This is a genomic window from Methylobacterium sp. E-005 (assembly GCF_022829725.1).
Taxonomy (GTDB): Bacteria; Pseudomonadota; Alphaproteobacteria; order Rhizobiales; family Beijerinckiaceae; genus Methylobacterium.
The window spans coordinates 1-55,734 of the sequence record NZ_JAKSYG010000027.1 but is presented as its reverse complement, the minus strand read 5'-3'; the positions used below and the strand labels follow the sequence as shown (position 1 = coordinate 55,734).

The following is a 55,734-nucleotide window of genomic DNA, read 5'->3' as shown; positions in this document are numbered from 1 at the left end:
TTTACGAGCGCCCCGGCCCCGGCCGGGGCGCTTTCGTGTGGCGGCTGTCATAATGGCGTGTCCACGGCGTGCTCTGATTCCGATGGGACACTGCACGACGCACCCGGAGTGAACCGGATCATGGTCGCCAATCTCGCCCGCGGAGCCTACAGCGCGCTCGGTGCCGGGTGGCACAGGGGCGTGCAATGGGGCGTGGGCGCGCCGATCGCCAAGCTGCGCCGCCGCCACGCGCATCTGCGTACCGTTGAGGGCGGCCCGGCCGGCATCGCCGACGTGCTGTCCTCCGAGGAGGCGATCCGCCTGCCGGAGCCGTTCGAGGAACGCAGCCTCGGCCGCATCGGCAACCTCGAAGTGCGGCTGGCCCGGAAGAGGTCCGAGATCCGCCGGGCACAGCGCCTGCGCTTCAAGGTGTTCTACGAGGAGATGTCGGCGGTGCCCTCCGGGCTCGCGGCCCTGTCGCGCCGGGACGTCGACGGTTACGACGCGATCTGCGACCACCTCCTCGTCCTCGACCACACCCCTCCGAAGCGGAAGAAGCCCTTTGCCAAGCACAGGCCGAAGGTGGTCGGCACCTACCGCCTGCTGCGCGGTGACGTGGCCGAGCGTCACGCGGGTTTCTATTCCGAGAGCGAGTACGACCTCGGGCCGCTGCTGGCCGCTCAGGGGCACCGGCGGATCCTGGAACTGGGCCGATCCTGCGTGCTCAAACCCTACCGGAGCAAGCGCACGGTCGAGCTGCTGTGGCAGGGGATCTACGCCTACGTGCTGCACCACCGGATCGACGCGCTGATCGGCTGCGCCAGCCTGGAGGGCACCAATCCGGACCGGCTGGCCCTGCCGCTCGCCTTCCTGCACCACCATGCCCGCGCCCCCGAGGAGTGGCGGGCCCGGCCGCTGCCGGAGCGCGCGGTGGCGATGGACCGGCTGCCGAAGGAGGCGGTGGATGCCAAGGCCGCCCTGCAGGCGCTGCCGCCCCTGATCAAGGGCTACCTGCGCCTCGGCGCGACATTCGGCGAGGGCGCGGTGATCGACCGGCAGTTCGGCACGACGGACGTGTTCGTCACGCTGCCTGTGGAGGTGATCGGCGCCCGCTACCGGGGGCATTTCGCGCCGGCGGGGTGAGGGCCGGGATCGGGACCCGCGGGCGGCGCGGCCGCGCAGCATTCCCGATGACGCGGTGATGGCCTGCATCACGCCGCGAAGCGGCGCCCCTCCGTCCGCCGCAGGGACGGCTCCTCGGCCCCGACCCACTCCGTACGATGCCGTGGCAGGGCCACCGGGTGCTCGGCCTGGAGCCACGTGATCATCGCCTCGCGGACCACGCAGCGCAGATCCCAGGCCTGGGGCGCGTTGCGGGCGCTGACCAGCATCCGGATCTCGATGGTCGATTCCTTGGCATCCGAGACCTGGAGGTTGACCACCTTGCCGTCCCACAGGGGCGACGCCCGGGCAATCTCGGTGAGCTTCTCGCGCATGGCGGCCACCGGGGCCCGGTGGTCCACATAGAGAAACACGCTGCCGATCAGCGAGGCCCCGTCGCGGGTCCAGTTCTGGAACGGCTTCTGGATGAAATAGGTCAGCGGCAGGACCAGCCGGCGCCAGTCCCAGAGGCGGACCACCACGTAGGTCGCGGTGATCTCCTCGACCCAGCCCCACTCGTTCTCCACGATGACCGCATCCTCGATCCGGATCGGCTGCGTGATCGCGATCTGGATCCCGGCCACGAGGTTCGACAGGACCGGCTGCATGGCCAGACCCAGGACCAGACCCGCCGCCCCCGCGGAGGCGAGCAGGCTGACGCCGTACTGGCGCACCGGCTCGAAGGTCATCAGCGCCACCGCGAGGGTGATCAGCGCCACCAGGGTCACGCCCGCGCGCTCCAGGATGCGCATCTGGGTGAAGTGCTTGCGCGCCAGGAGGTTGTCCTCGGCGTCGAGCTTGAACCGGCGCAGGTAGATCACCGTGGCGATGTGCAGCGCCGTGGCGCAGCACCAGCCGGTCAGCGTCACGAAGGCGACCAGCAGGATCTGGTTGAGGGCGATCCGCACCTCCCAGGACAGGTGCACGATGGTCGAGGCGAGGCTGATCGCCACCACGATCAGGCCGAGCCGGGTCGGCCCATGGGTGCGCGACACCAGCGAGCGCCAGAACAGGCTCTTGCCCGCGACGGCGCGCTTCATCGCCCGGTAGACGACTCCGTGGAGCGGCATCACCACGGCGCAGCAGGCGACGATCAGGATCAGGCTCTCGGCCCACCACGGCAGGTAGGCCAGCCCGCGGGCGGCGGGGCCGGTGAGCGCGTCGAGGTCCGGCATCGGGCATCGCCTCCACGGGTTCCGAACGGGACCTGTGGGAATGGGCCGGCACGCGCGGGGGTTCCGCAATGCACCATGTGCTCGCCGCAACGCAGCGATCCAGCTCAGCCGGTTGCGCCTTCTCGTCCTCAACGAGCCCTGGATGCTGTGTTCGGCACCGCGTCTTCGCGGGCGAAGCGAAGCACTCCAAGGCCGCGCCAAGATCACCGATGGCGCGCTGCCCTGGGTCACTTCGCTCCGCCCGTGATGACGGTGACGCGCCCTCGACCGGCGCGTTCCCCCGGCATCCAACCTACCTGGCTGCTCCCACGGTCACGCGCCCCGTGGCGGTCCGGCCGAACCGGGCCGGCCGGTACATGTCCTCCACGGTCGCGCCCGGATGCACGTAGGTTCCGGGCGAGACCGCCCGCACCGTGTAGGCCACGGTGAAGAAGGCCGACTGGCTCGGGTCGCGGTCATAGGCCGCCACGAACCGGTCGTCGCGGAACTCGGTATGGACCGGCTGGACGTCCGACTTGGCGAAGGCGAGGCCCTGGAGCACGTCGGCATCGAGCAGCTTCGGATTGTCGATCTCGAGCCCCGCCGGCAGCGGATCGACCAGCAGGAGGCGCGCGGCCTCCGCCTTGGCCTCGGTGACCTTGAGCACCACCACGAGCCGGTCGTTCTGACGCAGGCCCGCCGCCGGATCGACGAGGCTGCCGTCCAGGCGATGGAAGCTTCGCTCCACCGTGTAGCCCTGCGCGGTCGCCGGCTCCGGAGCCAGGGGGTTGCCGTTGACGGTCACCGCCACTTGCACGGGTCCGCGGCCGGTATTGATCAGCTGCACGCCCCGATCCGCCAAGCGCGCCTCCCGGTAGACCCGGGCGAGCGTCCCGGTCTGCGGCGCGCCGTCGAGGTCGAACGACAGGGCCTCGGCCTCCTTGGACAGGCTCTCGGCGGCGAGCACCATCCAGGCATTCTCCTGCGTGCTCGTCGCCCGCTCGGTCTGCTGCTCCTCCCCGAACAAGGCGGCGACCGGGCCGAGGGCGCCCTGGGTCAGCCCGCTCTCGGCCGCCAGCGTGATCAGCCCGGCGCCGTCGCGCAGGCGAGAGCCGTAATCGGCGCGGTACAGGCCCGTGTCGCGCCCAGCCCGCAGCGCGGTGAGGGCCGAGTCCATCACCCGTGTGGCCCGGCCGCGGTCGCCCAGCAACGCCAATGCGGCGGCGAGTTGGGCGCGCCCGAGGGCGGAGGAAAAATCGGTGAGCTTGGTGTCGGCGAGGTAGCGCAGATCGCCCATCACCGGCCGGCCGTTCCGGGCGAGCACGTAGGCCGCATAGGCCAGATCCGCGCCGCCGTTGCGCACCTCGGCGGCGTTGGCCACCGCGTTGCGCAGGTAGTCGAGCGCCTGGGCGAAGGCCTTCTGCGGCACCGCGAAGCCGCGCTCCCGGGCCCGGGTGAGGAAGTCGGTCACGTAGGCGTCGAGCCAGAGGTCGCTCGACCCCTGCGCCGACCACAGGCCGAAGTCGCCGCTCGAATCCTGCCGGGCGAGCAGCCGCTCGATCGAGTCGCGCACGCGGTCGTCCGCGCCCGCATCGAGGGCGAGCTTTTCCAGGCTCGCGAGCTTGTTGACATAGAGCAGCGGCATCGCCCGGCTCACCACCTGCTCGGAGCAGCCGTAGGGGTAGCGGTCGAGGGCCTGGAGCAGGGCCGCCACGTCGAGGCCCGGCAGGGGCGTGACCGAGAGCGAGACGCTGCCGGTGCCAGGAAGCAGGTCGGCGACAAGGTCCGACGTGAGCGTCAGCGCCGCCCCGGGGGCGAGGCTGCGCACGGACCGGCGCAGCAGGGTGCCGGTCCCGGGTGCGATCCCGAGGGCGAAGCTCTGGTTCAGCGGGGCCGACAGACCGGGGCCCGACAAGGCGAGGTCGAGCCGGGCCGTGCCGGGCCCCGCCGCGGTGAGCGGGATCACGAACTGGCCCTTGGCACCCGCCTCCAATCGGAAGGACTGGCGCAGGGCGCTGGCGCCGACCACCACCGGCCCGGTCGGGTTCAGATCGACCGTGTAGTCGCCGGCCTGCCCCTCGACATTGTCGAGGGCCACGAACAGCCGCGAGCGGTCGCCGGTATCGAGGAAGCGCGGCAGCGTGGCGCTGAGCACGACCGGATCGCGGATGATCACGTCGGCCTGGGCCTGGCCCACCCGTTTGCCGCTCCAGGCGGTGACCATCACGCGGCCCGTGCCGTTGAAGGCGGGGATCGGGAAGGTGACGCTGGCCGCACCGTCCGGCCCCACGGTCACGATCCCGGAATAGAGCGCGAGCGGCGCCTGGGTCGGCGGCGACTCGGCGAGTTCGCCGCCGCCCGCGTCACCGCCGGAACGGATCGCGCCCACGGAGCCCTGCATGCCGTCGATCAGGTAGCCGTAGAGATCGCGGAGTTCCGGCCCGAGCGCCCTCTGGCCGAGGAAGTACTGGGTCGGGTCCGGCGCGGCGTAGCGGGTGAGATTGAGGATCCCGACATCGACCAGCGCGACGGTGATCCGCGCCGCCTCGCCGGGTTTCAAACCCGTGACCTGGACCGGCAGGGCCAGATCCTGGCGCGGGCGGGCCCGTTCCGGCGCCTTCACGGCGACGCCGAGGCTGCGCGTCTCCCGGTCGACCGAGAACCATGCCAGACCCAGGGCCCGACCCGGCAGGCGCCTGGCCGCCTGATCGAGGGGCCGGTAGGCGGTGGCGATCAGATAGGCGCCGGCTCCCCACTCGGCCTTCACCGGCAGGCTCACCAGGGTGCCGCCCTCCGGAACGCTGACCTCCAGGGTCTCGTGCACCCGGTCGCTGACCACCATCAGGCTGGCCTGCCCCTTGAATTTCGGGCTGAGCTTGGCCCGGAGCGTGTCACCGGCCGCGTAGGCGGGCTTGTCGAGGGTCAGGTCGAGGAGGTCCGGCGCCTCGGCCGTCTGGGACCCGCCCCAGCCGACATCGAAGCCGAGGCTGGCGCTCGCCTCCGGAACGCCCGGGGCCGAGACGTCCAGCCGGTAGCGGCCGAGCCCCACCGGCGCCTCGATCCGGCTCGGGGCCCCGGCCCGGAGATCGACCGTGCCGCTGGCCACGCGCTTGGTGGTCTTGACCGGCTCGAACGACCAGCGCCCGTCCGCCCGATACCATTGGTAGGCGGAGTCGATCCGCGACAGGGTCCAGCTCACCCCCGGCCGGGCGAGGAGCGCCCCCTCGGGACTCGCCAGCACCACGTCGAAGACCGCATTCCCGCCGTCCTGGAGGTCCGCAAAACCCTTGCGCAGGGCCAGCACCGGGCCGGCCGGGAGGATCGGCAGGGTCAGGCTGCGCGACAGGGCCCGTCCGCCCGGCTCGCCGACCGCGAGCGTGATCTTCGCCTCCAGCGCCCGCAGGGCCGCCGGCTGCGGAACCGGGACCGTAACGTCGGCCCCGCCCTGCGCATTCGTGGTCGCGTGGTCCTGAAGCTCCTGCGTGAGCGGCTCCACCGCCTCGTCGTCGAGGCCGATGCTGTAGCCGTCCAACCCCTTGATGCCGCTCGCGGCGGCAACCTGCACGGTGACGCTGCCGGACACGTCGAGATCCGCCCCCGGGGCGCCGTAGAGGTAGCGGGCGGCGACATCGACCTGCGCGGCCTCACCCCGGTGCAGAGCCGCCTGCCGGGGCTTGAGGGTGACTTCCAGCCGCTCGGGGACGTAATCCTCCACGAGGAAGCTGGTCTCGCCGATCGCGGGGGCCTTCGGGTCGGTATAGGCCGAGACCCGCCACGTGCCGTGCATCGAGCCCGACAGGAGCGGCAGGGGCAGCGCCCGGCCGCCGAGCCCCTGATCGGGCACCGAGACGCGCCGGTACTCGACGCCGTCCGGCCGCTTCACCACGAGGGTCAGCGGCAGGTCCGGCACCGCCGTGCCGGCCGCATCGCGCAGCAGGGCGGTGAGTTGGACGGTCTCCCCCGAGCGGTAGACCCCGCGCTCCGGGAACAGATAGGCGTCGAGCCCGCCGGTCTCGGGCCGTCCCTTCACGCCACGGTCGGTCAGGTCGAAGGCGCCGAGATTGAGATCGAGGAAGCCGTAATCGCCCACGATCTGGGCCACCACCAGGCTTGGCGCCAGACCACCCTCTCCGCGGGCGAGCCCCGGATCGAAAGCGACGTGGCCCTGCGCGTCCGTGGTGCGGGTACCCAGCACCTCGTTGTTGCGGGCGACCAGCCGGATCTCGGCGCCCGCCATGACTTGCACGGAGGCGAGGGAGCGCAGCACCACGTGGACCCCGTCGCGCCCCTTCGTGGCGGTGAGCCCGAGATCCGAGACCACGAACCACTGGGTCGCCTGGGTCTCGTAGCCCTCGTCGTCCGCCGAGACCGTGCCGGAGGGCCGGGCCAGCATCACGTAGATCCCGGGTTCCAGCTTGCCCACCGCCTGGAGGACCGGGAAGGCGGTGACCGCCTCCTGGTTCAGCTCAGCCTTGGCGGTGTCGAGGGTGCCCTTCCAGACACGCACGCCCTTCTCGGCCGCGATCGACCGGGCGGTGGCGCCGCTGAGCTGGCCCAGGAAATCCTCGGACCGCAGGGTCGGCAGCAGGCCGCGGTCGCCGATCCGCAGGACCTCGACGTCGAGTTTCGAGGCGTTCACCGAGACCAGGGGGACGCCCGCCTGTCCGGTGCGGGGCAGGACGTAGTTGCGCCCGGTGATGCGCACCTGCGGGGCGCGGTCGCGGACGTAGATCTCGTAATCGGCGGATTTAAGCAGGCTCTCGCCTACGACGGAGGGCAGGCCCTGGCGCAGGACGATCGCGTAGCGCCCGCCATGCTTGAGCCCGTCGACGCAGATCTGCGCGCCCTCCGCGGTCACGGCGGCGCTGCCGCTGCCCGACACGGCCACGTAGGGCGCGTAGTCGGTCTTCGGCACCACCGCGTCCGAGAGGGTGAAGCAGGCCCGCGGGGCGGCCGCGTCGGCATCGACCTTGTAGCCGAGGATGCGGAAGCCGTGCTCGGTCCGCAGCGCCTCGTAGGTGTCCCGGATCCCCTCGTCCTCGTCGAGGGCGAGGCTCGCCGCGTAGGCGTCGAGGGCGGGACGCCAGGATTCCTGCTCGGCCTCGTCCGCCCCCAGCATCGCCAGCGCCGCCGCGGCGTCGGGGGCGGTGCCGGCGCGCTCGTAGGCGCGATAGGCCGCCGCGGTGGCCCGCTCGCGCAGGCGCGCCCGGCCCCGGTAATCGTTCTGTTCGAGGAGGCCCTTCGCCGCCGAGGCCGCGCGGGCATAGGCCTGCCAGTTGCGGACATCGGCCGGGTCGGCCGCCACCGCGGCGGCGAGCGGCGTGAGGGCCTGATCCGGCCTGTTGGCGGTGAGGAGCGCCTGCCCGGCGGTGCGGGACTGGGCCGCCGGCCGGAGCGCCGTGCCGGCCTCTGCCTTGAGGGCCCCTTCGAGGCGCACAGCCGCGCTGGCGAGATCGACCCGGGCGAAGGTCCTGGCGAACGGAGCAGGCGCGGTCGCGCGCGGGGCGGTGCTGCGGGGCGAGGCCGCGTTCTGGGCGAGCGCCGGGCCGCCCCAGACCCCTCCGAATACCGCCAGGGCAACCGCGAGCCGTCCGAGCCGCGCCATCAGCCTGTTCCCCACCTGCCGCGTCCCGATGATTCGCCTCGGGATCGGTCGGGCGGGAGCCTAGCACCGGCGGCCTTCGCCGCAATGCCCGGTGGGCGCCGCTCAGAACGCCTTCAGCACCTGCTCGGCATGCTCAACCGACACCGGCCCGGCGAAGCAATGGGAGACCAGGGCGCGGTAATCCTGCCAGAGCTGCGAGCCGGTGAAGTCCTTGGTGTGGGCCTCCAGCGTGTCCCAATGGATCAGCAGCCGGTAGCGCTGCGGGTGCTCGATCGAGCGCCGGACCTCGAAGTGCCGGCAGCCCTTGGCCTCCTTGAAGATCGCCGAGGCCTTCGTGATGCCGGCCTCGAACTCCGCCTCCAGGCCGGGCTTGATCTCGATCTGCGCGATTTCCAGGATCATGGTCTGACGTGCCTCTCAGGTCCGAAGGGGGCGGCCGAGCTTGGCCGCCAGGATGTGGTGCGGGCTTAAACCGGGGTCGGCCTGGGCGGCGACCGGCAGGTAGGCGGTCTGCTCCAGCATGTAGCGGCCGCCCATCGCCCCGTGCATGACGAGGTCCGAGAAGGTCACCCAGGTCTCGCCGGGGCGGAATTCGACGTCGGCCTGAGGGGCTGAGGCCTGATAGGTCTCGTCCTGCTTGAGCGCATCGTGCAGGTGCAGCATCAGGTGGTCGTATTCCGAGCGCTTGGCCTTGGTGACACGGAGCGCCGCCAGCAGGCGTGCCGAGAGCGGCGAATAGTCGGGCAGCCGCGGCAGGAATTTCTCCGCCATCGAACCGAAATCCTCGCCGACCCGCCAGCGGCGCGGCTCGCCCGCCGGATTGATGTTGCGAAAAACCCGCAGGATCCGCTTCTCGCCGATCGGGTTCGACGGGAAGGCGTCGACATGCAGCCGCGTGTCGTCGCGCCGCCAGCTGAGCTTGCGCTGATCCACGTCGAAGGGACGATACGAGGTGCCGGCGAGACTGATCCGGTCGGCATAGTCGGGCAGGTAGGTGCCGATCAGGTCCCGGGCGAAGGCGCGGTAGCGGATCAGGAGCTGACGCAGGGCCTCCTGCTCCTCCGGGGTGCCGGCCGCCCCGCGGAGGTGCGCCGCCTCCCCGCGGATATTGACGTTCTTCGCCTTGCCGTCCGCGAAAGGCCGTTCGGTGAAGCGACGCTCGAAGTCGGTGAACGGGAACGGCAGGTCGGGGAACAGCAGCACCGCCCCGGCCTCCAGCTCCCGGGCCAGGGAAGCGGTCGTCTCGCCGGGGGCGATTCTGCGGATCGGACTGATCATCGTGCCGGGCTGGCCCTGCCGTCTCGGATGCCCGCCCCCTGTAGCCGAGCCGCCCGGGGGAGACCAGAGCCCGCATTTCCGGTGGATGACCCGGGATCAACCTCGGGACAGGAGCGGCCCGCCTTGCGAAACCCGAGTGTTCCCGCCACGTTCTCAACCCAGTGACCGGCCCCAGTGCCCGGCGGAGGATGGCGCCGATGGCGACCCTGAAGGAATTCGAGGAAGCCCTGCGCGAGCATGGCATGAACATGGCGCTGGCGCTCCTTGAGCGCCTGCGCGAGCGCGACCGCGCGACCCGCACGGTCAAGCCGGCCCGGCGGCTTACGGGCCAGAAGATGACCCCCGAACTCGCCCGGTCGATCCTGGACCTCCACGCCACGACCGGCATGACCCAGCAGGAGATCGCCTTCAAGGTCGGGGTGAATCAGGGCCGGGTGAACGAGGTGATCAAGCGGGGCAAGTGGCTGACCGACGATCCGAGCGCCCCAGAGGCGGTCGCCCGCGACAAGGCGGTGGCCCGGATGCGCGGCGACCCGAAGCCGAAGAAGCCGCCCGTCGCGCGGGCCGCCTCCAGCCGACCCAAGGAGCGCAAGGCCGCCCCGCCGAAGGCGCGCAACCAGGGCCAGCTGGCCCTGGGGGATTTGTGAGGATGCAGCCGCAGGGCTCGTTTCGTCCCTCCATCACTGCCCCATCCGCACGCTGACAAGTCCGGGGGATCGCAACGCGCGAAGCGGGTCACGGGTCGCGGCTCCGACGCTTGCCGACGGATCGTGGGACGTTGCGTTGAAGGACGATGGTAAAGCGCCATTCTGCCCCGTCTTCGCCGCTCCGGGACTGCAAGGAATTCATCTCCAGGTCTCGGACGGGCAGGAGACGACCATCGAGGTCCGGATGCCGGTGAAAGCACCGCGCCCTAAGCCACGGGACCTGCACTGCGCGGTCCGCGGGGCTATGATCACGTGGCTCCAGGCCGAGCACCCGGAGGTCCTGCCACGGCGGGGCACCGCGTGGGTTGGAACCTGGGAGCCGCCCCTGCGGCAGGCGGAGGAGCGGCGGTTCGCGGCGTAAGCGTTTGGCGCGACCGGACGCTCAGGCGAGGGCTGAGGGAATATCGGTCTGCGGGAAATCGTCGCCGATATAGAGCAGCGGCACCCCGTGAACCCGCGCGCAGGCATAGGCGAAGCAGTCACCGAGGTTCAGGCGGGCAGGATGACGGCCCTTGCCGTAGCGGGCGTGTGCCGCGATGGCGTGTCGTGCCTCCGCAGCTGCGATTGGAACCCGGGTGACACCGGTGGCATCCAGAAAGTCATCCACAATCGCTTCAGCGACTCCGGGCGGGACGGACTTAAGCCGGGCGATGGCACGTGCTGCCTCGTAGATTGCGACCCCGCTTGTGAGCCGCACGGGACCGTCGCGCAGGCGATCCAACAGCGGCCGATGTCCTGGCTCGCAGGCGACGATCGCGACGATGGCGGACGCGTCGATGAACATCACTCGTCGTTCAGACTGTCGTAGAACGCCTTGTCCGCCTTGAGGCCCGTCGATGGGTAGGAAGCCAACCGGTCCTGGATTTCCTTGACCCGTTCCATGAACGACTCCTGCTCCGCGTTCTGCCGCTCCAACTCGTTCACGAGCGCAAGTCGTACCGCTTCGGTCTTGCTCACGCCGGTCTTCGATGCCAGCGTCTCGGCGAGTCGATTCACCTCTTCGCTGCGGATGTTGAGCGGCATGGTGACCTCCGTGTAGACACACGGAGGTTAGTGTCTACACGCAGGCGCCGCAAGCGGCCCGTACTCCGACCAAGGATCCCGATGACCCGCCTCGACGAGGCCCGCGCCGCGCTGAAAAAGACCTTCGGCTACGAGGATTTCCGGCCCGGGCAGGACGAGGTGATCGGTGCGGTGCTCGACGGCGCCGACGTGTTCGCCGTCATGCCCACGGGCTCGGGCAAGTCGATGACGTATCAGCTCCCGGCCTTGGTCGATCCGGGGCTGACCGTGGTGGTCTCGCCGCTGATCGCGCTGATGCACGATCAGGTGCAGCAGATGAAGAGCGTCGGTGTCGAGGCCGCGACCCTGAACTCGTCGGTCCCCGAGTCCGAGTCGCGCGAGACGTGGCGGATGCTGCGTTCGGGCGAGCTGCGGCTGCTGTTCGTCTCCCCCGAGCGCCTGCTGATGGAGGGCTGCATCGAAGCCCTGCGCGGCGCCGGCGTCCGGCGGCTGGCGGTGGACGAGGCGCATTGCGTCTCCCAATGGGGCCACGATTTCCGGCCCGAATACCGGGAGATCGCCCGGGCCCGGACGACGCTCGGCAACGTTCAGACGCTCGCGCTCACCGCCACCGCCGATGCCGCGACCCGGGCCGAGATCGCCGAGCGCCTCTTCCCGCAGGGCCGGCCGCCGAAGATCTTCGTCCACTCCTTCGACCGGCCGAACATCCGGCTGACCTTCCAGCCCAAGGACAACCCGGCCCGGCAGATCGAGCGGTTCCTGAAGCACAGGCGCTCCGAGAGCGGGATCATCTACTGCTCGTCGCGCAAGCGCACCGAGCAGCTGGCCGAGACCCTCAAGAAGGACGGGTTCGACGCGCTGCCCTACCATGCCGGTCTGGACCAGGCGACGCGCATGAAGAACCAGGACCGGTTCCTGCAGGAGGACGGGGTGGTGATGACCGCCACGATCGCCTTCGGCATGGGCATCAACAAGCCGGACGTGCGCTTCGTCTGCCACGCCGACATGCCCAACAACGTCGAGGGCTACTATCAGGAGATCGGCCGCGCCGGCCGCGACGGGCTGCCGGCCGACACGCTCACCCTCTACGGCCTCGACGACATGGCCTTGCGCCGCCGCCAGATCGACGAGAAGGAGATTTCCGACGAGCGTCGCCGGGTCGAGCGGCGCAAGCTCGAGGCGATGATCACCCTGTGCGAGGGCGCCACCTGCCGGCGCCAGTCGCTGCTCGCGTATTTCGGGGAGATCAGCGAACCCTGCGGCCGCTGCGACCTGTGCCGCGGCGGCGTCACCCTGGTGGACGGGACGGTCTCGGCCCAGAAGATCCTCTCGGCCATCGTGCGCACCGGACAGCGCTTCGGCGCGGCCTATATCTGCGACGTGGTCCACGGGAAGGAGAGCGAGCAGATCCGCCGCAACGGCCATACCGGCCTCAAGACCTTCGGGGTCGGCGCCGACAAGCCGGTGGCCGCGTGGCGGGCGATCCTGCGCCAGCTCTTCGCAGGGGGGGCGATCGCCGAGAATGCCGACGGCTACGGCGGCCTGTCCCTGACCGCGAAGGGCGAGGCGATCCTGTACGGGCGGGAGCCGGTCCAGCTCCGCCCCGATCCGGAGAAGGCGGAGCCCCGCGAGCGCCGCCGGGCCGCGCCCCGGGAGGACGGCGAGATCGCCCTGTCGGAGACCGACGAGGCCCTGTTCCAGCACCTGCGCGGCCTGCGCGCGACCCTCGCCCGGGCCGAGGGGATCGCAGCCTTCATGGTGTTTCCCGATCGCACGCTCATCGAGATGGCCCGGCAGAAGCCCGTCGATCTCTGGGCGTTGCGCACCGTCCACGGGGTCGGCGAGCGCAAGCGCGAGGCCTATGGCGAGCGGTTCGTCGCGGCGATCGCGGAGTTCCTGGCGCATCCCCCGGCCGCGTGAGCCGGCGGGTCGGGAATCGTCATCCTCGGCGCAGCGAACCGCTTCGTGTAGGCAGAGCGCCCCCCAACCGAATCGATCGGACACATCATTTCCGTTTCCGCGCCCGCCGCCGATACCGCGCTCCACGTCGATCCAGACGCGACCGAGATCCAATCCCGCCCCTCCGGGTCGCAGGCTCTGACCTCGCGGATCGTGTTCTATCTGCCGGGCTTCGACCCGCGGGATCCCGAGACCTACTGGGGCCTGTTCCGCCGCGAGGCACGCCTCACCGCGTCCCGGCGCGGCGCCGAGATCGCAATCGGCGACCCGGTCCGCTCGGCGGACGGGCTCGAACTCGCCTGGACCGTGCAGTCGCGCGGCGTCACCACGCGCTATGTCCTGCTGCGCTGGGAGGACATTGTCCGCGCGCGCTTCCCGCAACCCGACTGGGCGCGCCTCCGGGGCGTCCCGGTTCTGCTCTGGCGGCTGTGGCGCTCGGGCTACGCGTCCGGCCTGCGGCGGGAGGGATGGCGCTTCTCCACGGTGATCTTCGGCGTCCACGCGATCTATCTCGCGCTGGTCCTCCTCAGCCTCACCCTCGCGGCGTGCCTCGCCGGTCTGGCACCGGCCGCGCTGCAGCCCTGGCCCCTGCTGGCGGTACCGCCCCTGGCCTATGGGATCCTGGGCGTGCTGGTGCGGGCGACCCGCGGCAAGCCCCTCTATGTCCCCCACCTCGTGGACGATACCGCCTTCACCCACGCCTACGCGGCCGGCCGGGCGCCGGAGGTCGCGCCGCGTCTCGACGCCTTCGCGGCCCGTATCCGCGCCGCCGAGGGCGAGGCTGACGAGGTGGTGGTGGTCGGGCATTCCTCGTCGAGCTTCCTCGGGATCGAGGTGCTGGACCGGGTGCTCACCCGCGATCCCGGTTTCGGCACCCGCGGCACGCCGGTCAGCTTCGTGAGCATCGGCAGCGTCATCCCCTGGCTCGGCCTGGATCGCGCCGCCCAGGGTTTCCGCGCCGCGCTCCTGCGCTTCGGGCGGGCGCGGCAGGTCGGCTGGATCGATGTGCGCGCCCCGTGGGACTGGCTGTCGATCCACGGGCAGAATCCCCTGGCCGCCTGCGATCTCACCCCGCCGGATCCCGGACGCCCCGCCGTGCTCGGGGTGATGATCAACGACTTGATCACGGGCACCGACGTGCGCCGCCGCCAGTGGAACCTGTTCCAGATGCATTTTCAGCTGCTCATGGCGAGCCAGAGCGTCCATGGCTTCGACTATCTCGACCTGATGACGGGGCCCGAACCGGTCCACGTCCTCGCGTCCATGGGCCGGGAGAGCGACCTCACACACGTGCCGCCCCGCCAGCCCAGCCTCTGACCACCGGCAGCAGGACCCTGCGCCCGGTCACGCCGCGCCTGGGGAGCCCGCGCGCCGGAATACCGGCGGATGTTGCCAGGGCGGGCGCTTCCGCTCTAGAGCCGGGGCAACCTCGATCCCGGCCCGGTCCGGGCTCGCCGCGGCACGCGTCCTCCCGGACGGGCCGCTTTTCGCCGAGACCGCCGCATGTTCCGCAACGACGTTCCGATCACCCCCGAACTCGTGGCCCAGCACGGCCTGACGCCCGACGAGTACGCGCGCTTCCGCGGCCTGATCGGGCGCGACCCGACGCTGACCGAGCTCGGCATCGTCTCGGCGATGTGGAACGAGCATTGTTCCTACAAGTCCTCCCGCAAGCACCTGCGCGGGCTGCCGACCTCGGCGCCGTGGGTGATCCAGGGGCCGGGCGAGAACGCGGGCGTCATCGATATCGGCGACGGCCATGCCTGCGTCTTCAAGATGGAGAGCCACAACCACCCGAGCTACATCGAGCCCTATCAGGGCGCGGCGACCGGGGTCGGCGGCATCCTGCGCGACGTCTTCACCATGGGCGCGCGGCCGATCGCGGCGCTCAACGCCCTGCGCTTCGGCGCTCCAGACCATCCGCGCACCCGCAGCCTCGTCTCGGGCGTCGTCGCGGGCGTCGGCGGCTACGGCAATTCCTTCGGCGTGCCGACCGTCGGGGGCCTGACCGGCTTCCACAAGCGCTACGACGGCAACATCCTGGTCAACGCCATGGCGGTGGGCCTCGCCCGCACCGACGGCATCTTCTACGCGGCCGCCGCCGGAATCGGGAACCCGATCGTCTATCTCGGCTCCAAGACCGGCCGCGACGGCATCCACGGCGCCACCATGGCGTCGGCCGAGTTCGACGAGGCCACCGAATCGAAGCGTCCGACCGTGCAGGTCGGCGACCCCTTCGCGGAGAAGCTGCTGCTGGAAGCCTGCCTGGAACTGATGGCCTCGGGCGCGGTCATCGCCATTCAGGACATGGGCGCGGCGGGCCTGACCTGCTCGGCGGTGGAGATGGGTGCCAAGGGCGACCTCGGCGTCGAGCTCGACATCGACAAGGTGCCGGCCCGCGAGGAGGGCATGACCCCCTACGAGATGATGCTCTCGGAGAGCCAGGAGCGCATGCTCATGGTGCTCAAGCCCGGCATGGAGGCCGAGGCCGAGGCGATTTTCGTGAAGTGGGGCCTCGACTTCGCGGTGATCGGCCGGACCACCGACACGCTGCGCTTCGTCATCAAGTGGCACGGTGAGACCGTGGCCGACCTGCCGATCAAGGAGCTGGGCGACGAGGCCCCGCTCTACGACCGGCCGCATCTCGCCAATACGCATCAGCCGGTGATCGCGGCCGCCGAGGTTCCGGCCCCGGCCTCGCTCACAGACGCGCTGAAGCGCCTCGTCGGCTCACCCGACCTCGCCTCCAAGCGCTGGGTCTTCGAACAGTACGACCACTTCATCCTGGGCAACACCGTCCAGAAGCCAGGCGGCGACGCCGCCATCGTGCGGGTCGAGGACGGGCCGAAGGGCCTTGCCCTCACCTGCGATGTGACTCCCCGCTACTGCGAGGCCGACCCGGTCGAGGGCGGCCGTCAGGCCGTGGCCGAGGCGTGGCGCAACATCACCGCGGTCGGCGCCAAGCCGCTCGCCATCACCGACAACCTGAACTTCGGCAACCCGGAAAAGCCCGAGGTGATGGGTCAGCTCGTCGGCTGCCTCCAGGGCATCGGCGAGGCCTGCCGGGCGCTGGACTTCCCGGTCGTGTCGGGCAACGTCTCGCTCTACAACGAGACCAACGGCGTCGGCATCCTGCCGACCCCGACCATCGGCGGCGTCGGCGTGCTGGACGACGTGGCGCGCCACGCCACCATCGCCCTCAAGCGCGAAGGCGACGTGCTGGTGCTGATCGGGGCGAGCGAGGGTTGGCTCGGCCAGTCGAGCTACCTGTCGGTGATCGAGGGCCGCGAGGCGGGCGCGCCGCCGCCGGTCGACCTCGCCCTGGAGCGCCGCAACGGCGACTTCGTCCGCGGCCTGATCCAGGCGGGCACCGTCGATACGGTCCACGACCTCGCGGATGGCGGCCTCGCGGTGGCGCTCGCCGAGATGGCGATGGCGGGCCGGATCGGCGCGGCACTCTCCGACGTGCCGGTGGACCTTCCGCCCCACGCCTACCTGTTCGGCGAGGACCAGGGCCGCTACCTGCTGGCCGTGCGGCCGGAGGCAGCCACAGACCTCCTCTCGGCCGCGGCGGCCCAGGGCGTGACGGCGGCGTCGATCGGCGTTGCGGGCGCCGACCGTTTGACCCTGCCGGGCGGCGAGACCATATCGCTGGCCGACCTGACCGCCGCTCACGAGGGCTGGCTGCCCGCCTACATGGCGAGCCAGCCGGCCGCGCCGGCGTCCTGAACCCCTGGGGCATCGAACCGGATCCAGGTCCGGTCCGATGCCCCAGATCGTTGTTTTCGCATCATCTCTTCCGAAAGCCGGCGACCACCTTTCGGGATGATGCTCGACCCCAGGAGTTTCCCGATGCCGATGGATGCGGGCGAGATCGAGCGCATGATCCGCGAGGCCCTGCCGGACGCGCTGGTGGAGATCCGCGACCTCGCGGGCGACGGCGACCATTACGCTGCGACGGTCCTGTCGACGGCCTTCAAGGGCAAGACCCGGGTGGCGCAGCACCAGATGGTCTACGGCGCCCTCCAGGGCCGGATGGGCGGCGTGCTCCACGCCCTTGCGCTGACCACGGGTGTCCCGCAGGATTGAGCCTTCTGGCGGGAGCGCTCCCGATGGACCGACCGAGTCTCTACGACGACGACATCGTGACCTGGGCCGAGGAGCAGGCGGCGGCCCTGCGCGCGCTGGCTGAACGGCCTGAGCTGTCGAACGCGGTCGATTGGGAGAACGTTGCCGAGGAGATCGAGAGCGTGGGGCGTTCGCATCTGCGGGCCGTCGAGGGGCTGTTGATCCAGACGCTTGCCCACCTCCTCAAGCGCGCATCCGCCCCGCTCGCGCCGGCCAGCCTTCACTGGCGGGAGGAGATCGCGACCTTCCAGATCACCGCCTGGAACACCTACGAAGCATCGATGCGGCAAAGGCTGAACTGGAGCAGGATTTGGAAATCCGCCGTCACGGCGGCCGAGGCTGGTCTCGGTGCCTCTGGAAACGCGCTGCTGCCGGGGCTGCCGGAGGCCTGCCCGATCCGTCCTGAGGATCTGCTGACCGAGACTTTCGACATAGAGCGCGCATTTCGTACGATCGCTACATCGGTTGCGCGCCGCTGACTCAGACCTCACATACGACCGACGAACAAGGACAGAGCGATGACCGACGCTAACACGACCATCCAGAACGAGATCGCCTCCCAGGACGTGGTGGTGTTCATGAAGGGCACGCCGCAGATGCCGCAATGCGGCTTCTCGGGGCAGGTGGTGCAGATCCTCAACTACCTCGGCGTGCCGTTCAAGGGCGTGAACGTCCTGGCCGATCAGGGCATTCGCGAGGGCATCAAGGCCTTCTCGAACTGGCCGACCATCCCGCAGATCTACGTGAAGGGCGAGTTCGTCGGCGGCTGCGACATCACCCGCGAGATGTTCCAGTCGGGCGAGCTGCAGACCTTCCTGTCCGAGAAGGGCATCCCGGTGAAGACCGCCGCCGCCTGATTTTTTTGGGACTTGTGACGTTGGATGAGGGCGCCTGCGGGCGCCCTTTTTCGTGGGTGCGGCGCATGGATCAACGCGGTTCCCGCGCCACGAACAGCGCGACGCAGCCGACGACCGTGATCTCCACCGATCGAAAGCGCCGCTCCAGCGCTGCGCGCAGGTCCGGCAGGGTGTCGGCCGCGTTCGAGAACACCCCCTTGCGGTTGTAGACCCGCATCAGCGCCCGCGCCGCGGCCGTGGTCGGGACGCCCCCCGACAGGATCGTGGCGCCGAACACCACGCCGTCATCGGCCAGCCATGGGCGCAAAGTGTCGAAGGCCTTGGCCTTCGCGGCGATGTCCCCCGGCAGGCAGTGCAGCAGGTAGGTCATCCCGATCGAGTCGAACGGCGCGAGGCCGCTGACCGGGGCGCCGAGCACGTCGACCCGGTAGGTCTCGGGCCGGTAGCGCGCGATCCGACCGGCCGCGAAGGCGAGGCTGTCAGCGTTGAGGTCCATCAGGCCGATGCGCGGCGCCGGGGTGGGGAAGCGGCACCGGTCGAGATACCAACCGGTCCCGACCCCGACATCGCAATGCGCCACGCCGGCGTGCCGGTCGTAGAGGTCCAGGATCCGCGCCGTCGGGCAGCGCCAGATCAGCGGGTTCGACAGGCGCAGCACGACGAGGTCGTAGATCTGCAGCGTCCGCGGGTTGTAGATCGCCTGCCCGGCCTGCGTGTCGGTCGCCATGGCTCTCCGTGGGGTCAGCTGTCGCCGGCGCGCATTCGCATTCGCCGGCGGGATCGCCTATATCAGACCCTTTCCAATCGTATGGATCGTTTGAACGCCATGGCGACGCCGTCGCTCGACAGCGCCCGCGCGGCCGATGCCGCGATCGAAAAGGCGCCCGATTTTCTCCCCGAGGCGCTGCCCGGGCGCCGCCCATCGCTGGTCGGCCTGACCCGCGAGGCCCTCAAGGCGCAGCTCATCGGCATGGGCGTGCCCGAGCGCGAGAGCCGGATGCGCGCCGGCCAGCTCTGGCACTGGGTCAATTTCCGCGGGGCGTCCGACTTCGCCGAAATGACCAATGTCGGCAAGGCCCTGAAGGCGCAGCTCGCCGAGCACTTCACCCTGGAGCGGCCGGAAGTTGCGAACCGGCAGGTCTCCCGCGACGGCACCCGCAAATGGCTGCTGCGCATGGCCCCGACCAACCGGCAGGAGCACAACCGCGGCGCCGAGATCGAGTGCGTCTACATACCCGGGCCGGACCGCGGCACGCTCTGCGTGTCCTCCCAGGTCGGCTGCACGCTCACCTGCTCGTTCTGTCACACCGGCACGCAGCGCCTCGTGCGCAACCTCTCGTCGGCCGAGATCGTGCAGCAGCTCGTTACCGCCCGGGACGAGCTCGGCGACTGGCCCGGCCAGATGCCGAGCCGCGACGCCGGCGGCTCCGGCGAGGTCGGCCGGCTCGTGACCAACATCGTGTTCATGGGCATGGGCGAGCCCCTCTACAACCTCGACGCCGTGGTCGACGCGGTGGGGGTGATGTCGGACCAGGAGGGCCTCGCCCTGTCCCGGCGGCGGATCACGGTCTCGACCTCGGGGGTGGTGCCGCAGATCCCCCGGCTCGGCGAGCAGGCCAACGCCATGCTGGCGATCTCGCTGCACGCCGTGCGCGACGACCTGCGCGACGAGCTGGTGCCGCTGAACCGCAAGTACCCGATCGCCGAGCTGCTCGCCGCCTGCCGGGCCTATCCGGGCTTGAACAATGCCCGCAGGATCACCTTCGAGTACGTGATGCTGAAGGGCGTCAACGATTCGGACGCGGATGCGCGGGAGCTGGTGCGCCTGCTCAAGGGCATTCCGGCCAAGATCAACCTGATCCCGTTCAACCCCTGGCCGGGCAGCCGCTACGAGTGCTCCGACTGGGACCGGATCGAGCGCTTCTCCGAGATCGTGTTCAACGCCGGCTACGCCTCGCCGGTGCGCACGCCCCGCGGCCGGGACATCCTGGCAGCCTGCGGCCAGCTCAAGAGCGAGACCGAGAAGCTGCGCGCCCGCGCCCGGCTGATGCAGGAAGAGGGCATCGGCGTGGAGAGCTTCTACGCCGGCGCCGATGATTAACAGGGTGGCCAATCGGCCCTGAGGCTCAGCCGCCGTGGAACTCGGCCACATGCTGGGCCACGATCGCGTCGAAGGATGCATCCGCCCGGAAGCCCAGGGCCAACGCCGCTTCCGGCTCGAACGCCTCCGGCCAGGAGCCGACGATCCGCGCGATCGTGGCGTCGGGCGCGCGCCGGATCAGCGCCACGGCCTTGTCGCCCGCCGCCCGGCGCAGGGCCTCGATCTCCTCCGCCACCGTCGCGGAGACGCCCGGCATGGTCAGGCTGATCCGCGGGCCGATCGCCGCGAGGTCGAGCCCTGCCGCGTGGATGAGGAAGCCCACCGCCGCGGCGGGGCTGGCGAACCAGTGCCGCACCGTATCGGGCACCGGCAGGATCGCCTCCTGGCCGGCGAGCGGCTCACGGATGATCCCCGAGAAGAAGCCCGAGGCCGCCTTGTTGGGCTTGCCCGGCCGCACGCAGATGGTCGGCAGCCGCAGGCCGATCCCGTCGAGGAAACCGCGCCGCGCGTAGTCGGCGAGCATCAGCTCACCCATCGCCTTCTGCACGCCGTACGAGGACGCAGGACGCAGGATGAAGTCGTCCGGAATGACCTTGGGGAAGGGCGGCCCGAACACCGCGAGCGACGAGGTGAAGACCAGCTTCGGCCGATAGCCGTCCGCCGCGTTGGCCGCGCGGATCGCGTCGAGGAGCAGGCGGGTGCCGTCGAGATTGACCCGGTAGCCGAGTTCGGGATTGGCCTCGGCCTCGCCCGAGACCACGGCGGCGAGGTGGAAGATCACCCCCGGCCGCTCGGCGATAGCGGCCTCGGCGGCGCCGGGCGCCGTGAGGTCGGCGGCCTCGGCCCGGACCGCGCCGGAGAATCCCTCCGGCGCCGCGGGCGGTACCACGTCGAGCAGGGTGAGGGCGGTGAGCGGCTGCCCGCCGACCCGGCCGTCCTTCACCAGGGCGTCCACGAGGCGGCGGCCGATCATGCCGGCGGCGCCGAGAATCAGGGCGTGCATGAAATCCTCCCGAAAAACGTCATGGGATCCCAAAGGACGCGTCCTTTGGCGGGTGCAGGGCAGAGCCCTGCTGTACGGATCCTGGCCCCCGCACGGGTGTCCAGGATCCGCACGCCGAGGTTTCACCCCAGCACCCCACCAAAGGGACGGGGTCCCTTTGGAATCCCCTTCACCGCATCATGTCGAGGGCGCGGCCGAAGAAGTCGGCGCCGCCGAAATTACCGGATTTCAGGGCGAGCAGCATCGGCTCGGGCCGGCCCGCCGTGCGCAGGACCGGAACACCCGCGGCGATCTCCGGGCCGAGCAGGAAGGCGGTGAGCCCCAACCGGTCGACCACCGCCCCCGAGGTCTCGCCGCCCGCCACCACGAGCCGGCGTACCCCGCGGGCGACGAGGCCCTCCGCGATCGCGGCCAAAGCCGCCTCGATGGCGTGACCGGCCGCATCGACCCCGTGCTGCGCCTGGAGCGCCCGCACCGCCTCGGGCGCCGCCGAGGTGGCGATCAGCACCGGGCCGGCGGCGAGGCGTTCCTCGGCGAAGGCCAGGGCCTCGGCGACCACGTCGGCGCCGGCCAGCAGCCGCGCCGGGTCAAGGCGCAGCACCGGCATGATTTTTTCCGCAGCGTCGACCTGCTGGAGCGTCGCCTGCGAGCAGCTTCCGGCCAGGCACGCGGAGGCTCCCCCCACCGGCTCGCCGACGGCAGCGCCGGCGGCGTCTCGCGTGCCGCGCCCATCGTCCGCCAGCGCGCGGGCAAGGCCGAGCCCGAGGCCGGAGGCGCCCACCGAGAATTTTCGGCCGACGATCGCCCGGCCGAGCACTTCGAGGTCGCTGTCGAAGATCGCATCCGCGATGGCGGCGCCCTTGCCCTCCTGGGCGAGCGCATCGAGACGGGCCGCCACGGCCTCGGCGCCCTTGGCGACCGTGGCGGTGTCGATCAGGCCGACCGGGCTCGCGCTCTGCCGGGCGAGCACGCGCACGAGGTTGGCGTCCCGCATCGGGTTGAGCGGGTGGTCCTTGAGCGGGCTCTCGTTCAGCGGCACGGCGCCCACGAACAGGTTGCCCTGATAGACGCTGCGCCCCGTCTCGGGGAAAGCCGGCGTGACGAGGGCGATCGCTTCGCCGGCCTCCGCCCGCAGGGCATCCATCACGGGGCCGATATTGCCGGCGTCGGTCGAGTCGAAGGTCGAGCAGACCTTGAACATCACGTGGGCGGCGCCCCGCGCCCGCAGCCAGGCCTCCGCCTCGCGGGAACGTGCCACGGCCTGATCGGCCGGGATCGAGCGGCTCTTGAGGGCGACCACCACCGCGTCGGCCTCCGGCAGGGCGCGGTCATCGGCCGGCACGCCGATGGTCTGGATGGTGCGCAGGCCTGCCTTTGTCAGCGTGTTGGCGAGGTCCGAGGCCCCCGTGTAGTCGTCGGCGACGCATCCCAGGGCGAGGCTCATCGGGCGTTCCCTCTATAGGCAGCGAGCCAGCCGAGGCCCGCGACGGTGTCGGCGGCCGGGATGTACTCGCAGCCGACGAAGCCGCGGTAGCCGAGCCGGTCCAGCTCGTCGAACAGGAAAACGTCGTTCATCTCGCCGGTGCCGGGCTCGTGCCGCTCGGGCACGCTCGCGGTCTGAACGTGACCGATGATCGGCATCAGCGCGCGCAGCCGCATGGTCACGTCGCCGTGCAGAATCTGGCAATGGTAGAGGTCGAACTGGAGCTTCAGGTTCGGCAGGGCCAGGTCGCGGATCAGATCCGCCGCCCGGCCGAAATCGTTGAGGAAGTAGCCCGGCATGTTCCGGCCGTTGATCGGCTCCAGGACGAGGTCGAGGCCGACGGGGGCCAGCCGCTCCGCCGTCCAGGTCACCGCCCGGCGGTAGGCTTCGGCGGCGCGCGGGTCGTCCCAGGGGGCGAGGCCCGCCATCAGATGGAGCCGGCCGACGCCGGTCGCCTCGGCGTAGAGCAGCGCCGTGTCGACCCCCGCCTTCAGCTCATCGAACCGCTCGGGAAACGCCGCCAAGCCGCGCTCACCCGTCGCGAAATCGCCCGGCGGCAGGTTGAACAGCGCCTGGGTCAGGCCGTTCGCCCGCAGACGCTCACCGATCGCTTCGGCCGGGTGCTCGTAGGGGAACAGGAACTCGACGGCGTCGAACCCGGCCCGGGCCGCGGCCTCGAACCGGTCGAGGAACGGCACCTCGTTGAACATGAGGCTGAGATTGGCGGCAAAGCGCGGCATTCTTTTGGGACTCCCGGTCCGAACCTTGAAACGCGGCGATCCGCACAGCGGACCATCATCCAATCAACCCACCTCATCCTGAGGTGCCGCAGCCGGGCCCAGGCCTCGAAGGAGCCCGCCATTCAGCCGCGCGATCCCTGGAACCTCCTTCGAGGCCCGCTGACGCGGGCGCCTCAGGATGAGGCGGAGGGTGGGATCGACGGTGATCACCTCGTCCCCGGCAGCGTCGCCCCCGAAACCTGCGCGTAGAGCCGTGCCACGGAGGCGTCGTCGTCCCGGCCCATGCCGGCGCCCGACGCCATCAGGAACATCTGCAACGCCGCCGCCGCCACCGGGACCGGGTACTTCTCGGCCCGGGCCATGTCCTGCACGATGCCGAGATCCTTGACGAAGATGTCGACCGCGCTCTTCGGGCTGTAATCGGCGTCGAGGATGTGCGGCACCCGGTTCTCGAACATCCACGAATTGCCGGCCGACTTGGTGATCACCTCGTAGACGCGCCGCAAGTCGAGACCCTGCTTGGCCGCGAAGGCCATCGCCTCGCAAGCCGCCGCAATGTGGACGCCGGCCAGCAGCTGGTTGATCATCTTGAAGGCCGCGCCCTGGCCGGCCGCGTCGCCGAGCTCGTAGAGCGTGCCCGCCATGGCATCGAGGGCGGGGCGCGCCTTGGCGAAGGCTGCCGACGAGCCCGAGGCCAGGAAGGTCAGCCCGCCATCGGCCGCGCGGGCGGCGCCGCCACTCATCGGGGCGTCGAGATAGTGGCGGCCCGTGGCCTCCGACCGGGCGGCGAGGGCGCGGGCGATGGCCGGGTCCATGGTGGCGGAGGAGACGAACACCGCGCCCTCCGGCATCGCGGCGGCGGCGCCGGTCTCGCCGAACAGCACCGCCTCGGTCTGGGCAGCGTTGACGACGACGCTCACCACCACGTCGGCATCCCGCGCCGCCTCGGCGGGGTTCGCGGCAGCACGTCCGCCGGCCGCTTCAAAGCGGGCCACCGCCTCCGGGTTCACGTCGCAGGCCGTCACGGAAAACCCCGCCCGCAGGAGCGAGCCGGCCATGCCGGAGCCCATGGAGCCCAGGCCGATCACCGCGGCGCGGCGGGTGGGGGTGTCGGTGGTCATGGGAGGCCCCTTGGATTCCATAGGCGGACTGTCTGCGCCCCGTCATCACGCTCGACGCGCTCTCCTCCCGCGTGCGGTGAGGAGTTGGAGGTGGGGGTGGTGCAGGATGGATCGATGCGATGCCTTCTGCACGACCCCCACCCCTTTCCCCTCCCCGCAGGGGAGGGGAAAGGCCTCAGCGGTTGACCATCCGGGCCGGCGTCACGAACACGCAGACCGCGCCAACCACCAGCATCACGGCGAGCGCATAGAGGCCCGCGGCGGTGCTGCCGGTGGCATCGCGCAAAGCCCCAATCACGTAGGGGCTGGCGAAACCCGCCAGATTCCCCACCGAGTTGATCAGCGCGATCCCGGCCGCCGCCCCCGCGCCGCTGAGGAACGCCGTCGGCAGGGACCAGAACAGGGGCGAGCAGGTCAGCACGCCGGCGGCCGCGACCGAGAGCGCCGCGATGGCCACTGTGGTCGAACCGGCATTGGCCGAGACCACGAAGCCGACGGCGCCGATCAAAGCCGGGATGATCAGGTGCCAGCGGCGCTCGCGCATCCGGTCGGCGGAGAGGCCGAGCAGGACCATCACCACCGCCGCGCAGAGGAACGGGATCGCGCTGATCAGGCCGATGTTGAAGTTGCCCTGCACGCCCGACGCCTTGACGATCGTCGGCATCCAGAAGGTCAGACCGTACTGGCCGGTGACGAAGGCGAAGTAGATCAGGCTCATGAACCACACGCGGCCGTTGCGGAACACGGTGGCGATCGAGTGCGGGCTCGATTCCTTGCCCTGGTTGTCGGCGGCGATGTCGCGCTCGAGGAGCTGCTTCTCGGACTCGCTCAGCCACTTGGCCTCGGCGGGGCGGTTGTCGAGGTAGAGGAACACCGCGATGCCGACCAGCACCGCCGGCACCGCCTCGATCAGGAACATCCACTGCCAGCCGGACAGGCCGTGGGTGCCGTTGAACGCGTCCATGATCCAGCCCGACAGCGGGTTGCCGAAGATGCCGGAGATCGGGATCGCCGCCATGAACACCGCGATCACCTTGGCCCGGCGATGGGCTGGGAACCACGAGGTCGTGTAGAGGATCACGCCCGGGTAGAAGCCGGCCTCGGCGAGGCCGAGGAGGAAGCGCATCCCGTAGAAACTCCACTCGGAGTTCACGAACAGGAAGGCGCCGGAGATGATCCCCCAGGTGATCATGATGCGGGCGATCCAGACCCGGGCGCCGACCCGGTGCAGGATCACGTTCGAGGGCACCTCGAACAGGAAGTAGCCGAGGAAGAAGATCCCGGCGCCGAGGCCGTAGACCGTCTCGGAGAACTTCAGTTCCTGCGCCATCTGGAGCTTGGCGAAGCCGACATTCACCCGGTCGAGATACGCCACGACGTAGCAGAGCATCAGGAACGGCACGAGGCGCCAGAACACCTTCGCGTAGGTGCGATCGGCAAAGCTTTGCTCGTCCGCAGGTGCGGTGGCGCCCCCCAGCGGGGCGGCTTGGACCGGCATAGGCGTTCTCCCGCGCCCGTACCCTTCCAGTACGGACGAATAGTGGTCATCGCCGCTCGATCGCGACGTTGCGCGGAGCGATATCGCAGTTTGGCAGCGCTGCCAATCCGGTTGTGCGAGATAATGCAGGCCGCTATGTCAGGTCGTTGTGCGCTGGAGGATAGGCCTCCTACCCGCCCCCTCATTCTGAGGTGCCGAAGCGTAGCGGAGGCCTCGAAGGCGGCTTCCAGCCAGCCACGCGATCCCTGAAGGGCTCCTTCGAGGCCCGCTGGCGCGGGCACCTCAGGATGAGGGCGTGGGTGGGAATTGCCACTTGCGTCGCGAAAAAATCCGCGCTGGGAGAAGCGGGGCCATGGACGACATCCAGACGCCGGGGCGGCTCGTCACCCTCACCGACGTCGCCCGTGAGGCCGGGGTCGGCGAGAGCACGGTCTCGCGGGTGCTGCGCAACCACGGCTCCTATTCCAAGCGGGCCGGCGAGCGCGTGGCGGAGGCGGTCGCCCGCCTCGGCTACGTGCCGAACCGGCTCGCCGGCAGCCTTGCGGGGCAGGGGGCGAGCGCGCGGCTCGTCGGGGTCGTGATCCCGTCGCTCGCCAACGTGGTCTTCCCCGACCTCTTGCGCGGGCTGACATCGGCACTCGACGCTGCGAGCATCCCCTGCGTGATCGGGGTCAGCGATTACGATCCGGACCGGGAGGAGGCGCTGGTTGCCGCCCTCCTGTCCTGGCGCCCGGCGGCGCTGCTGCTGACCGGGCTGGAGCACACGCCCGGCACCGTCGCCCTGGCCAAGGCCGGGGGCGTGCGGGTGGTCGAGATGATCGATACGGACGGGGAGGGGATCGACGCCGTGGTCGGCTTCTCCAACCGAGCCGTGGGGGCAGCGAGCGCCCGGCACCTCGTCGCGCGCGGCTACCGGCGGATCGCCTATCTCGGGCACGATCTCGCGGTCGACCTGCGGGCGGGCAAGCGGCTCGCCGGGTTCGAGCAAACCCTGGGCGAAGCGGGGCTGACGCTCCAGGCCAAGGAAATCCGGTTGGGGCCGTCCTCGCCGGCTGCGGGTCGGGCGGGGCTTGAGGCGCTGCTGGCGCGCCGGCCGGACCTCGACGCAGTCTACTTCTCCAACGACGACATGGCGCTCGGCGGCTACTTCGCCTGTCTCGCGGCGGGGCTGGCGGTGCCGGGGCGGCTCGCGCTGTTCGGCTTCAACGGGCTCGACTTCGCCGCCGCGATGCCCCAGCCCCTGTCGACGGTGCGCACGCCGCGCCTGGAAATCGGCCGGCAGGCCGCCGCCTGCCTGACCGGTGACGGCCCGAAAACAATCGATCTCGGATTCGAGCTGATCGAGGGAGCGACTGCATGAGCGACGAGAGCCGGCTGCGCGAGGAGATCTGCCGCTACGGCCGCTCGCTGTTCGAGCGCGGCCTGACGCCGGGCTCCTCCGGCAACATCTCCCTGCGCCTGCCCGACGGCGGCTGGCTGGTGACGCCGACCAACGCGTCGCTGGGCTTCCTCGACCCGGCGCGGATCGCGCGGATGGACGATGCGGGGCGACTGGTCTCGGGCGACAAGCCCACCAAGGAAATCCCGCTGCACAGCGCGCTCTACGAGAGCCGGAGCGAGGCGAAGGCCATCGTCCACCTGCACTCGACGCACGCGGTGGCGGTCTCGATGCTGCCGGAGATCGACCCGCGGCAGGTGCTGCCGCCGCTGACGCCCTATTACCTGATGCGCACCGGCGGGACGGCGCTCGTGCCCTATTACCGCCCCGGCGACCCGGCCGTGGCAGACGCGATCCGCGGCTTGGCGGGCAAGTACAGCTCGGTGCTGCTGGCCAATCACGGCCCGGTGGTAGCCGGCGACAGCCTGGAGGGCGCGGTCTTCGCCACCGAGGAGCTGGAGGAGACCGCCAAGCTTTACTTGTTACTTCGCAACCTCAACCCGCGACAGCTCAGCCCGGGGCAGGTCGCCGATCTGGTGAGCCATTTCGGGCTGACCCTGCCGGAGCCGGAGGATCACGCCGGGCACAATCACGGGTGAGGGCGGTAGGTCCGCGCTCCCATCAAACCACCTCATCCTGAGGCGCGAGCGCAGCGAGCCTCGAAGGAGCCCTCCAGAAGCCGCCGCGATCCCCGGAGCCCTCCTTCGAGGCCTCCGCGACGCTCGGGCACCTCAGGATGAGGTTGAGGATTGGAGGATGGGCTGCGGTGGTCTGCTTATCATCCCTCGATCTTCGAGAAATCCGCCACCTCCCGCGTCGCGGCGCGGAGCGCGTTGAGCAGAGCCAAGCGGTTCTCGCGGAGCTTCGGATCGGGGGCGTTGACGGTGACGTCTTGGAAGAACGCATCCACCGGCGCGCGGAGCGTCGAGAGCGCCTGCATGGCGCCGGAAAAGTCCTCGCGGGCGACGGCGGCCGAGGCGGTCTCCCGCGCCTTCGCCAGGGCCTCGGCCAGCGCCCGCTCGGCCGGCTCGCCTGCGGCCGCGAGGGTGGCGTCGGGGGCAGCGTCGTAGGCGCGGCCGTCCTTCTTCTCCTCGATGCGCAGGATGTTGGCCGCGCGCTTGTAGCCCGCCAGCAGGTTCTTCCCGTCCTCGGTATCGAGGAATTGCCCGAGGGCTTCGACCCGGCGGACCACCATCAGCAGGTCGTCCTGGCCGGGCAGGGCGAAGACGGCGTCGATCAGGTCGTGGCGGGCGCCCTGATCGCGGAGGTAGACTTTGAGGCGGTCGGCGAAGAAGCCGAGGAGGTCCTGCGCGTCGGCGCCGGCACGCCCCGCGAGGCCGCGATCCGCCGCGCCGACCTGCTCCAGCAGGCGCAGACGCCGGCCACGGTCGAGGATCAGCCGGATCACGCCCAGAGCCGCCCGCCGCAAGGCGAACGGATCCTTGCTCCCGGTAGGCTTCTCGTTGATCGCCCAGAACCCAACCAGCGTGTCGAGCTTGTCGGCCAGCGCCACCGCGATCGAGACCGGATCGCTCGGCACCCGGTCGGAGGGTCCCACCGGCTTGTAGTGCTCCTCGATGGCCGCGCAGACGCTCTCGTGATGGCCCTGGAGCGTCGCGTATTTCCGACCCATCAACCCCTGAAGCTCGGGGAACTCGCCGACCATCTCGGTGACGAGGTCGGCCTTGGCGAGGCGCGCCGCGCGCTCCGCCAACTCTGGATCGGCCCCCACCAGCGGCGCGAGGTCCTTCGCCAGCGCGGCGATGCGGGCGATCCGCGCGCCCTGCGTGCCGAGCTTCTCGTGGAAGACGATCGTGTCGAGCTTCGGCAGCCGGTCTTCCAGGCGGGTCGCCTTGTCGGTCTCCCAGAAGAATTTCGCGTCCGAGAGGCGCGCCCGCACCACCCGCTCGTTGCCGGCGGTGATCGCCTGCCCGCCATCCGAGGCCACGAGGTTCGAGACCAGGATGAAGGCCGGCGCCAGATCCTCGGAACCGCTTTTCCGCAGCACGAAACACTTCTGGTTCGCCCGGATGGTCGCGCGGATCGCCTCGGCGGGGATGTCGAGGAAGCTCTCGTCGAACGAGCCCATCAGCACCACCGGCCATTCCACGAGGCCCGACACCTCCTCCAGCAGGCCCTCGTCCTCCACGAGGTCGAGGCCGCGGGCGAAGGCGAGGTCGCGGGCGTCGTGCAGGATCACGTCCTTGCGCCGTTCCGGGTCGAGGACGACCTTCGCCCGCTCAAGCGCCTGGATGTAGTCGTCGAACCGGCGCACCTCGATCGCCTCGGGGGCGAGGAAGCGGTGGCCGTAGGTCGTCGTCCCGGCCGCGATCCCGGCGACCGAGAACGGCACCACCTCCGGCGTCTCGGTCTCCGGCCCGAAGGTCGCGACGATCGATTGCAGCGGGCGCACCCAGCGCAGAGAGCCCGGCTCGGCCGAGGCCGCGCCCCAGCGCATGGATTTCGGCCACGGGAAGCTCTTGATGATCTCCGGCAGGAGTTCGGCCAGCACGTCCAGCGTCTCGCGGCCGGGGCGCTCGATCACCGCGCGGTAGAATTCGCCCTTCTTGGGATCGGTGACGGTCGTGGCCTGATCCAGGCTCGTCAGCCCCGCGCCCTTCAGAAACCCCTGGACGGCCGCCTCGGGGGCACCGACCCGCGGGCCGCGGCGCTCTTCGCGCACGGCCTCGCCCCGGGCGGGCAGGCCGGCGATGTGCAGCGCCAGCCGGCGCGGGGTCGAGAACGCCTTGGCGCCCTCATAGAGGAAGCCGCGCGCCACCAGGGCATCAGTGACGAGCTTCTTGAGATCCTCCGCCGCGCGCCGCTGCATGCGGGCGGGGATCTCTTCCGAGCGGAGTTCGAGCAGGAGGTCGGGCATGGCGCGGCCATATCGCCGCGCCGCACACCTGTCGAGGGCCGGGGATCCGCCTCAGTGCGCCTCGCCCTTGAGGATGGTCGAGAGCTGCCACTTCCGGTCGCCGATCGCGTGGGCGTCCGACACCTTCCAGCCGCCATCCTCGCGCACGAGATCGTAGACGATCGCCTTCGAGCCGTCGCCGCCCTTGCGCTCCACCGTGACCTTCGCCTGATCCTTGCCCTCGGTGGCCTCCTTGAAGGTCAGGCTCTTCACGGTATCGGGCTTCAGGGGCTCGCCGTTGAGGCGGTAATCGAAATCGAGGTTGCCGGTGGCGCCGTTGGCCTGCTTGGCGTCGGCGTCGAACAGGCCCTGGAGGCGCTTCGAATACACGGCGGAGTGATTCGGGTGCGGCTCGGCGTAGAGCTTCTTCACGACCGCCTCCGGGCCGGGATCGGCCGCCAGCGCGGGGGCGAGGCCGAAGCCGAGGAGGCTGAGGGCGAGGAGCGTCTTCTTCATCAGGTGTTTCCCGCGTCTGCGGACGCGCCGGAGCGCGCCGGTTGGCGGGGGTTGCAACGCGCGAGGGCTCAAGGGGCTCCGCCGGCGGCCGTCCTCAACCACGCTGCGCCGCAGGCCTTGGCGAGTTCCCGCACCCGCAGGATGTAGCTCTGGCGCTCGGTCACCGAGATTACGCCGCGCGCGTCGAGCAGGTTGAAGACGTGGCTCGCCTTGATGCACTGGTCGTAGGCCGGCTGCGCCATCCGGTGGCGCTCGCCCTCCGAAGTCGGCGCGCCCGCGTCGAGATAGGAGCGGCAGGCGGCCTCCGCGTCGGTGAACTGGCGGAACAGCATGGCGGTGTCGGCCGCCTCGAAGTTGTGGCGGGAATATTCCTGCTCGGCCTGGAGAAAGACGTCGCCGTAGGTGATCCGGTCCGGCCCCTCGGCACCGTTGAAGTCGAGATCGTAGACGTTCTCGACGCCCTGGACGTACATGGCGAGCCGTTCCAGCCCGTAGGTCAGCTCGCCCGCCACCGGCGCGCATTCGAAGCCCGCGACCTGCTGGAAATAGGTGAACTGGCTGACCTCCATCCCATCGCACCAGCATTCCCAGCCGAGGCCCCAGGCGCCGAGCGTCGGGCTCTCCCAATCGTCCTCGACGAAGCGGATGTCGTGGAGCTTCAGGTCGACGCCGATCGCGGCGAGCGAGGCGAGGTAGAGTTCCTGCAGGTTTGGCGGGTTCGGCTTCAGGATTACCTGGAACTGGTAATAGTGCTGGAGCCGGTTGGGGTTCTCGCCGTAGCGGCCGTCCTTGGGCCGGCGCGAGGGCTGCACATAGGCCGCCTTCCAGGGCTTCGGGCCGAGCGCCCGCAGGGTCGTGGCCGGATGGAACGTGCCGGCGCCAACCTCCATGTCGTAGGGCTGGAGGATCACGCAGCCCTGCGCCGCCCAGAATTCCTGAAGCGTCAGGATCAGACCCTGGAAGGATTTTTTCTGGGACATCGGTCTCGGCGGCTCGGGCTCGTGCGGCGGTTCGGACCGCCGGCGGGCCGGTTTAGGTGCGGGCGGGCAGGGGTGCAAGGCGGGTAGGGATATCGGCCAATCCGGCTTGCGCGGGTGAGCCGGATGGTGATCCGATCCCGCGGACCCGCATCCGGAGCACACCATGGACGCTGACACGGAAGCCCTCGCGATCCGCCCGATCGGCCCCGGCGACCGGGCGGCATGGCTGCCGCTCTGGCGCGGCTATCAGGCCTTCTACAAGGTCGACCTGTCGGAGGCGGTCACCGACACCACCTGGGCGCGCCTCAACGATCCGGACGAGCCGGTCGACGGGGCCCTGGCCTGGCGCGGCACTGAGGCAGTCGGCCTCGTCCACCACATTCGCCACCGCTCGGCCTGGACGATCGGCGACTACTGCTACCTGCAGGACCTGTTCGTGGCGGACGGGACCCGCGGCCTCGGGATCGGCCGGCGGCTGATCGAGCACGTCTACGCGGCCGCGCGGGCTGCCGGGTGCTCGCGCGTCCACTGGCTGACGCACGAGACCAACACGGACGCGATGCAGCTCTACGACCGGATCGCGGAGAAATCCGGCTTCGTGCAATACCGCAAGCTGTTCTGACATCTGCACCGGCGTGCGCGGCGACACCCAAGCGTGGCGGTTTTCGGGCAATAACCCGGAACCGCCGAGCTGACGGCCAAGTTATCAGCGCAACAGGGGATCTCGGCACCTCGACGCTGCCGAATCAATACGTCGGACGACCAGCCATGCGCACCATTCGCACCGTTAACACTTTCGGCCGCAAGAACATCGCCGTCCTCGCCGCGCTCGCCGTCTCGTCTCTGGTTGCCACGCCGTTCGTGATGAGCGCCAGCCGCGCACTGGCGACGGCCGAGGATCAGCCGGTGGCCGCGACCCTGCGGGTCGCGCCGGTGGAGATCGCCCCCGTCGAGACGGCCTCACTTCCAGCGCCCAAGGCGCGCTGCGCCCGCAAGGTGCGGGTGGTCTACAGCGGCTACGGCCAGCCGGCGGATGGCTGCGCGGCGCACTGACGGCCGCGCGCCGGCTCAGCCGTGGGCCGGCGCAGTCCCGGCCAGACGCTTGAGGTGGAGTTCCTCCAGATCGATCTCCACCTCCAACTGACGCAGCACCGAATTGTGGATCCGATTCTTCCGGTGCAGGCCGATCAACGCCGACCGGCCTGAGCGCACCGCAAGCAGGGCCGCAGCGAAATGCTCGGTCTTCTCCATCTCCAGGGCCTTCCGCTCGTCGCGGTCCCGGGAGGTCGCCCGGACCCGGCGGCGGTACTCCTCCACGAGGCGCGGGTGCTGCAGCGCCCCGGTCTCGGGAAACACCAGCCCCTCCAGGGCGGCGAGGCCGGCCTCGTTGACCACCACCCGGGCCATGGGCGCATCGAGATGTCCGTCCGGCAGATGCGCCGTGGGATCGAGGCGCAGCCGGCGGATCAGCGATCCCAGCGTGGTCCCCTGAACCAGCACGGTGAACAGGATCACCACGAAGGCGGCCAACAGGATCGCGTCGCGGCCCGGGAAATCCACCGGCAGCGCCAGGGCGGCCGCCAGCGTCACCACCCCGCGCATGCCCGCCCAGCCGATGATCAGCGGCACCGCGGGATCGGGTGGGGGTTCCTCGGCGCGCACCCGGGCCGACAGGCTCCGCCGCAGGTAGACGGCAGGGAACACCCAGAGCAGGCGGGCGAGCACGCAGGCCGCCGTGACGGCGAGCGCCAGGGGCAGCCCCGCCGCGAGCGAGCCGAACTCACCGCCGGTCCGGGCCAGCACGCCGCGCAGCGCCAGCCCGATCAGCACGAAGACCAGCGCCTCCAGCACGAAGACCACGAATTCCCACACCGCAACGGCGTGCCGCCGCGCCTGAGCGTCGAAGGTCTCGTGCTCCCGCCCGCCCAGCATCAGGCCGCAGGCCACCACGGCGAGCACCCCGGAGGCGTGGACCTCCTCGGCCGCGAGATAGGCGGCATAGGCGGCGAGAAAGCTCAGCACCGTGATGGCGTTGGCGTCGTGCAGCCGCCGCACCAGGGCGTTCACCACCAGCCCGCAGGCAAGCCCCACCGCGACGCCCGCCACCGCGAGCCACGCGAAGCTGCCGGCCGCCGACCACGCGCTGAAGCTGCCGGTGAGCGCCGCCGCCACGGCGAACCGGTAGAGCACGAGGCCGGACGCGTCGTTCACGAGGCTCTCGCCCTCCAGCACCGTGATCATCCGGCGGGGCAGGGAAACGCGTGCGAGCACCGCCTTGGCGGCGACCGCATCCGGCGGCGACACGATGGCGCCGAGCGCGAAGCAGGCCGCCCAGGGCAGGCCGGGCACCACCGCATGGGCGACCAGGCCGACCACCAGGGTCGTGAACACCACGGCCCCGAGCGACAGGGACAGGATCGGGCCGAGGCTCGCCCGGAAATCGCGCCAGACGGTGGAGTAGGCGGATTCCAGCAGGAGCGGCGGCAGGAACAGGACCATGATCAGGTCCGGATCGAGATCGAAGGCCGGCAGGCCCGGCGCCACGGCGAGCGCCATGCCCCCGAGCACGAGGGCGGCGGCCGGCGGGAAACCGAGCCGCCCGGCCACCAGCGACAGCAGCAGGGCCGCACCGAGGAGGCCGAGGATCAGCTCGAACAGGGCGACGGAGGTCATCGGGCGGCCATACCGCACTTGCCGCCGCGAAGTCATGGTTTCAAAAGGTCGAAGACCTTTTGTGGGTGCAGGGCAAAGCCTTGCTCTCGCACGCGGCGCGATGCATCGGGGCTCCGCCCTGATCACCCGCCAAAGGGCTCAAGCCCTTTAAAAACCCGTTCTACAGCGCGCCTTCCCGCACCGCGCCCGGATCGGCCAGCGCGTGGAGGATCCGCGCCGCGCTGTGGGCGAAGCGCAGGGTCACGGCCTTGCGGCGGGCGCCGCTCAGGGGGTGCTCCGGGGGCTCGCGCAGGATCCCGGCCCCGTAGGCGTCGGCGACGATCAGGCCGCATTCCTCCGGGATCAGCGATTCCGGCACGTCCTCGGGGATCGCGAAGAAGAACCGGTCGCAGAAGTCCCGGTAATCCGGCCATTTCCGATCGGCGCGGAAATCGGCCACGCTCGACTTGATCTCCACGATCGTGAGCTTGCCCGCCCCGCAGAGCGCGATCACGTCGGCCCGGCGGCCGTTCACGAGGGAGAATTCCGGCAGGGTGACGCAGCCCATCTCGGAGAAGAGCCGGCGCACGCCCCGCTGGATCCGCAGGGCCGTGGGCGATTGCCGCCGGTCGGGTGGCAGGAGGGCGTCGACGACCGCGGGGGCGGTGTCGGAGAGGCCGGGGGAAGCGGACATCAATCGCGGGGGATGCACCTGTACCGAATCGGCACATCCTGCCGATCCGGAGGCCATCCGTCACCTGCGACCCGGGACCACCCCGCGGCAATCACCCGAGATAGGCCCGGATCGCGTCGAATCCGTCGGTGAGCGCGGCCGGGCCGGGTTGGAGGATCAGCGGCGACTTGATCTCGTGGATGCGCCCGTCGCGCACAGCCGGGATCGCGGCAAAACCCGGCCGCGCCCGGATCCGGTCGATGTTGACCCGCTTCCCGCACCAGGAGGCGAGGATCACCTCGGGCGCCGCCGCGATGACCTGCTCGGGCGTGACGATTCGGTCCTTGGCGGCCGGCTGGCGGCTCAACTCCGGAAAGACGTCCTGGCCTCCGGCCCGGGCGATCAGGTCCGAGACCCAGCCGATGCCGGAGATCATCGGCGCGTCCCATTCCTCGAAATAGACCCGCAGCGGCGCCCGATCCGCCACGGCGCGCGCCGCCTCCGCGAGCCGCGTCTCGAACCCCGCCGCCAGGGTCTCGGCGCGTTCGGGCACGCCCACGAGCGCCCCGAGCGTCCGCACCATGGCGAGGCATCCGGCCAGATCGCGCTGGTTGAACAGGTGGACCGCCACGCCCGCGCGGGCGAGGTCGGCGACGATGTCGGCCTGGAGGTCCGAGAAGGCGAGGACGAGGTCCGGCGCCAGGGCCAGGATCTTCGGGATGTCGGCACTGGTGAAGGCCGAGATCCGCGGCTTCTCCTTCCGGACCCGGGCCGGGCGCACCGCGTAGCCCGAGACGCCGACGATCCGGTCCTCCTCGCCCAGCAGGTACAGAGTTTCGACGGTCTCCTCGGTGAGGCAGACGATCCGCTCCGGCGGGAAGCGGCGCATCAGCGGTCGAGCCAGGTCAGGAGCCCGGCCCCGGGCGCCAGGAGCACGAAGGCCCAGACCAGGGCCGAGGCGACGTTGGCCACCTGGAACGGCAGCCGCGACAGGCCGAGGATGCCGGCAAGCAGCGGCACGAGGGCCCGGGCCGGGCCGAAGAACCGCCCCAACGCCACCGCGGCGATGCCCCAGCGGCCGATGAAGGCCTCGGCCTTGGCGGTGAGTTCGGGGTAGCGCCGCAGCGGCCACTTGGTCTTCGCCCCCGGTCCGAGCCAGTGCCCGACCTCGTAGGAGAGCCAGTCGCCCAGAGCGGCGCCGAAGGCGGCTCCGAGGACCACCGGCCAGAACGGGATGTCGGCGCCGCCCACCAGGGCACCGATCCCGACCAGGATGACGGTGGCCGGCACGAACAGCGACAGGACCGCGACCGACTCGCAGAAGGCGAGACCGCCCGCGATCAGCGGCGTCCAGGCCTTGTGCGCCTCCACGAAGGCGAGGGCCGAGGTGCGCAGGGCTTCGATGTCCATGGGGCTCGGGGGGCGAGGGAAGGGTCGGTCCCATCTGAGGCGCGCGGGGAAGGGCGGCAAGGGATGATCGGCAATCGACCTCGGCCGCTGCCGCGGCGAGGCTGCCTGACCGGCCGCTTGCGCCCGCGCCCCGGATCGCCGACAGCATCGGGCCGGCGCAGCCGAACCGGAATCACCCGCGTTGAACGTCCTGTCGATCCAGTCCCACGTCGCCTACGGCCATGTCGGCAACGCCTCGGCGGTGTTCCCGATGCAGCGGCTCGGGGTCGAGGTCTGGCCCGTGCACACGGTGCAGTTCTCCAACCACACCGGCTACGGCGCGTGGCGCGGCCCGGTCTTCGACGCCGCGATGATCCGCGAGGTGGTGCAGGGCATCGGCGAGCGCGGGGTGTTTCCCACCTGCGACGCGGTGCTGTCGGGCTACATGGGCTCGGCCGAGATCGGCGCCGCGATCCTGGAGGCGGTGGCCGCCGTGCGGGCCGCGAATCCCCAGGCGCTCTATTGCTGCGATCCGGTGATCGGCGACGTCGAGGAGGGCGTCTACGTGCGGCCGGGGATCGAGGCGTTCCTGCGCGAGCGGGCGGTGCCGCGGGCCGACATCCTCACCCCGAACCAGTTCGAGCTGGGCCTGCTCACCGGCCTGCCGAGCGGCACCGTGGCGGAGGCCGGGGCCGCGGTCGCAGCGCTGCAGGCGCGCGGTCCCCGGGTGGTGCTGGTCACCTCGGCGCTGTGCGCCGACACGCCCGCCGACAGCATCGACATGCTCGCCGGGGCGGAGGGGCAGCTGTTCCGGGTCCGTACCCCGCGGCTCGCCCTCAAGGTGAACGGGGCGGGCGACTGCATCGCGGCCCTGTTCCTCGTGCACTACGCCCGCACCGGCTCGGCCGCGGCAGCGCTGGGGGCAGCGGCGGCCTCGGTCTACGGGCTCCTGAAGCGCACCGCGGAAGCGGGCTCGCGGGAGATCCTGACCGTGGCGGCGCAGGAGGAATACGTGAATCCGGGCGAGCGGTTTCCGGTCGAGGCCGTCTGAGCGCTCAGGCCGTGCCGCTGTCCTCGCACAGGATCGTCGGCTCGGCGATCACCGGAAAATTCACCGACCGCGCGATGAAGCAGAAGGCGTGGGCCTCGCGATGGAGCGCCATAGCCCGCGCCGCGTCCGACCCGGCCGCGATCGTGACCCGCGGCCGCAACGTGACCGCGGTGAACTGGCCGGCTCCGTCCGCCTCCTCGGCCATGGTGCCCTCGGCGGCGTCCTCGTAGGCCGTAACCACGATGCCGGCCTGCGCGCAGAGGCCGAGATACCAGAGCTCGTGACAGGCCGAGAGCGACGCCACCAGCAACTCCTCGGGGTTCCAGCACGCGGGATCGCCCCGGAACGCCGGATCGGACGAGCCCGGGATCGGCGGCTTGCCCGGCGCCGACACGGTGTGGGCGCGCTCATAGCCGCGATAGGTGCGGGTTCCGGTGCCGGTATTGCCCGTCCAGGTCACCGTGACGGCGTAGCGGTGCTGCTTCTCAGCCATGGATTCCCCCCGCGGCACAGTGAGTCCGCGCGCCGCCCGGCCGCCGGGCGAGTCGATCGGGCGCGCCGCACCGTGTACCAGTCTTGCGCCCGAGTCGCGGCCATCCTGCCGCAAGGGCTGAGCGAGAACAGGATTCCCACCTGATGGCGCGCCGCTTCGTCACCCTCGACGTGTTCACCGAGCACCGCCTCGCCGGCAATCCGCTCGCCGTGGTGCTCGATGCGGAGGGCCTCGACACGGCGGCGATGCAGGCCATCGCGCGGGAGTTCAACCTGTCCGAGACGGTGTTCGTGCTGCCGCCCGCCGAGGCCCGGCACCGGGCGCGGGTGCGCATCTTCACCCCCGGCCGGGAGCTGCCCTTCGCGGGCCACCCGACGGTGGGCACCGCGGTGCTGCTGGCCCTGCAGGATCCCACCCGGGGCGATGCCCGCGCCTTCGGCCTGGAAGAGGCGATCGGGATCGTCCCCTGCGTGGTCGAAATCCTGGACGACGGCAGCGGCGGCCGGGCGCGGTTCCGGCTGCCGGTCCTTCCGGACTACCTCGGCCCCGGACCCGAGCCCGAGATCCTGGCGCCGTTGCTCGGCCTCCAACCCGGCGACATCGGCACCGGCCGGCACGCGCCAAGCCGCCACGGGGTCGGCCCCCGCTTCACCTGCGTGCCGATCGCCTCCGTGGCGGCCCTCGACGCCGCCCGGCCGGCCCAGGCGCCGGAGCCGGGGGACGGCCTCTATCTCTACACGCCCGATCCCGAGGGGACGGGCCAGAGCTGGCGCGTGCGGATGTTCGCGCCGGATCTCGGCGTCCCGGAGGATCCCGCCACCGGCGCGGCCGCCTCCGCCTTCGCGGGGGTGCTGATGCAATACGAGGCGCTGGGCGACGGCACCCACGACGTGGCGATCCGCCAGGGCCAGGCCATGGGCCGGCCGAGCGCGATCGCGCTCCAGCTCACCCTGGCGCAGGGGGCCCTGCAGGGTGTGGAGATCGGCGGCGCGGCTGTGATCGTCTCGGACGGCAGGCTGCATGTCTGAGGGGTTCCGCAGCACGAGGCTGGCCGACGTGACGGCGCGGCTCGTTGATCACGACTGGGCGTTCCCGCGGGTGCACGAAGCCGCCATCGCGGCCCATTGGCAAAACCGGATCGCCCGCAGCCCGGGGATGTTCGACGGCACCGTCCTCCTGTGCTGCGCCCACACCGTCGAGGATGGCGTCGCCCGGCTCGACCTGTTCGCGACGCGCTATTCCACCTTCACCTACTACCGGCACGTCCGGCACGCCGACCAGCAGATCCGCAACGCCTTCGCGGCGATCGTCCCCTGGACGGCGGACGGCGCGGTCCTGCTCGGCGAGATGGGCGCTCACACGGCCAATGCCGGCCAGCTCTACTTCCCCTGCGGCACCCCGGACCCGGACGACGTGCGCGGCGACAGCGTCGATCTCACCGGCAGCGCCGCCCGGGAACTCGCCGAGGAGACCGGCCTCGTGCTGCCCGCGGAGGCCGAGACGGACTGGATCATGCTGGAGGGCGAGAACCAGCTCGCCTTCCTGCGCCCCGTGCGCTTCCCGGAGCCGGCCGCAAGGATCGAGGCGCGCATTGCGGACCATCTCCGAACTGAGGCCGAGCTGGAACTCGCCGGGATGCACCGCGTGCGCAGCGCCGCGGAGATCGATCCGGCCCGGATGCCGGGTTTCGTGAGGGCCTATCTGGCGGGTGTGTTTTCGCGAGGCGGCTGAGGCCTTCCCATCACCGCACAGCAAGGTCGCCGGATCCCTCTGGACCGGGACAGACCCTACGCCCGCCAGGGACGGACGGCTTGCGTCCATCGCGGCTGTACGCCAATTTTGGCGCATGTCCTTCGAGACGATGCACACCCTGCGCAGAGCGCCCGAGGCCACGCCGCTTTTCCCCGAGTTGAGCGTGGTGGTGACCCTGCGCGATACGGTGACGGACGATGGCCTTTCTGTGCCTGCTGGCTCACACGGGACCATCGTGGAGATCTATGCCGGTGGCGAGGCCTATGAGGTGGAGTGCGCGCGCCCGGTGGCCGGCACCGCGACGATTGCAGCGGAAGCTCTCAAGGCCGCCTGACCCATCCACCGCCCGGCAGGCGGGTGCCACACCGCCCCTACATCCGACTGAGACACACCAACCCGAGCAGGGCCGCACCGCATCCGGCGAGCGCCGTGGCGGTCAGGCCGAAGGCGTCGGTCACGCCGGTGCCGAGCAGTGAGCCGAAGGCGATCCCCCCGTTGAACCCCGCGATGTTGAGCCCGGCCGCGGCCGCCAGGGCCCGGGGTACGTGGCGCCCGGCGATGCCGATCACGCGCGCCTGCAGGGCCGGCACCGCCGCGTAGGTGAGGGCGCCGAGCCCCGCCACCAGCACCACCATCCCGGGGGCCGACCGCGCCGCGAACGCCATCGCGGCGAGCACCAGGGCGAGCCCGGCCAGGATGATCGCCACGGCCCGGTCCGGCCCGAGCCGGTCGGTCATCCGGCCGCCCGCGAGGTTGCCGATCGCCGCGGCGACGCCGTAGGCGAGCATCATCGGCCCGACCCGGGCCGGATCCAGCCCGGTCACCCGGATCAGCAATGGCGCGATGTAGGCGAACAGGCAGAACGAGCCGGTATAGGCCAGCACCGTGATCAAGGCCGCGCCGAGCAGCCTTCGGTCGAGCAGGGCCGCGAGGTTGTGCAGGGCGTCGGAGGCCGCACCGCCGTCCTGAGCGGCGGGCAGGAAGACCGCGAGGCCGGCAGCCCCCACCGCGCCGCAGGCGGCCGCCGCCCAGAAGATCGTCCGCCAGTCGAAAATCCCGCCCGCCCAGGTGCCGAGCGGCGCGCCGAAGGCCAGCGCCAGCGTCAGCCCGCCGAACACCACCGCGACCGCCGCGCCGGCGCGGTCCGGGGCCACGAGGCGCGTCGCCGTGCCGGACGCGACCGCCAGAAAAACCCCGTGGCCGAGCCCCGAGCCGAACCGGGCGGCGAGCAGCGTCGGCAGGTCGGTCGAGAGCCCGACCAGGGCGTTGCCGAGGGTGAAGACCAGCATCGCCACGATCAGGAGCCGCTTGCGGGTCCAGCCTGCCGCGAGGGCCGTGAGGATCGGGGCGCCGATCGTCGCGCCGAGGGCGTAGGCCGCCACCGCGGCCCCGACCCGGCCGACGTCGACCCGCAGATCGGTCGCGATGGCCGAGACGAGCCCGATCGTCACGAATTCGGTGAAGCCAAGCGCAAAGGCCGACAGCGCGAAGACGTAGATGGCGGGCGGGATCGCCCGCGCCTTGGTGGCCGTCATGGTCCGGACCTCCATCGCTCAGCGGGTCACCAGGGCGTCCAGCACCAGCCGGGCGGCCGGCGCCGAGGAGGCCGGGTTCTGGCCGGTCACCAGCCGGCCATCCGCGATGGCGAAGGGCTCGAAATCCGGTCCGCTCGCGTAGTGGGCGCCGAGCGCGCGCAGCCGGGTCTCCAGCAGGAACGGCACCGCGGCGTCGAGGCCCACCGCGCGCTCCTCGCTGTCCGAGAAGGCGGTGACCCGGCGCCCCCGCACCAGCGGTACCCCCTCCGCGTCCCAGGCGTTCACCAGCCCGGCCGGCCCGTGGCAGACGGCCGCCACGATCGCGCCAGCCACCCAGGCCCGGCCGAGGAGGGCCGCCAGGGCCGCGCTCTCCGGCAGATCGACCATCGTGCCGTGGCCGCCGGGCAGGAACACCGCGTCGGCGGGGGCGGCGTCCGCGACCGGTTCGGTCGCCGCCATGGCCGCCTGGGCCGCCGCGTCTCCGAGGAAGCGCTCGACCAGGGCCGGGTTCTCGCCCCGCGGTTTGACCGAATGCGGATCGACCGGGACCGGGCCGCCGGCGATCGAGGCGATACGGATCGCGGCGCCGGCCTCCGTGAAGGCGTAATAGGGAACCGCCAGCTCCTCCAGCCAGAGCCCGGTCGGCCGCCCGGCGGCGCCCAGCGTGGTCGCGGAGGTCGTGATCATCAGAATGTCGAACGTTGCCATGGACAAGCTCCGTCTTGCCCGTCGAGCCTGCCGAGTCCGAGCCCGCGACAGAAATCATCGCTTGCGCTATCAGCCATCAAAATTCCGATGGCTGGACGGACCGGTGAGCCACCTCGTCTATCTGCGGACCTTCCTGGAAGCCTACCGGGCCGGCTCGCTGACCCGGGCGGCTGCCCGCCTCGGCATCACCCAGCCCGCGGCCTCGGCGCATCTGGCCGCCCTGGAGGCGATGCTGGGCAAGCCGCTGTTCCTGCGCGGTGCCCGGGGCCTCACGCCGACCCCGGCCGCCGACGACCTCGCCCGGCAGGTCGCCGAGCGCCTCGACGGCCTCGACGCCGTGATGGCCGCGTCCCGCGCCCGCTCGACCGAACTCGCCGGGACGCTGCACCTCGTCGGCCCGGTTGAGTATCTCTCGGCCCGGGTCGGCCCGGCCCTGGCGCCGCTGGTGGCCGAGGGCCTGCACCTGCGCATCCAGACCGGGAATCGCGCGCGGATCTACGCCGCCCTGGACCAGGGACAGGCCGACCTCGCCGTCACCGCCTCGAAGCCGGACAGCCGAAGCCTGGGCTTCGCCGAGCTCGACCGCGAGCGGCTCGCCCTCGTGGCAGCCCCGGAGCTGGCGGCGCGCGCGAAGGGCCGCACGGTCTCGGCCGGGCTCCTGCGGGAGCTGCCCTGCCTCGCCTACGACGCGGAGCTGGCGCTGATCGACACGTTCTTCGCGACGGTCTTCGACGCGCCCGCCACCCTGCGGCCCGTGGCGACGGCACCGGACCTGCGCCTCCTCCTCGGCATGGCCGAGGCCGGCATGGGCTGGACGGTGCTACCGGACTATCTCTGCGCGGAGGCGCTGGCGGCGGGGCGGCTGACCGAGCTGCCCACCGACCGGGCGGGGCCGATCAACACGCTGTACCTCGCCTGGACCCGGGCGAGCCTGCGCGGGGCCCGCACGGTGCATGTCCGCGACATGCTGCTGCGCCGATTCCGGGCGGCCTGAGCGGGGATCTCAACCCCGTCCACAGCCTGAGCAAATTTTACCACCCCCGGGGAGCTTCGCCGTGGCCGGCACGTTCACCCGGTATATCCCCCCGCGGCGCCGGCCGCGCGGGCGGAGTCCCGGAGTGTCCATGTCCGATTCCCGACGTCCCTCGTCGCAGTCCCGCTCGCGCATCGAAGAGGGCAAACCCTATCCGCTCGGTGCCAATTGGGACGGGCTCGGGGTCAATTTCGCACTGTTCTCGGCCAACGCCACCAAGGTCGAGCTCTGCCTGTTCGACGACCAGGGCGAGCGGGAGATCGAGCGGATCGAATTGCCCGAGTATACCGACGAGATCTGGCACGGCTACCTGCCCGACGCCCGCCCCGGCACGATCTACGGCTACCGGGTCCACGGCCCCTACGAGCCGAAGGCCGGCCACCGGTTCAACCACAACAAGCTGCTGATCGACCCCTACGCCAAGGGGCTCGTCGGCTCGATCACCTGGAACCCGGCCCTGTTCGGCTACCAGATGGAATCCGGCGACGACCTGACCTTCGACGAGCGCGACAGCGCGCCCTACACCCGCCGCTCCCGGGTGATCGACCCGGCCTTCACCTGGGGGCGGCACCAGAAGCCGCATGTCCCGTGGGAGAAGACCATCTTCTACGAGACCCACGTCAAGGGCATGACCAAGCTCGACCCGCGGGTGCCGGAAAAACTGCGCGGCACCTATGCCGGCCTCGGGACCCGGGACGTGCTCGACTACATCAAGAGCCTCGGCGTCACCTCGGTGGAGCTTCTGCCGGTCCACGCCTTCGTGCAGGACGACTACCTCGAGCAGAAGGACCTGGTGAACTACTGGGGCTACAACACGATCTCGTTCTTCACCCCCGCCCGGCGTTACGCCGCGGTGCCGGACTTCGCCTTCTCCGAGTTCAAGGAGATGGTCTCGCGCTTCCACGGCGCCGGGCTCGAGGTGATCCTCGATGTGGTCTACAACCACACCGCCGAGGGCAACGAGAAGGGCCCGACCCTGTCGTTCAAGGGCGTCGACAACGCCTCCTACTACCGGCTGCTGCCGAACGAGCCGCGCTACTACATCAACGATACCGGCACCGGGAACACCTTCAACCTGTCGCATCCGCGGGTGCTGCAGCTCGTCACCGACTCCCTCCGCTACTGGGCGCAGGAGATGCAGGTGGACGGGTTCCGCTTCGACCTCGCCACGATCCTGGGCCGTGAGCCCTACGGCTTCGACGAGGGCGGCGGCTTCCTCGACACCTGCCGGCAGGATCCGGTGCTCAACAACGTCAAGCTCATCGCCGAGCCTTGGGATTGCGGACCCGGCGGCTATCAGGTCGGCGGCTTCCCGCCGGGCTGGGCCGAGTGGAACGACCGGTTCCGGGACGATGTCCGCGCCTACTGGAAGGGCGATGGCGGCCTGTTGCCCGACATGGCGGCGCGCATCGCCGGCTCCGCCGACAAGTTCAACAAGCGCGGCCGCAAGCCCTGGGCCTCGGTGAACTTCCTCACCGCCCATGACGGCTTCACCCTGCACGACACGGTCTCGTACAACGACAAGCACAACGAGGCGAACGGCGAGGGCAACCGCGACGGCCACTCGCACAACCTCTCGTACAATTACGGGGTCGAGGGCCCGACCGACGATCCGGAGATCCGGGCCACGCGCCTGCGCCAGATGCGCAACATGCTGGCGACGCTGTTCCTGTCCCGCGGTACGCCGATGCTGCTCGCGGGCGACGAGTTCGCCCGCACCCAGAACGGCAATAACAACGCCTATTGCCAGGACAACGAGGTCTCCTGGCTCGACTGGGAGGCGATCGGCGACGAGGAGCGGGATCTGGCCGAGTTCACCCAGCGCCTGATCATTTTGCGCAACGCCCTGCCGATCCTGAACCGCGGGCGCTTCCTCACCGGCCAGTACGACGAGGAATTCGGGGTCAAGGACGTGGCGTGGCTGCGCCCGGACGGGAGCGAGATGACGCCCGAGAACTGGACCGACGGCGGTGCCCGCGCCTTCGCGGTTCAGCTCGACGGACGTGCCCAGGCGACGGGGCTGCACCGCCGCGGCGGGGACGCCACGCTGCTGATCCTGTTCAACGCCTACCACGACCTCGTGACCTTCACGCTGCCGGAATCGGTCGGCGGCGTGGCCTGGACGCGGCTCCTCGACACCAACCTGCCCGACAGCCAGGACGTGGAGAGCTTCCCGTTCGGCGCCGGCTACGATGTCACCGGGCGCTCGCTGCTGATGTTCGTGCTGAAGCCCGAGGACAGCCCCGGCGATGGCGACAACGCCATGGAGCGCTCGTACCAGCACGTGATGCAGGCCTTCGAGCGGGCGAATGTCGAGACCGTGCGCTTCCACCTCGACGCGGAGGGCTGAGGCGCTGGGGGCCGGGCGGTTTTCGGGCCGCCCGGCACGCGCATTATTGCCCCGGTCACTGGACCTGGGGTGATGCGCTCGCTTCCGGGTCTGGCATCATCGTTGTCCGAAAGCCGGAACCCCCTTTCGGGATGATACGCTTGTGCCTTGCGCCCGGCGGCGCACCCGGCTAACAGCACGGCACCGCGCGGCCCTGGCTGCGCCCGGGGCCCGCTCGCGTGCCCGGGCGCCCGGTCCGCGGCCGGAGGGGTGGCCGAGTGGTTGAAGGCGCACGCCTGGAAAGTGTGTATACCGGAAACGGTATCGCGGGTTCGAATCCCGCTCCCTCCGCCAACGCTTCGCTAAGTGGTTGATCCACTTGGAAGCTAACCGAAATAAACGGCTTACGACTAGTCGACTGCTACCCCGCGGTGCTATCCGGGAGCATGAGCGACGTGAGCCGCCACACCTACCTCGCGCAGCGCAAGGGCAGCGCAAACTGGTACTTCAAGGTCAAGGTGCCACGTGACCTTGTAGCTGCCTTCGGGCGCGAGCAAGTTTGGAAGTCGCTGCGCACTTCCGAACTTGCGGAGGCCAAACGGCGAGTACGCGACGAGGCGGACGCCTTCGACAAGCAGTGCCGCACCATGCGGGATCGGGCCACGAAGGATGGCCAGGATACGGTCGGCAGCGTAGCCCTGACCTCGTTAAGCGAGGCCGCCATTCACAAGATGGTGGCCGATTGGTTCGATACCCTCACCGTGAAGCGTGAACGCCGGCACGCGGTAGCGGTGCCGATTGACCGCGATGAAGCCCTCATCGCTTTAGACCAAGACGAAGGCGCACTCTACGATCCGAACGACCTCGGCCTTGACGCCGCGTATCAGACCGCGGTTCGTCTGCTCAAAGCGAACGATGTTCGCCTCGTGCGCCGCAAGCTCGATCCGATCCGCACCGCTGGATCGCCGATGCGGTTCGTGGTGGCCCATGACGATGCAGCGTCGGACCAGTTCCGGCAGTTGCTGGCGCTGCTGCGCCGCGGGCAGATCGAGGACATCCATCGCAGCAGGGCACGCCTGACGGGCGACTATCAGGATAGGTCATTCGATCCGGTGTTCCAGCCTCGGGCCGAACCCGGCGGGAAGACGCTTGCAGAGGCTATCGCCGCCTTCCGTGCCGAGCCGCAGCGGGCTACCCTCATCGCCAAGTCACAGCAGACGTACGACGTGGTCTTCCGCCTCGCGGGGGAGCTGTTCGGCACCGATCGGCCCATCCGCGAGATCGGCCGTGAGGACTGCAAGACGTTTCGAGCGACTGTCCAGGCGTTGCCGCCGAACGCTGCCAAACGCTTCCCAGGAAGGACGCTGGTGGAGGTTGCGAGGCTGAAGCAGCCAATCTCAGACCGGCTGCACACCACAACCGTCAACCACTACGTGCATGGCCTATCGGCGCTGATGAATTACGCGCATCACGAGGGCTGGATCGTTCAGAACCCTGGCAAGGGCCTTGCAATCAAGGGGGTGAAGAAGCGCCATCGGCGGGATCCGTTCACGGCCGCTGAGCTGACGAAGATCTTTCAGGCACCCCTCTTCACCGGCTGTCTGGACGATCAGAACGGCTACGCGAAGCTGGGACCGAACAGGCCGCGTAGGGGGCGCTTTTGGATCCCCTTGGTTGGGCTCTACACCGGAATGAGGCAGGGCGAGATCGCGCAGCTCCGGACGGAGGATGTTCGCCTGTTCCAGGGCATCCTGTGCATCTTCATCGCGGCGGACGGTGACGACGTGGATGAGGCCGATCGGAAGCGCGTCAAAACCGAGGCAGGCGAGCGCTATGTGCCCGTTCATTCCGTGTTAGAGCGGATCGGCTTCGCCCAACACGTCGAGCGGATGCGGACAGCTGGCACCGAGCGCCTATTCCCAGACATCGTGCGCGGGGCTGACGGCTACTTTAGCCCCTTCTCGAAATGGTTCTCGCGCTTCCTCGCGGAAGCCGGCGTGAAACGCGATCGGAACGCGTTCCATTCGTTCCGCCACACGTTCCGGGACGCGATGCGGGAGGCGAGCGTTCCGCCAGATGTAGTAACAGCGTTGGGCGGATGGGTCCGTGGTGGTCTTGAGGAGCACTACGGAAGCGGCCGGATCACGGCGCCGGTGCTTCAGGAGCATATGAGGCGCATCCGCTACGACGGGCTAGATCTTTCTCATCTTACCCATCTCTGACGCCCGGCCCTCGGGTTCTCGCGGCGGCACGAGCGGCGCAGGGCTAGCCTATCGGTTGGATAGGTCCGGAAAGCCGAGCCCCAGGGCCGCCGTTGAGGGAACTTAGCCGTGTTGGTGGGTCCCGGTCACTGGGGCGGGCGGCGGGGGCGGCGGCGCGATTGCGAGGCCATCAGCAGCGTAGAAGCCAATGCGCTTCTCGATCTCCGCGATGTGCTGCCTCGGTTCCTGCAACGCGTCATCCTCCAGCAGCGTGGCCCGCCATTCGCCAGCCTCGCGCCGCAAGACTGCTAGCCGCACGGGCGGGCCTACCCCACCGGGGGCGTAGTGAATAGCGTGCTCGATCGCCCAACATAGGCCGACAGTGGCCGCTGCGACCGTCGGCTCCCGACCGTCCCACAGCACGCGGCTGACGAAGGCGAGGAATGGGTCGGCGAGGGTCTGTCCGGCTCCCATCGCCACCCAGTGCCGCCTGCGCGTCTTCCGTTCAGGCTGCAGGTCGAAGGTGTTGAACTCGACGAGTTCCGGTGCGTCGTGGATCGGCGCGGCGACCATGGCGCCAAAATCCAGCCCTGCGCTGGACGAGAAGTGGACCCCGCTGCTGGTGAACTCCTGGCGCGCATGGGCGGCGATGGATGCACCGCATTCATGGCAGCCGCGCTCGAACACCTCGCCCCGCCAGGATTGCTCGACGATCGCCTCGAACCGCTGCGCAAGGCCGATGCTGCCGGTGCCCACGACAATGACCTTGTCGTCTATGATCCGGATCTTGTCGTCGGAGCGGACCTGGATCAGCGGGTTCCGGCCGTTCCCCGACGTCGACATGCTGTCGGCCCCGATGACGATACCATCGGAACACAGTGCTCCCACGATGACTGTCAATGGCCGTGGTCCACGAACACGCTGTTGGCCCTCATGCTTGGATAGGCCACGTAGATCGAGCGGACGAGGTTGCCGAACTCCTGCGCGCGGACCCAGCGCGCGATGTCGTCGATGTACCGGGCGAACTGCGGGGCGAGGCCGTTAAGGACCTCGCGGCCGCGGGCGACCCCCATCTCGCTGGCGGCATAGGTCTTCCAGCGGCCGGACGCAGATGGACGGACGACGGCAAGGCCGTCGCGCGCAAGTTGCTCGGCTTCGGCGTAGACGGCCCTATCGAAGGGACCGTAATCGTAAGGCTCGAACGCGAAGGCCGGCCCCTCGTCCAGCAGCCAGGGCAGGTTCGTAAGCACGAGAAACGTCGCCTTCTGGACCTGCACCGGCTCGTACGGTTGCCCGTTGGCTGCAGCTAGAATGGACAGGAGCAGATCGCGTCGGGTCATGGCCTCTCGTCGCGCCAGCGCGGGGGCAGGTCCTGGGCGCCAGCCTACCAGCCGAGGGTAGCCTATGGCGCGGCAATGAACAAAGCGTGGCCTTTTACGGACAGGCGTGCGGTTTTAGGGGTCCAAATACTCCCGCCATCAGCTCACGGACGTCGTCCTTGTCCGACTTGCTGAGCTTGCTGCAGCCCGCGGCGAGGAGGACGGTGACGTGGCCGTGCCAGTCGCCTTCGGCTGGCTCATGGGTGACGGAGAAGCCGTGTCCCCTGGTCGATGACTGCGTACGGATCCCTCCGGCGAGCGCGTCGGTGCATCCGCGGTAGGTCGGGCCAGTCCGTCCCTTCGCACGCTCGCGCTCGCGATCCTTGTCCTGCTTCTCGCACCCTAGCCGATGCACGTCTGCGTCTGCGGGCACTACGTTGCGGACGGCGACGCTCTCGGCCATGCCGCGGTCGCTGGGGAACTGGAAGATCTCGTGCCATACGAACTCGTCGGCCGCCCCGAGCATGCGGGGCGCGTAGACGTGCCGGGAAACGGTGTCGGCGTCTTCGATGGTGCGCACCGCCGGCACAGGGACCGGCGGTTTGTCGTCAGCCGCGGGTGGGGATGTGGAGGAGGAGCCCGGGGGGGATATGTCCGCCATTGTAGATGGTGGGCTCGACGTGCTGCGAGGTGGCGCCGGGGTTAACCGTCATGTGCAGCACGGACCCCTCGAAGGTCAACGCGCAACGGCCGGTCAGGCCGGACCACCGCATCAGGATATCGCCCTCGTCGTCGACGGCAACCTTGGGCAGCGCACGGTTGTGCGGGAGGCGTAGGACGAAGTCCTGTGCCAGGCGGACGGTCATCGGCTTCACCTTCGGGTATCCCAAGGCGTCCGCGTAGGCCGGCAATTGCCTGATCGCATCGAGGAGATGCGCGCGGCGCTGCCGCTCGGACGCGCCGTCGGCGGTCAAATCGAGGTCCGAATACAGTTCGAACGGCGTGCCCGTGGACATGACGGGCATCGCGTCCGCGAAGCTCGCTCGGGCGAAATTCATGTGTGCCTCTCCCAGACCTTGTTCTGCACGTCCCGGCTTGTGATGTCCGAGAAGGTTGTCACGATGGAAGCGTGCGCGAGGTCGAACCAGTTCCATATAGCATGAGTTTCCAGTGCCGGCGAGAATTTGCGCGCGAGCAGATCCAGGCGGACTAGCCCCTGCCCGTCGCTGGGGCGCTGGGTTGTGTTGAGCCCGATATGGAGGTTCCCCTCGCCGTCCGCGAGGTCGAGCTGTGCGTTCCAGCTGAGCCCAGACAGCGCCAGGCGGTCGAGGGAGCCTGCCGGGGGGCGCCAAGCGAGGAACGGGACGACCGATCCGATGTCCGCCGGGCCGTCGAGGTCGCGGCCGAACTGGAGGGCGTTGACGTAGGCCAGCTCCACGCCGACGAGGTCCGGCGTCCTGAGGGACTGCTCTTCGAGGAAGCCGACCAGTAGCCCGAGGACGTTGCGCAGCCTGGCGACGATCGCGTCGTAGCTGGGATACGGGCTGTCCTCGGCACGGCGCCGCCAGTTGATGATGAGCCGGTCGCGCTGCAGCTGCACCAGGGTGGCGTCGTCGGCGGACACGAACCAGACGCGCGGGAAAGGGCTCGCCTCAATCGGACCGAACTGGAACTGGATCTGGAAGTCCGCCAACCCGTTCGCGACGATAGCGGGCGGCAGGGGCGGCAGCGTCTCCGTGCGGGGGAAGTCCCGTCTTAGACGCTCCCAAAGGGCACCGACATGGGCGACCTGCAGGTCGTCGAGGGACTGGAAGTAGACGCCGCAGACCACCTCCGTGACTGGTGGCCTCCCGTATTTGGGTAGCGGGGCGAGCGGCATGGCTGTCCGTTGTCCCACGGCGGTTGCTCGGGCGAATAAGGTTCATCGCTGTCAGGGTGTCAAGCGAACCGCTGCCTAACGCCGCGGCGACGATCACTGCACCCACAGGCAGATCCCGTCACGCAGTCGGACGAGCCGGGCCGCAGATCGGAGGCGGCTTGCCAAGCCTCCTCGGGAGTGCCGGGGCGGAAGTCGAAGCAGTCCACACCATTGCTGAGTGAGTGCAACCGGTTTCACTCAGGCGGCCCATCGGGCAAGGGCGGCCTCCGCCTCCACCCGGTTGTCGCGGACACGGTAGACGGTCTGCCGGCTGAGCCCCGTGGCCTTGGCGATGGCCGCGACCGCGTCGCCCCGATCGAGGCCGGCGACCACGTCGGCGAGCTGCCCGGCGCTGTAGGACGGCTTCCGGCCGAGATAGGCGTCCTCTCGTCCCTTGGCGTGGTCGATACCGGCGCGCTGGGCTTCCTTGGTGGCCTCCGCCTGGGCCTGGGCGGTCGCGGCCATGAAGCCGATCAGCGCGTCCCGCACCGCCATCCGCACAGGGTCACTGGTCGCCCCGTCGAAGGTCATGGCGTTGATGACGGTCCGCACGATGACGCCGCGGCGCATGAACTCGCGGATGGTTTCTGTCACGTCCTGATAGTTGCGGCCGAGCCGGTCCACCCACCGCACCACCAGGACATCACCGGCCCGCAGCATGTCGAAGAGCCGTCGGCCTTGTGGTCGCTCCGCCAGGACAGTGGACACCCCCGACACCCCCTCATCCGCCACCACCGCATCGATCCTGAACCCTGCCGCCTCCGCCTGCTTGCGTTGATGGGCGATGGTCTGATCCGCGGTCGAAACCCGGGCGTAAAGGACTGTCTGCATGAGGGATGCGTGTCCGTTGAGTTGCCGTCCGCATAAACGCATGTCCGAAAGCCGAACGCAACCCTATCGGACGCGGTTCCGCACGCCTTCCCCGATGTCCGTACGGGTATACCCCAGCGGACAGTTTGACATATGTGTCAGTCGCATATCCTCACATTGCGTCCGTGCAGAAAGACCGCGTCGAATGTTTTTGAACATTGATTGATTTTTCGTGTTCATCTCTAGTATCGAGCAAATCTGCAATAATATCGATGACATAGAAAATTTTGAACGGCTTGCGCAGAAACATCGGGTAACTCGGGCAGCGTTCAGCTACGGCGGCCTCCAGCAGCGGACTCATCACGACCACGGGTACACCGTCACCATGAATGACTTCGATATCACCCTCTTACATGCGAACTGGGTATTCTTCTCATGGAAAAGTCTCTACCGCTGTCAGGCCACCGTTGAGAGGCGTGGGCGCCCACGGCCTCTTCGATGTTGCGGAGATCCTACTCTCTTGGCTTTGATCCGCTCCAGCAGCACGCTCGCCGGTTCATCATTCGGATCCTGCGGTACAAGCTCGCCGCGGAACGTCTTCGAGAGGATGGCCTGATCGAGACGGTCGATCAGCTTGCTGGCGCTGGTTGCCTCAGACGCGAGACGTTCGATCCATTCAAGTGAATTCAAGATCATGCGAAGCGTCGCACGTTGCTCAGAGAGAGGAGGGCACGGAATTTCTGCATCAAGTACATCCCTCTGGTTTATACTCGCCTGATTGACAGCCCACTTCGTATTTTTGGTAAGATCGCGTCGTCCAGCATCTGAATTGAGATAAAACCTAACATAGTTGGGCTCGATTTTTGAGGATAAGCTCATCCGCTGTGATTAGGCGTGGAATAAGGGTTCTTCCGCACTTTTGGTGCTGAGCGGTGGTTTGGACGTTGATTCGCATGTTGGCCCGAGGGCAGTGCGATGCCGATCTCGAACCCGTCGTTGCCGTCGGTCCCGGACGGCCTGCACGTCGATGATCTGACGCTGGACACGTCCGGGTTGCTGATCACCGCCCGAACCACGGCAGCCCAAGCCTGCTGTCGGGTCTGCGGGCGGGCGTCAGTGCGGGTGCACAGCAGGTATTGGCGGACGTTCGACGACCTGCCCTGGCAGGACCGGTCGGTGACGTGGCGGGTGCAGGTGCGCCGCTTCCGCTGCGGCCATTGCCCGGGGCGGATCTTCGCCGAACGCCTGCCGGGGCTGGGTGCGCGCAAGGCGCGCCGCAGCGACCGGTTGGCCGCGGCGCAGACCGACATCGGCATGGTGCTGGGTGGTGAGGCCGGCGCAAGGTTGTCGCGGCGGCTGGCCATGCCTGTCAGCGGCGACACCGTCCTGCGCCTGATCCGTCGTCGCGGGACCGGACCGTCTCCGCCGCCGCGGGTCATCGGCATCGACGATTGGGCGTGGCGGCGCGGCCGGTCCTACGGCACCATCGTGTCCGACCTGGAGCGGCGGCGCGTCATCGATCTGTTGCCCGGCCGCTCGTCGGCACCGGTGCGGGACTGGCTCACCGCCCATCCGAGCGTGACCGTCGTCAGCCGTGACCGTTCGGGACCCTACGCCGAGGCCGCTCGCACGGGAGCACCGACGGCGACGCAGGTCGCGGATCGCTGGCACCTGCTCGTCAACGCTTCCGAGGCCCTGTGCGGCATCGTCGAGCGGCACCAGTTCGAGATCCGAGACGTGGCGCACCGTGCCGTGCACGACCCCGCCGGCTCCCCCGATCTGGCGAAGACAGTGCCAACGAACGTGAGCAGCCGGCGACGCGACCGCTGCGAGGCGGCCCTGTGCCTTCACGGCGAAGGTCTGCCGACCAAGGAGATCGCTCGCCGTCTCGGCGCATCTCGCAACGCCGTGCGCCGCTGGGTGCGGGCGGGCCGGTTCATGCCCTACCGCCGTGCACCGGGTTCGAGCCTGCTCGATCGCCATCTCCCCTTCGTCGAGGCACGCTGGCGGGAGGGCCAGCACAGCGCCACCGTCCTCCACCGCGAGTTGCACGCGCAGGGCTTCATCGGCAGCTACGACATCGTCCGGCGCTGGGCCTCACGACGGAGGCAGGATGCGCCCGCGCGATCACCGTCCGTCCGGGTCCCCTCGACGCGCCGCATCACCCGTTGGCTCACCGCCGACCCGACCGCGCTGTCTCGGGAGGATCGCGCCTTCACCGAAGCGCTCTGCAGCGCCGCGCCGAAGCTGAAGCAGGCCGCCGAGGATATACGCGCCTTCGCCGACCTCCTGCGTCAGAACGATCCCACCGGACTGACGCCCTGGCTGGAAGCTGCAGCCGCGACCGATCTCGTCGGCTTCGTCACCGGGCTCCGGCAGGACGAGCCAGCCGTGCGCGCCGCGATCGTCGAGCCCTGGAGCAACGGCCCCGTCGAGGGGCAGGTCAACCGCCTCAAGCTGATCAAGCGGAGCATGTACGGTCGCGCCGGTTTCGATCTCCTGCGCCAACGCGTCTTGCATGCTGCATGAGCTGGGATCGGCAAAGCTTGATCGGATGCCAAACCTTCAGCACCGAAAGTGCGGAAGAACCCCGTTCCAACGCCTTTTGACACACGAACCCTCGGCTGTCCGCTTCCGCTGCATGTTTGAGCGGAAGCGGACTGGCAGATATCCACCCCATGCAGTCACTCGTCAGCTATCGGATGACCGCGTGCGCAGTGAAACCGGTTGCACTGGGTCAAGCGACTGGCTGGCTCAGACGGACGGCCGACTACTTCCGGCGCAAAAAGGCTTGTCACCTGGCCATTAGCCTTTCCGCCATACTATGTAGCGGAAAGCCGCGGAAAGGTTTTTCGCATTGAACATTCAATTTTGGGCGGATGCACCGCTGCAGAGCGCCGCTGGCAACTACACCCATTCACCAATCAGCGTGTGGCAGGATGTACCAACGTCGATCGCCCTTCAGGCCGGAAAGCGCTCTGCTGTCATCGCAGGTTGGGCTTCATCTAGGGCTCGGATCAGTCGCACAACGGCCGCGTTGTGGGGACTAAGGCGATAGTGGAGAACGTTCCGCGTTCTCGCCGATCGGACCGGAACGATCAGTCGCCGCCGGACCATCTGCGGAACCAACGGATCTATGTCGACGTGCCCTGTGCGTATGATCCCCCCATGGGCCAGCAGAAGGTTCAGCACCTGCGTCAGGAGAGGGCCAGTTCCACAAATGGCCGACAAGGTGCTGACGAATACGACAAGCTGAGCTCGGGTCGGCCGCCCTTTCGGCAGGCTTGCATGAAACTCACCCAACCACCGCGCCATGCGCCGAGCGGCTTCCAAGGAGGTGTCCTGTAGGAGTTCCGCCATTCCGTTCGGGCGTTTTTCGTATTCGGTCGAACGCAGGCCAGCGATGGTCGCGGGCGTCATCTGGTAGCGGACCTCCGCGCGCACGCGGTCGAGCGTCTTTGCGTATAGTACCAGGTAGGCCCCCTTCCGGCCCAAACTCATTGACAAGGATCGTGCGTTGTCCTGACGGGCCGTTTCGGCAAGAACGTGCTTCTGGTACCGGCGGACCCCGACCTCACGGCTCAGGCTCAACGCATAGGGTTCGACGCGTCGGACCGCCTCCACGGCGTCGTCGGTCGCGTATTCGTGGTAGAACTCGGTCTGCCGGAGGCTCCATCGCTCGGGCGTTGGCATGTCCAACAGGTGTTCGAACTTGTCTGGACCATCCTCCCGCTCGGCGCCGACATCGTAAACTGTGCCGATGGCGCTGCAGATGCAGTCGACGACACGCTGGGCGTAGGCTTGGCAGAACCTCGGCCAATCTAGACGGATCGCCGCGCCGATCAGGTCTTCGGGGATGACGTTGTCCGACCCGTCGAGGGTGCAGCCTCGCAGCGCGTCGGCGCGATCAGACCATGATCGCAAATCCCATTCGTTCAGGGCAGGTACGGCTCCGGCCACAACCTCGGGGGCCATGTGGGCAAAAAGGCGCGTTGGGTTCAGCGTTATGTCGGCCTGTCCCTTGTATGGATGTACCTGAGCCTTCACACGGCTTCTGGCTCCAGTTGCTCCCATAGGCAGCGGCCAGAATGCCAGCTTCGCGTTGAAGAGCCACTGGCTACCCTGGAACTCGATGGTGTGTATGGCCTGCCCCCATTCGGTGGCCCGAGTTCGAAGTTAGTGCATCGTCGGTCGGCTGACGATGGCAGGGCGCGCGGACGGCACTGATCCGCTCGGTTCGGTTGGCCAGAGGACGACCTCCGGCGCGGGTGGCTGGTAGCCGA

Annotated in this window: 52 protein-coding genes and 1 tRNA gene; 22 read left to right on the top strand and 31 right to left on the bottom strand. The window is 69.7% G+C overall.

Features of this window, described 5'->3' with window-relative positions; genetic code table 11:
• The first annotated feature begins 120 nt into the window (after positions 1-120).
• On the top strand, positions 121-1,122 hold the full coding sequence (locus tag MKK88_RS02100) for a GNAT family N-acetyltransferase (RefSeq protein ID WP_243996934.1): 1,002 nt from the start codon (positions 121-123) through the stop codon (positions 1,120-1,122).
• Between the two features lie 68 nt (positions 1,123-1,190).
• On the opposite strand, the gene MKK88_RS02095 is transcribed toward MKK88_RS02100, so the two are convergent.
• The 4 genes from MKK88_RS02095 to MKK88_RS02080 all read right to left on the bottom strand — a co-directional run bounded on the left by MKK88_RS02095 (position 1,191) and on the right by MKK88_RS02080 (position 9,177).
• The gene (locus MKK88_RS02095) at positions 1,191-2,315 is read right to left on the bottom strand and encodes a mechanosensitive ion channel family protein (RefSeq protein ID WP_243996933.1); all 1,125 of its coding nucleotides are present in this window, start codon (positions 2,313-2,315) and stop codon (positions 1,191-1,193) included.
• A 292-nt stretch (positions 2,316-2,607) separates the two neighbouring features.
• Complete coding sequence (locus MKK88_RS02090; protein WP_243996932.1) at positions 2,608-7,899, bottom strand: alpha-2-macroglobulin family protein; 5,292 nt, start codon at positions 7,897-7,899, stop codon at positions 2,608-2,610.
• 102 nt (positions 7,900-8,001) lie between these two features.
• On the bottom strand, positions 8,002-8,301 hold the full coding sequence (locus MKK88_RS02085) for an antibiotic biosynthesis monooxygenase family protein (protein ID WP_243996931.1): 300 nt from the start codon (positions 8,299-8,301) through the stop codon (positions 8,002-8,004).
• A gap of 15 nt (positions 8,302-8,316) precedes the next feature.
• Positions 8,317-9,177 carry a Kdo hydroxylase family protein gene (locus tag MKK88_RS02080; RefSeq protein WP_243996930.1) on the bottom strand — a complete coding sequence of 287 codons (861 nt, stop codon included), beginning with the start codon at positions 9,175-9,177 and terminating at the stop codon, positions 8,317-8,319.
• Between the two features lie 197 nt (positions 9,178-9,374).
• Between MKK88_RS02080 and MKK88_RS02075 the strand changes: the two genes are divergently transcribed.
• Positions 9,375-9,824, top strand: a complete 450-nt coding sequence (locus MKK88_RS02075; protein ID WP_243996929.1) for an RNA polymerase subunit sigma-70 — start codon at positions 9,375-9,377, stop codon at positions 9,822-9,824.
• 442 nt (positions 9,825-10,266) lie between these two features.
• Here the strand turns inward: MKK88_RS02075 and MKK88_RS02070 are convergent, their stop codons facing one another.
• The gene (locus tag MKK88_RS02070) at positions 10,267-10,668 is read right to left on the bottom strand and encodes a type II toxin-antitoxin system VapC family toxin (protein WP_243996928.1); all 402 of its coding nucleotides are present in this window, start codon (positions 10,666-10,668) and stop codon (positions 10,267-10,269) included.
• A complete protein-coding gene (locus MKK88_RS02065; RefSeq protein ID WP_243996927.1) occupies positions 10,668-10,907 on the bottom strand; it encodes a type II toxin-antitoxin system VapB family antitoxin in 240 nt (79 codons plus the stop codon). Before MKK88_RS02065 ends, MKK88_RS02070 begins: the two co-directional genes overlap by 1 nt.
• An 81-nt stretch (positions 10,908-10,988) precedes the next feature.
• Here MKK88_RS02065 and recQ point away from each other — a divergent pair, with 81 nt between their 5' ends.
• From recQ to grxD, 6 genes are all read left to right on the top strand, one after another.
• Complete coding sequence (gene recQ / locus MKK88_RS02060; protein ID WP_243996926.1) at positions 10,989-12,827, top strand: DNA helicase RecQ; 1,839 nt, start codon at positions 10,989-10,991, stop codon at positions 12,825-12,827.
• A gap of 192 nt (positions 12,828-13,019) precedes the next feature.
• A complete protein-coding gene (locus MKK88_RS02055; RefSeq protein ID WP_243996925.1) occupies positions 13,020-14,183 on the top strand; it encodes a hydrolase in 1,164 nt (387 codons plus the stop codon).
• Between the two features lie 186 nt (positions 14,184-14,369).
• Positions 14,370-16,595: a phosphoribosylformylglycinamidine synthase subunit PurL gene (purL, locus tag MKK88_RS02050; protein WP_243996924.1), complete on the top strand. Its 2,226-nt coding sequence runs from the start codon at positions 14,370-14,372 to the stop codon at positions 16,593-16,595.
• A 123-nt stretch (positions 16,596-16,718) separates the two neighbouring features.
• Positions 16,719-16,955 (top strand): BolA/IbaG family iron-sulfur metabolism protein, encoded by a 237-nt coding sequence (locus MKK88_RS02045; RefSeq protein ID WP_243996923.1) that lies wholly within the window; start codon positions 16,719-16,721, stop codon positions 16,953-16,955.
• A gap of 23 nt (positions 16,956-16,978) precedes the next feature.
• Positions 16,979-17,473 (top strand): DUF29 domain-containing protein, encoded by a 495-nt coding sequence (locus MKK88_RS02040; RefSeq protein ID WP_279602023.1) that lies wholly within the window; start codon positions 16,979-16,981, stop codon positions 17,471-17,473.
• Between the two features lie 39 nt (positions 17,474-17,512).
• Positions 17,513-17,851 carry a Grx4 family monothiol glutaredoxin gene (gene grxD, locus MKK88_RS02035; RefSeq protein WP_243996921.1) on the top strand — a complete coding sequence of 113 codons (339 nt, stop codon included), beginning with the start codon at positions 17,513-17,515 and terminating at the stop codon, positions 17,849-17,851.
• Positions 17,852-17,921: 70 nt separating this feature from the next.
• On the opposite strand, the gene MKK88_RS02030 is transcribed toward grxD, so the two are convergent.
• Positions 17,922-18,578: a class I SAM-dependent methyltransferase gene (locus MKK88_RS02030; RefSeq protein ID WP_243996920.1), complete on the bottom strand. Its 657-nt coding sequence runs from the start codon at positions 18,576-18,578 to the stop codon at positions 17,922-17,924.
• A gap of 99 nt (positions 18,579-18,677) precedes the next feature.
• Here MKK88_RS02030 and rlmN point away from each other — a divergent pair, with 99 nt between their 5' ends.
• Positions 18,678-19,952, top strand: a complete 1,275-nt coding sequence (gene rlmN, locus MKK88_RS02025; protein WP_243996919.1) for a 23S rRNA (adenine(2503)-C(2))-methyltransferase RlmN — start codon at positions 18,678-18,680, stop codon at positions 19,950-19,952.
• Between the two features lie 25 nt (positions 19,953-19,977).
• On the opposite strand, the gene denD is transcribed toward rlmN, so the two are convergent.
• The 5 genes from denD to MKK88_RS02000 form a co-directional block, all read right to left on the bottom strand.
• Positions 19,978-20,955 carry a D-erythronate dehydrogenase gene (gene denD, locus MKK88_RS02020; RefSeq protein ID WP_243996918.1) on the bottom strand — a complete coding sequence of 326 codons (978 nt, stop codon included), beginning with the start codon at positions 20,953-20,955 and terminating at the stop codon, positions 19,978-19,980.
• Between the two features lie 169 nt (positions 20,956-21,124).
• Positions 21,125-22,399 carry a 3-oxo-tetronate kinase gene (gene otnK / locus MKK88_RS02015; protein ID WP_243996917.1) on the bottom strand — a complete coding sequence of 425 codons (1,275 nt, stop codon included), beginning with the start codon at positions 22,397-22,399 and terminating at the stop codon, positions 21,125-21,127.
• A complete protein-coding gene (otnI, locus tag MKK88_RS02010; RefSeq protein WP_243996916.1) occupies positions 22,396-23,178 on the bottom strand; it encodes a 2-oxo-tetronate isomerase in 783 nt (260 codons plus the stop codon). Before otnI ends, otnK begins: the two co-directional genes overlap by 4 nt.
• Before the next feature lie 206 nt (positions 23,179-23,384).
• Entirely contained in the window at positions 23,385-24,299 is a 915-nt protein-coding gene (gene ltnD / locus MKK88_RS02005; RefSeq protein ID WP_243996915.1) for an L-threonate dehydrogenase, read from the bottom strand.
• 175 nt (positions 24,300-24,474) lie between these two features.
• Positions 24,475-25,797: an MFS transporter gene (locus tag MKK88_RS02000; RefSeq protein WP_243996914.1), complete on the bottom strand. Its 1,323-nt coding sequence runs from the start codon at positions 25,795-25,797 to the stop codon at positions 24,475-24,477.
• A gap of 352 nt (positions 25,798-26,149) precedes the next feature.
• Here MKK88_RS02000 and MKK88_RS01995 point away from each other — a divergent pair, with 352 nt between their 5' ends.
• Together MKK88_RS01995 and MKK88_RS01990 are read left to right on the top strand one after the other, a co-directional pair.
• Positions 26,150-27,157 carry a LacI family DNA-binding transcriptional regulator gene (locus tag MKK88_RS01995; RefSeq protein ID WP_243996913.1) on the top strand — a complete coding sequence of 336 codons (1,008 nt, stop codon included), beginning with the start codon at positions 26,150-26,152 and terminating at the stop codon, positions 27,155-27,157.
• A complete protein-coding gene (locus MKK88_RS01990) occupies positions 27,154-27,834 on the top strand; it encodes an aldolase (protein ID WP_243996912.1) in 681 nt (226 codons plus the stop codon). Before MKK88_RS01995 ends, MKK88_RS01990 begins: the two co-directional genes overlap by 4 nt.
• A 179-nt stretch (positions 27,835-28,013) precedes the next feature.
• Here the strand turns inward: MKK88_RS01990 and glyS are convergent, their stop codons facing one another.
• The 3 genes from glyS to MKK88_RS01975 all read right to left on the bottom strand — a co-directional run bounded on the left by glyS (position 28,014) and on the right by MKK88_RS01975 (position 31,588).
• Positions 28,014-30,113 carry a glycine--tRNA ligase subunit beta gene (glyS, locus tag MKK88_RS01985; RefSeq protein ID WP_243996911.1) on the bottom strand — a complete coding sequence of 700 codons (2,100 nt, stop codon included), beginning with the start codon at positions 30,111-30,113 and terminating at the stop codon, positions 28,014-28,016.
• Positions 30,114-30,164: 51 nt separating this feature from the next.
• Entirely contained in the window at positions 30,165-30,608 is a 444-nt protein-coding gene (locus MKK88_RS01980) for a DUF3828 domain-containing protein (protein ID WP_091715237.1), read from the bottom strand.
• Positions 30,609-30,676: 68 nt separating this feature from the next.
• Positions 30,677-31,588, bottom strand: coding sequence for a glycine--tRNA ligase subunit alpha (locus tag MKK88_RS01975; protein WP_243996910.1), 912 nt, complete (start codon positions 31,586-31,588; stop codon positions 30,677-30,679).
• A gap of 163 nt (positions 31,589-31,751) precedes the next feature.
• Here MKK88_RS01975 and MKK88_RS01970 point away from each other — a divergent pair, with 163 nt between their 5' ends.
• Together MKK88_RS01970 and MKK88_RS01965 are read left to right on the top strand one after the other, a co-directional pair.
• Entirely contained in the window at positions 31,752-32,210 is a 459-nt protein-coding gene (locus MKK88_RS01970; protein ID WP_243996909.1) for a GNAT family N-acetyltransferase, read from the top strand.
• A 146-nt stretch (positions 32,211-32,356) separates the two neighbouring features.
• The gene (locus tag MKK88_RS01965) at positions 32,357-32,641 is read left to right on the top strand and encodes a hypothetical protein (RefSeq protein WP_243996908.1); all 285 of its coding nucleotides are present in this window, start codon (positions 32,357-32,359) and stop codon (positions 32,639-32,641) included.
• A gap of 15 nt (positions 32,642-32,656) precedes the next feature.
• Here MKK88_RS01965 and MKK88_RS01960 read toward each other — a convergent pair whose 3' ends face one another.
• The 4 genes from MKK88_RS01960 to MKK88_RS01945 form a co-directional block, all read right to left on the bottom strand.
• On the bottom strand, positions 32,657-34,261 hold the full coding sequence (locus MKK88_RS01960; RefSeq protein ID WP_243996907.1) for a Na+/H+ antiporter: 1,605 nt from the start codon (positions 34,259-34,261) through the stop codon (positions 32,657-32,659).
• Positions 34,262-34,421: 160 nt separating this feature from the next.
• The gene (locus tag MKK88_RS01955; RefSeq protein ID WP_243996906.1) at positions 34,422-34,934 is read right to left on the bottom strand and encodes an MmcB family DNA repair protein; all 513 of its coding nucleotides are present in this window, start codon (positions 34,932-34,934) and stop codon (positions 34,422-34,424) included.
• A 91-nt stretch (positions 34,935-35,025) separates the two neighbouring features.
• Positions 35,026-35,802, bottom strand: a complete 777-nt coding sequence (locus tag MKK88_RS01950) for a cobalamin-binding protein (RefSeq protein WP_243996905.1) — start codon at positions 35,800-35,802, stop codon at positions 35,026-35,028.
• Positions 35,802-36,323 carry a DedA family protein gene (locus tag MKK88_RS01945; RefSeq protein ID WP_243996904.1) on the bottom strand — a complete coding sequence of 174 codons (522 nt, stop codon included), beginning with the start codon at positions 36,321-36,323 and terminating at the stop codon, positions 35,802-35,804. Before MKK88_RS01945 ends, MKK88_RS01950 begins: the two co-directional genes overlap by 1 nt.
• 181 nt (positions 36,324-36,504) lie before the next feature.
• Here MKK88_RS01945 and pdxY point away from each other — a divergent pair, with 181 nt between their 5' ends.
• A complete protein-coding gene (gene pdxY / locus MKK88_RS01940) occupies positions 36,505-37,353 on the top strand; it encodes a pyridoxal kinase PdxY (RefSeq protein WP_243996903.1) in 849 nt (282 codons plus the stop codon).
• 4 nt (positions 37,354-37,357) lie between these two features.
• Here the strand turns inward: pdxY and MKK88_RS01935 are convergent, their stop codons facing one another.
• On the bottom strand, positions 37,358-37,846 hold the full coding sequence (locus tag MKK88_RS01935; RefSeq protein ID WP_243996902.1) for an OsmC family protein: 489 nt from the start codon (positions 37,844-37,846) through the stop codon (positions 37,358-37,360).
• A gap of 143 nt (positions 37,847-37,989) precedes the next feature.
• Between MKK88_RS01935 and MKK88_RS01930 the strand changes: the two genes are divergently transcribed.
• The 3 genes from MKK88_RS01930 to MKK88_RS01920 all read left to right on the top strand — a co-directional run bounded on the left by MKK88_RS01930 (position 37,990) and on the right by MKK88_RS01920 (position 39,932).
• Entirely contained in the window at positions 37,990-38,874 is an 885-nt protein-coding gene (locus MKK88_RS01930; RefSeq protein WP_243996901.1) for a PhzF family phenazine biosynthesis protein, read from the top strand.
• On the top strand, positions 38,867-39,577 hold the full coding sequence (locus MKK88_RS01925; RefSeq protein ID WP_243996900.1) for an NUDIX hydrolase: 711 nt from the start codon (positions 38,867-38,869) through the stop codon (positions 39,575-39,577). Before MKK88_RS01930 ends, MKK88_RS01925 begins: the two co-directional genes overlap by 8 nt.
• A 115-nt stretch (positions 39,578-39,692) precedes the next feature.
• Positions 39,693-39,932, top strand: a complete 240-nt coding sequence (locus MKK88_RS01920; protein ID WP_243996899.1) for a DUF4926 domain-containing protein — start codon at positions 39,693-39,695, stop codon at positions 39,930-39,932.
• A gap of 37 nt (positions 39,933-39,969) precedes the next feature.
• Here the strand turns inward: MKK88_RS01920 and MKK88_RS01915 are convergent, their stop codons facing one another.
• Together MKK88_RS01915 and MKK88_RS01910 are read right to left on the bottom strand one after the other, a co-directional pair.
• Entirely contained in the window at positions 39,970-41,133 is a 1,164-nt protein-coding gene (locus MKK88_RS01915) for an MFS transporter (RefSeq protein WP_243996898.1), read from the bottom strand.
• An 18-nt stretch (positions 41,134-41,151) separates the two neighbouring features.
• Positions 41,152-41,841 carry a type 1 glutamine amidotransferase domain-containing protein gene (locus MKK88_RS01910; RefSeq protein ID WP_243996897.1) on the bottom strand — a complete coding sequence of 230 codons (690 nt, stop codon included), beginning with the start codon at positions 41,839-41,841 and terminating at the stop codon, positions 41,152-41,154.
• 103 nt (positions 41,842-41,944) lie between these two features.
• Here MKK88_RS01910 and MKK88_RS01905 point away from each other — a divergent pair, with 103 nt between their 5' ends.
• From MKK88_RS01905 to MKK88_RS34030, 4 genes are all read left to right on the top strand, one after another.
• Positions 41,945-42,835 (top strand): LysR family transcriptional regulator, encoded by an 891-nt coding sequence (locus MKK88_RS01905; RefSeq protein ID WP_243996896.1) that lies wholly within the window; start codon positions 41,945-41,947, stop codon positions 42,833-42,835.
• Positions 42,836-42,965: 130 nt separating this feature from the next.
• Positions 42,966-45,224, top strand: coding sequence for a glycogen debranching protein GlgX (glgX, locus tag MKK88_RS01900; protein WP_243996895.1), 2,259 nt, complete (start codon positions 42,966-42,968; stop codon positions 45,222-45,224).
• Positions 45,225-45,467: 243 nt separating this feature from the next.
• A tRNA-Ser gene (locus MKK88_RS01895) sits at positions 45,468-45,557 on the top strand.
• A 101-nt stretch (positions 45,558-45,658) separates the two neighbouring features.
• Positions 45,659-47,425, top strand: coding sequence for a site-specific integrase (locus MKK88_RS34030; RefSeq protein ID WP_243996894.1), 1,767 nt, complete (start codon positions 45,659-45,661; stop codon positions 47,423-47,425).
• A gap of 102 nt (positions 47,426-47,527) precedes the next feature.
• Here MKK88_RS34030 and MKK88_RS01885 read toward each other — a convergent pair whose 3' ends face one another.
• The 8 genes from MKK88_RS01885 to MKK88_RS01850 all read right to left on the bottom strand — a co-directional run bounded on the left by MKK88_RS01885 (position 47,528) and on the right by MKK88_RS01850 (position 52,147).
• Positions 47,528-48,304, bottom strand: coding sequence for a hypothetical protein (locus MKK88_RS01885; RefSeq protein ID WP_243996893.1), 777 nt, complete (start codon positions 48,302-48,304; stop codon positions 47,528-47,530).
• Positions 48,301-48,744: a hypothetical protein gene (locus MKK88_RS01880; protein WP_243996892.1), complete on the bottom strand. Its 444-nt coding sequence runs from the start codon at positions 48,742-48,744 to the stop codon at positions 48,301-48,303. The genes MKK88_RS01885 and MKK88_RS01880 overlap by 4 nt, the downstream gene beginning before the upstream one ends.
• Positions 48,745-48,838: 94 nt before the next feature.
• A complete protein-coding gene (locus MKK88_RS01875) occupies positions 48,839-49,303 on the bottom strand; it encodes a hypothetical protein (protein WP_243996891.1) in 465 nt (154 codons plus the stop codon).
• A 28-nt stretch (positions 49,304-49,331) separates the two neighbouring features.
• Positions 49,332-49,739 carry a hypothetical protein gene (locus MKK88_RS01870; RefSeq protein WP_243996890.1) on the bottom strand — a complete coding sequence of 136 codons (408 nt, stop codon included), beginning with the start codon at positions 49,737-49,739 and terminating at the stop codon, positions 49,332-49,334.
• A gap of 38 nt (positions 49,740-49,777) precedes the next feature.
• Positions 49,778-50,602 (bottom strand): TIGR04255 family protein, encoded by an 825-nt coding sequence (locus MKK88_RS01865; RefSeq protein ID WP_243996889.1) that lies wholly within the window; start codon positions 50,600-50,602, stop codon positions 49,778-49,780.
• Positions 50,603-50,839: 237 nt separating this feature from the next.
• A complete protein-coding gene (locus MKK88_RS01860; protein ID WP_243996888.1) occupies positions 50,840-51,472 on the bottom strand; it encodes a recombinase family protein in 633 nt (210 codons plus the stop codon).
• 151 nt (positions 51,473-51,623) lie between these two features.
• Positions 51,624-51,812, bottom strand: a complete 189-nt coding sequence (locus tag MKK88_RS01855; RefSeq protein ID WP_243996887.1) for a hypothetical protein — start codon at positions 51,810-51,812, stop codon at positions 51,624-51,626.
• Between the two features lie 95 nt (positions 51,813-51,907).
• The gene (locus tag MKK88_RS01850; protein WP_243996886.1) at positions 51,908-52,147 is read right to left on the bottom strand and encodes a hypothetical protein; all 240 of its coding nucleotides are present in this window, start codon (positions 52,145-52,147) and stop codon (positions 51,908-51,910) included.
• 300 nt (positions 52,148-52,447) lie between these two features.
• Between MKK88_RS01850 and MKK88_RS01845 the strand changes: the two genes are divergently transcribed.
• Positions 52,448-53,980: an ISL3 family transposase gene (locus tag MKK88_RS01845; RefSeq protein WP_243996944.1), complete on the top strand. Its 1,533-nt coding sequence runs from the start codon at positions 52,448-52,450 to the stop codon at positions 53,978-53,980.
• Between the two features lie 432 nt (positions 53,981-54,412).
• Here the strand turns inward: MKK88_RS01845 and MKK88_RS01840 are convergent, their stop codons facing one another.
• Entirely contained in the window at positions 54,413-55,498 is a 1,086-nt protein-coding gene (locus MKK88_RS01840; RefSeq protein WP_243996885.1) for a hypothetical protein, read from the bottom strand.
• Positions 55,499-55,734 lie beyond the last annotated feature (236 nt).

Excerpts from the sequence above, each read along its gene's own strand:
- MKK88_RS02045 (WP_243996923.1), top strand. The coding sequence starts at position 16,719 with ATGCCGATGGATGCGGGCGAGATCGAGCGCATGATCCGCGAGGCCCTG.
- MKK88_RS02040 (WP_279602023.1), top strand. The coding sequence starts at position 16,979 with ATGGACCGACCGAGTCTCTACGACGACGACATCGTGACCTGGGCCGAG.
- MKK88_RS02080 (WP_243996930.1), bottom strand. The coding sequence starts at position 9,177 with ATGATCAGTCCGATCCGCAGAATCGCCCCCGGCGAGACGACCGCTTCC.
- ltnD (WP_243996915.1), bottom strand. The coding sequence starts at position 24,299 with ATGACCACCGACACCCCCACCCGCCGCGCCGCGGTGATCGGCCTGGGC.
- grxD (WP_243996921.1), top strand. The coding sequence starts at position 17,513 with ATGACCGACGCTAACACGACCATCCAGAACGAGATCGCCTCCCAGGAC.
- MKK88_RS02100 (WP_243996934.1), top strand. The coding sequence starts at position 121 with ATGGTCGCCAATCTCGCCCGCGGAGCCTACAGCGCGCTCGGTGCCGGG.
- MKK88_RS01855 (WP_243996887.1), bottom strand. The coding sequence starts at position 51,812 with ATGAGTCCGCTGCTGGAGGCCGCCGTAGCTGAACGCTGCCCGAGTTAC.
- MKK88_RS02000 (WP_243996914.1), bottom strand. The coding sequence starts at position 25,797 with ATGCCGGTCCAAGCCGCCCCGCTGGGGGGCGCCACCGCACCTGCGGAC.
- MKK88_RS02070 (WP_243996928.1), bottom strand. The coding sequence starts at position 10,668 with ATGTTCATCGACGCGTCCGCCATCGTCGCGATCGTCGCCTGCGAGCCA.
- MKK88_RS01925 (WP_243996900.1), top strand. The coding sequence starts at position 38,867 with ATGTCTGAGGGGTTCCGCAGCACGAGGCTGGCCGACGTGACGGCGCGG.
- MKK88_RS01930 (WP_243996901.1), top strand. The coding sequence starts at position 37,990 with ATGGCGCGCCGCTTCGTCACCCTCGACGTGTTCACCGAGCACCGCCTC.
- MKK88_RS01960 (WP_243996907.1), bottom strand. The coding sequence starts at position 34,261 with ATGACCTCCGTCGCCCTGTTCGAGCTGATCCTCGGCCTCCTCGGTGCG.
- MKK88_RS01965 (WP_243996908.1), top strand. The coding sequence starts at position 32,357 with ATGCGCACCATTCGCACCGTTAACACTTTCGGCCGCAAGAACATCGCC.
- recQ (WP_243996926.1), top strand. The coding sequence starts at position 10,989 with ATGACCCGCCTCGACGAGGCCCGCGCCGCGCTGAAAAAGACCTTCGGC.
- MKK88_RS01935 (WP_243996902.1), bottom strand. The coding sequence starts at position 37,846 with ATGGCTGAGAAGCAGCACCGCTACGCCGTCACGGTGACCTGGACGGGC.
- denD (WP_243996918.1), bottom strand. The coding sequence starts at position 20,955 with ATGCACGCCCTGATTCTCGGCGCCGCCGGCATGATCGGCCGCCGCCTC.
- MKK88_RS01945 (WP_243996904.1), bottom strand. The coding sequence starts at position 36,323 with ATGGACATCGAAGCCCTGCGCACCTCGGCCCTCGCCTTCGTGGAGGCG.
- MKK88_RS01955 (WP_243996906.1), bottom strand. The coding sequence starts at position 34,934 with ATGTCCGCTTCCCCCGGCCTCTCCGACACCGCCCCCGCGGTCGTCGAC.
- glyS (WP_243996911.1), bottom strand. The coding sequence starts at position 30,113 with ATGCCCGACCTCCTGCTCGAACTCCGCTCGGAAGAGATCCCCGCCCGC.
- MKK88_RS01880 (WP_243996892.1), bottom strand. The coding sequence starts at position 48,744 with ATGACCCGACGCGATCTGCTCCTGTCCATTCTAGCTGCAGCCAACGGG.
- purL (WP_243996924.1), top strand. The coding sequence starts at position 14,370 with ATGTTCCGCAACGACGTTCCGATCACCCCCGAACTCGTGGCCCAGCAC.
- MKK88_RS01995 (WP_243996913.1), top strand. The coding sequence starts at position 26,150 with ATGGACGACATCCAGACGCCGGGGCGGCTCGTCACCCTCACCGACGTC.
- MKK88_RS02075 (WP_243996929.1), top strand. The coding sequence starts at position 9,375 with ATGGCGACCCTGAAGGAATTCGAGGAAGCCCTGCGCGAGCATGGCATG.
- MKK88_RS02090 (WP_243996932.1), bottom strand. The coding sequence starts at position 7,899 with ATGGCGCGGCTCGGACGGCTCGCGGTTGCCCTGGCGGTATTCGGAGGG.
- MKK88_RS01990 (WP_243996912.1), top strand. The coding sequence starts at position 27,154 with ATGAGCGACGAGAGCCGGCTGCGCGAGGAGATCTGCCGCTACGGCCGC.
- glgX (WP_243996895.1), top strand. The coding sequence starts at position 42,966 with ATGTCCGATTCCCGACGTCCCTCGTCGCAGTCCCGCTCGCGCATCGAA.
- MKK88_RS01920 (WP_243996899.1), top strand. The coding sequence starts at position 39,693 with ATGTCCTTCGAGACGATGCACACCCTGCGCAGAGCGCCCGAGGCCACG.
- MKK88_RS01915 (WP_243996898.1), bottom strand. The coding sequence starts at position 41,133 with ATGACGGCCACCAAGGCGCGGGCGATCCCGCCCGCCATCTACGTCTTC.
- MKK88_RS01910 (WP_243996897.1), bottom strand. The coding sequence starts at position 41,841 with ATGGCAACGTTCGACATTCTGATGATCACGACCTCCGCGACCACGCTG.
- MKK88_RS02085 (WP_243996931.1), bottom strand. The coding sequence starts at position 8,301 with ATGATCCTGGAAATCGCGCAGATCGAGATCAAGCCCGGCCTGGAGGCG.
- rlmN (WP_243996919.1), top strand. The coding sequence starts at position 18,678 with ATGGCGACGCCGTCGCTCGACAGCGCCCGCGCGGCCGATGCCGCGATC.
- otnK (WP_243996917.1), bottom strand. The coding sequence starts at position 22,399 with ATGAGCCTCGCCCTGGGATGCGTCGCCGACGACTACACGGGGGCCTCG.
- MKK88_RS01950 (WP_243996905.1), bottom strand. The coding sequence starts at position 35,802 with ATGCGCCGCTTCCCGCCGGAGCGGATCGTCTGCCTCACCGAGGAGACC.
- MKK88_RS02030 (WP_243996920.1), bottom strand. The coding sequence starts at position 18,578 with ATGGCGACCGACACGCAGGCCGGGCAGGCGATCTACAACCCGCGGACG.
- MKK88_RS02095 (WP_243996933.1), bottom strand. The coding sequence starts at position 2,315 with ATGCCGGACCTCGACGCGCTCACCGGCCCCGCCGCCCGCGGGCTGGCC.
- MKK88_RS01850 (WP_243996886.1), bottom strand. The coding sequence starts at position 52,147 with ATGATCTTGAATTCACTTGAATGGATCGAACGTCTCGCGTCTGAGGCA.
- MKK88_RS01865 (WP_243996889.1), bottom strand. The coding sequence starts at position 50,602 with ATGCCGCTCGCCCCGCTACCCAAATACGGGAGGCCACCAGTCACGGAG.
- MKK88_RS01980 (WP_091715237.1), bottom strand. The coding sequence starts at position 30,608 with ATGAAGAAGACGCTCCTCGCCCTCAGCCTCCTCGGCTTCGGCCTCGCC.
- MKK88_RS01975 (WP_243996910.1), bottom strand. The coding sequence starts at position 31,588 with ATGTCCCAGAAAAAATCCTTCCAGGGTCTGATCCTGACGCTTCAGGAA.
- otnI (WP_243996916.1), bottom strand. The coding sequence starts at position 23,178 with ATGCCGCGCTTTGCCGCCAATCTCAGCCTCATGTTCAACGAGGTGCCG.
- MKK88_RS01860 (WP_243996888.1), bottom strand. The coding sequence starts at position 51,472 with ATGCAGACAGTCCTTTACGCCCGGGTTTCGACCGCGGATCAGACCATC.
- MKK88_RS01970 (WP_243996909.1), top strand. The coding sequence starts at position 31,752 with ATGGACGCTGACACGGAAGCCCTCGCGATCCGCCCGATCGGCCCCGGC.
- MKK88_RS02065 (WP_243996927.1), bottom strand. The coding sequence starts at position 10,907 with ATGCCGCTCAACATCCGCAGCGAAGAGGTGAATCGACTCGCCGAGACG.
- MKK88_RS01870 (WP_243996890.1), bottom strand. The coding sequence starts at position 49,739 with ATGTCCACGGGCACGCCGTTCGAACTGTATTCGGACCTCGATTTGACC.